The organism is Thalassobellus sediminis (assembly GCF_044386045.1).
GTDB classification, from domain to species: Bacteria; Bacteroidota; Bacteroidia; order Flavobacteriales; family Flavobacteriaceae; genus Thalassobellus; species Thalassobellus sediminis.
In genome coordinates, this window is sequence record NZ_JBISCD010000039.1 from 57,672 (window position 1) to 115,342 (window position 57,671).

A 57,671-nucleotide genomic window follows, 5' to 3' on the forward strand; every position below is an offset into this window, starting at 1 on the left:
AGTTATTTTTGCCAAATGCAATTAACTGATTATACAAAAGAATTTAAATACAATTGGCAACTAGCCGCACCTGTTATGTTAGGTATGCTTGGGCATACTTTTGTTAGTTTTATTGATAATATAATGGTTGGTCAATTAGGAACAGCCGAACTAGCAGCAGTATCATTGGGTAACAGTTTTATGTTTATAGCCATGTCTTTAGGAATTGGTTTTTCAACAGCTATAACACCTTTAATAGCAGAAGCAGATGGCGCTCAGGATTTTGTAAAGGGTAAATCGTTTTTTAAACACGGGTTGTTTTTATGCACTGTTTTAGGTGTGTTATTGTTTTTGTTAGTGTTTTTTGCAAAACCTATTATGTACTTAATGAAACAGCCTTTAGAGGTTGTAGAATTAGCAATTCCGTATTTAGATTTGGTAGCATTTTCGTTAATTCCTTTAATCATTTTTCAAGGTTTTAAACAGTTTAGTGATGGATTGTCTATGACACGCTATCCTATGTATGCTACTATTTTAGGGAATATTATAAACATATTTTTAAATTATTTATTGATTTTTGGGAAATTCGGATTTCCAGAATTGGGTATTGTAGGAGCTGCTTACGGCACCTTGGCATCAAGAATAATAATGGTTTGGCACTTATGGTTTTTGTTAAAACGTAAAGAAAAATCGAAAGCTTATGTTACCAATATTAAGTTTTTTGTTTTAGATAAATTACAGCTTAAAAAATTACTTAATTTTGGAGCACCTAGTGCGATGCAAATGTTTTTTGAAGTGGCCATTTTTACAGCTGCCATATGGTTAAGTGGTTTGCTTGGTAAAAACCCACAGGCAGCAAACCAAATAGCCTTAAACTTGTCTTCTATGACTTTTATGGTAGCTATGGGTTTAAGTGTTGCATCTATGGTTAGAGTAGGAAACCAAAAAGGATTGAAAAACTATGTTGAGCTAAGGCGTATTGCCTTTTCTATTTTCCTTTTGGGGATTATATTAGCGACTTGTTTTGCAATTTTATTTTTTGCATTTCATGAGTATTTACCAAAAGTGTATGTAGATTTTGATGATGCTGAAAATTTATTAGATAATACAGAAGTAGTAAGTATAGCTTCTAAACTATTAATTGCAGCAGCTATTTTTCAAATAAGTGATAGTATACAAGTATTGGTTTTAGGTGCTTTACGTGGTTTGCAAGATGTAAAAATACCAACCGTAATTACTTTTGTTTCTTATTGGCTTATTGGTTTTCCTATAAGTTGGTTTTTAGGAAAAGAAGATGCTTATGGTAGCTTTGGTATTTGGTTAGGTTTGCTTTCTGGTTTAACAACTGCCGCTATTTTATTGTATATTCGATTTAATTATTTAACTAAAAAGTTAATTTTGTCAAACAATTAAAAAATAAAAATGACACTCCCAAAATTTATATTAGGCGATAACACCGAATACCCAAATGCTATTTTTGTTATTCACACCGAATTTCCTAGATTTATTATTAATCTTGAAGACGATGAAGTAGAATGGTTTGAAGATTTTAATGATGAAGATCAAGAAGAACTTGAAAAAGAAACTGAAAATGCTATAAAATTGGCTACCGATTTTTATGATAATGAAATCGCTAAATACGATGAATAAATTGCGTTAGGGTTTATCTATAGGTTTATAGGAGAGTACCTAAAAATAAATTAATAAATGATAGAAGAACTTTTAAAATACGATACCGAACTTTTTTTATTTTTAAATAATTTAGGATCTGAAACTTGGGATGGACTCTGGCTTGTAATTACAGATAAACTTACCTTTATTCCTTTGTATGCCTTGTTGTTATTTTTGCTGTATAAAAAATACGGATTAAAATCGTTATTAGTTTTTGTTATAACAGTGGCATTAATGATAACTTTTACAGACCAGATTACCAATGTTTTTAAGCGTGGTTTTCAACGTCTTAGACCTTGTGGTAATACAGATATAATAGATCAGATGCGTTTTATTGCAGTGCGGTGTGGAAAGTATGGTTTCTTTTCTGGGCATTCGTCTAATTCTATGGCAGCTGCTGTTTTTGCTGGTTTAATGTTAAAGCCTTATTATAAAAACTTAATATTTATTTTATTATTTTGGAGTGCTGTTGTTGCCTATAGTAGAATTTATGTAGGAGTGCATTATCCTTTAGATATTCTTTGTGGATTAACGTTTGGAGCTATTTCTGGATTTCTATTTTATAAATTGGGGACTTATTTATTAAACAGATTTGTTAAGCAATAACTTGTAGCGCTTTATTTAAAATAGATATATTAATAGTGTTGTTGTTAATGCTATAAGATTCTCCGTCTATTTGTGTTTGAAATTTTATATTGTTTTTTTGCGATATTTTAATTTGTTTAGTTTGAAGATATTGAACGTCTTTGAGTAAGTTTTGTTTTTTTAAGAGCATTAAAAAACTAAGTAATAAAATTTTAAAAAGATTTGTTTTTGGTATTATTAAAACATCTAATAATCCATCTTGTAAAGACGCCTTAGGTGTTAAACTAATATTATACCCTAATTCGTTTGAGTTTGAGATAAAAACCATAAATGGCTTTATATTAAAATGCTTATTGTTTATTTCAATATTAGTTTCATGAAAACTGTTGGCATTTTTCAATGATTTAAAGAATGCTTTTATATAAGTAGAGAGATTTCTAGTTTTATAGGTTTCATAATGTTTTATAACTTGGGCATCGAATCCTATACCACAATTGCTGAAAAAATAAGAGTTATTAATAAAACCTGTATCTACTCTTTTTATGGTTTCAGTTTTAATTAGCGCTATTGCTTTATTTATGCATTTAGGAATATTTAGGTTAGACGCTAAGCCATTACCTGAGCCAATAGGAATAATGCCTAAAATTATATTTGTGTTTACAAGGCACCTAGCTACTTCGTTTATGGTGCCATCTCCTCCGCAAGCTACAACAATATTAGCGCCTTCATTAATAGACTCTTTTGTGAGTGTTGTGGCGTGTTTTTTGAATTTAGATTGTTTTATAACTAATGTATAATCCTTGGCGTTAAATTGTTTTTGGAGTAAAGTTTTATTTATTTTCTTATTACCAGAACCAGCAATGGGATTAACAATAAAATGGATGTTCTTCAAATAATTATTGTTTTAGTTTAAGGCCATTATTTCGGTATAGATAATCTGCTACTTGATAATATGATATGGTTTCTTCTAAAAAATCGGTTTCTAAAGGAATTTCTTTTAAACTATTATCTGTTTTGTCCCAAGTGTATAAATCAGTTTTTTGCTGATCTCCCAGAACCATCAATTTGTTATCTTTTAATAAACCAACTTTTCTGTAATTTCCAATAAAAGTTCTTCCTTCATTTTTTTCTTCTAAAATATTTTTTCCGAAAAAATTGCTAGAATAATTCCAATGTAACATGGAGAATAGTGTAGGAAATAAATCTATTTGAGAGCATAATTTGTCTATTTTTTCATGTTTTGTATTAGGAACATTAAAGATGAAAGCAGGAACATGATAATTTTGAACATCTAAAGTCCAACTTCCTGCACTACTAGCACAATGGTCTGACATTATTATGAAAATAGTGTTTTTGTACCAAGGTTTATTTTTTACTTTTTTTATAAATTCACCAATAGCATAATCTGTATATTTAACCGAACCATGCCTACCAGCTCCTGACGGTACATCTATTTTGTTTTCAGGGTACGTATAAGGTCTATGATTAGACGTAGTCATTACAAAATCGAAAAAGGGTTTACCTTCAATTGATGCTTTATCAGCTTCACTTATAACTTTATTATAAATATCGGTATCACAAACACCCCAAGCATTTTCAAATGTTACTTCGATATCTTCTATATTTGTGCGTTTTGTTTTTATATTAGAGTCTAATAAAAAACCACGTCCTCTATCAATAATGTTGAATCCACTAGTACCGAAAAAGGAGTTCATGTTATCAAAATAACCGTCACCTCCATAAAAAAAGTTGCGCTCATATCCTTGCTCTTTAAAAACTTCTCCAATTGTAAAAAGATTTTGACTATTATCTCTTTTTAAAATACTTCTTCCTGGAGTTGGAGGAATAGAAAGTGTTATAGCTTCCATACCACGAACAGTTCTTGTGCCAGTAGCAAAAAGATTAGTAAAAAATATACTATTATTAGCTAAAGAGTCTAAAACTGGTGTAATGTTTTGTTTGCTACCAAAGGTTTTAAGAAATGCGCCACTTAAACTTTCAACACAGATAAAAATGACGTTTGGTTTTTGAATTTCATTAATACTATCAGAATTCTTTATATTTCTAATAATTTCATGTTTTGTTTCATTTATATATGAATCATTAGTAGTTTTAATTTTATTTTTTACTACTCTAAAAGCTTTGTCATTATCAATAGTTTTGTAAAATTCTGTAAACGGGAATTCACTACTTCTAAACGCGGCAAAAAAAGAATAAATACCTGTTTTAGAAATTTCATTATTGTATCTGTTTTTAAATAGTTCAGCATCTTTATTATTAATAAATAAAGCAAAAACGGAAGCTATAATTATTAAAAAAATAGAAGGTGCTAATTTTGTTTTAAAAGGAGTGGTACTAGTAAACGTTTCTTTAAAAATACCTTTCTTTTTGATTGCTATAATGATTCCAAAAAGGATTAATAATATAAGTCCTATGAGTAAGGGCAAAGGATAAGATTCGTTAATGTTATTTACTACCTCATAAGTGTAAAGTAAGTAATCTACAGCAATGAAGTTGAATCTGCGTTTAAATTCTTCCCAAAAAGTAATTTCTGCAAAAAAGGAAAATAAAAATATAATTAGGCCTAAGGAAAATCCAAAATACGTTATTATTCTATCAAATAAAGTACCATATATTTTACTGGGGATGAGTAATAAATATATAATATATGGTATAGCGAAAAACGAAACGGTTCCAATATCGAATAAAAAGCCAATAGCAAAAGCACTTATTAATTTTAAAACAGAAGTATCAATTTCAGAGAAATTCCAGATTAAAAAAACTAATCTTACCAAAAAAGATAGTGTTATAAATATTGAAATGAATGTTTTTAGTAGAGAAAAACGTTTAGGAAAAAGAGTTAGTTTCATTATTGTAAATTAGTGAATTACTTTAAAGGAACAGATACTTTAATATCATCCCACGCCATAGTTAAAAACAATTTGTCTGTAGAATTGTCAAATGCAATTGTAAATTGTTCAACATCGTGGTTTAATTTTTCAACAGGTATATCGGCGTTTAAAACATCATAATTAGGGTCCCACATAGGTTTCATTTCGGAATCTACACCCCAAGAGTATTGTTTAGAATTAAATATAACGGTCCAAACAGAGTCTTTAGGTACCGTCCATAACGTGTATTTTCCAGGAGCTAATTGCAAGCCTGCAATTTCTAAAGGTTTATTGGTTTCAAAAGTGGTTGCTTCATTTGCACCAGTTCGCCATACTTTATTAAAAGGTACTAAGGCTCCAAATACTTCACGTCCTTTTTTATAAGGTCTATTGTAAAACACTTTAAGTTTTAAATCATTTAGTTCAAATTTTACCGTATCCTTAGGACTTAATCTTTTTTCGAAAATATTTTCAACAAAAGTGGAGTATAAAAATAAACCAAGTGCAATAAAAGATAAGATGATTAAAAGGCGTTTTAAAAAGGTGTTCATGTAAATGATTTAATTTAAGGTATAAAGATACTTTAAAATGTAATAATTAATAAAATTGAAACGTACATTTCTTTAATTTTGTTATAAGTCATTAAAAAAAAATATTTTTTTGCAACACTACAATTTTTTAATCGTCTTTATAATGAACTAACTAATAACCAAAAGTAAAACCGAGTATGTTTCAAGTTGACATTATTGAAAAATGTAAACAGAACAACCGAAAAGCACAAGTGCAGTTATACAACCAGTACTGCGACGGTATGTATGTTGTTGCTAAACGGTTTTTAAAAGATACTCATGATGCTGAAGATGTGGTGCAAGAAGCTTTTATAAAGGCTTTTACCAAATTACATCAATATAAAGCAGAAGTTACCTTTGGAGCTTGGTTAAAACGTATTGTTATTAATAAAAGTATCGATTTTTTAAAAACTAAAAAACAACTTGTTGAATTAGAAGAGGTGCACCTTAAAGTAATCGATAATGATAATAATGACAAATGGTTAGTAGATGATGAAATTACATTAAACGATGTAAAAAAGGCTATTAATAAATTACCAGAAAAATATCAATATGTGGTGATGCTTTATTTAATTGAAGGCTACGATCATCAAGAAATTTCAGAAATATTGAATATTTCTACAGTTGCATCTCGAACGCAATTATCTAGAGGAAGAACGAAATTACAAGAACTCTTAACACTTAAAAAAAATGGCACAAGATATTAGAGACTTATTTAAAGATGATAAAGTAACACATGAAGTTATGCCAGAAAATCATCAAGACCGATTTCTTGAAAAGTTAAATAAAGCTTTACCAAACGAAGTTAAAAATAAACCATTTAATTGGATGCGTATTGCAGCTAGCATTGTTTTGTTTTTAGGGTTAGGTTTTGGTGCTTATCATTATTTTCAGCCTCATATAGGAAATCCTCCATCAGTTGTATCAACCAATACTGTTGAAGCAAAAACACTGGGAGATGTGTCTCCTGGATTGAAGAAAGTGGAAGATTATTATTTAGCGAGCATCAATTTAGAATTGTCTAAAATGAAATATACACCAGAAACTAAAGATGTTTTTGATGGCTATTTACAGCAGTTAAATGAGTTAGATGAAGAGTACAAACGTTTATCACTTGAATTAACGGAGTCTGGACCAACGGAGTTGACTATTAATGCATTGATAGATAATTTAAAATTTCGTTTAAATCTTCTATATCGTTTAAGATCACAATTAAAAGAATTTAATACTTCGGAAACCAATGTTGAAGAAGTAAAACAAACGAGTTAAAAAATCAAAAAATGAACAAATCAATTATAAAAATCAAATTATTTATTTTAAGTTTTTTTGTTGCAGCAAGTATTTTTGCTCAACAAAAGTTAACTAAAGTATCGCAAACAATTAATGTTAATAAAGATGTAACAATCGATTTAAATACTAGCTATACCAATATTGTTTTTGATACTTGGAATAAGGGAAGTGTTGAAATTGAAGCTTATATAGAGGGAGAAGGATTAAGTAAAGAAGAGTTAGAGGAAGCTTTAAAATCATGGAATGTTGATGTTGATGCTTCTATAGATAATGTGTCAATTTCTACTAAGTCAAATAACTCAAATTATGTATGGAATTATAATGTTAATCATGGTGATAGCGATGTGGTACATGCGGTTTTAGATGAATTAAAATTTGTAATGGCAGATATACCTGGGATGCCAGAAATGCCAGAACTTCCTGAGGTGCCAGAAATGCCAGCATTACCAGAATTGCCGGAGGGTGTTAATAATGTTCAATTTGATTACGAGGCTTATCAAAAAGATGGTGAGAAATATTTAGAAAAGTATACACAGCAATTTGAATCTACTTTTGGTAAAGATTATGCAGAACAAATGGAAGCTTGGGGAGAAAAATTTGGAAAAGAATGGGGAGAAAAATATGGTAAGCAAATGGAAGCTTGGGGAGAACGTTTTGCTGAACAAATGGAAAAGAGAGCTCAAAGAATTGAACATCAAGTTCAACGAGTGGAAAAACAACGAGAGCTTGCAGAGAAAAGTAGAGAGCGGGTAGTGGTAGTACGTAAAGAGCATGAGAAAAAAAGAGAGAAATTAGAAAGTAAACGTCGTGTTTTAGTCGAGAAAATGGTTAACCGAGAATCTGGTAATTCTAAAGTTAAAAAAACGATTAGAATTAAAATACCTAAAGATGCAAAGTTAAAAGTGAATGTGCGCCATGGCGAACTAGAATTTGCTTCAAACATAGATAATTTAAAAGCAGATGTATCATATACAAAGTTTACAGCATATAGCATTAATGGAAGTTCAACTTCCATTAATGCTTCTTATTCACCAATTCATGTAAACAATTGGAATTTAGGTGAATTAAATTTAAAGTATATTGAAAAGGCAGATTTAGATAATGTAAAGAATATGGTTTTGAATTCTAATTCTTCAAATGTTACTATTGGTAATTTGTCAGGAAATGCTATTATTGATGGTAGTATTGGTGATTTGAAGATTTTAAAAATTGACGATGCATTTACTAATTTAAATATCATCATTCAAAATAGTGATGTTGTTATTACGCTTCCAAAAGTGGATTATAATTTACAATATAAAGGAACGCGTTCTTGTTTCTCTCATCCTAAAAAATCTTCAAAAGACAATGTATCTTCATTTTCTAATAATAATTTAGAAAGTAATAAAATGATTGTTGTAAATGCTAAGTATAGTAATGTAGAGATGAAATAGTACTTATCTGAATTCTATTAATTTAAAACAAAAAAAACGCCTAAAAAGGCGCTTTCTTAATTTTTAAGTATATGCTTTTCTAGATTTAAAACTGATAACGAATACCTAAAGCGATATCGAAATCTAAATCATTATTATCGTATAGGTCATCTCCAAAGCCTATTTCTGGTCTAAAATCAAGTGATAATAATAAAGGAATATCAAAACTATACTCTATACCAATATCTCCAGCAGCAAAAACAAAGGTGTCAGAGATGTCTTTTCCTCCGGGATTGTCAAAGCTAAAAGACCCAATACCTCCACCAGCACCAACATACCAGTTAAAAGCTCCGTCAAGAGGCATAACCCATTGGTATAAGCCTGTAAGTTTAAAACCGTCATAGTTATTTCCGTCTCTCCAGCCCAAATCTAATTCTAATCTATTATCAGCTCCTAAAGCACGTTGATATGAGATTTCAGCTCCTAATCCATCACTATCACCTAATCGTAATCCAATAGCGTTATCTGCTATATCTTGTGCATTCGATGCAAATACAAATCCGAATACGGCAAAGGATAATAAAAATAATTTTTTCATAAATTTTAAAGTTTTAGTTTAATAATATCTACGATCGTTTTATTTAAAAAGACCATTTTTTTGTTCACCGAGTTATTTTACAAAAATAACGCCAAAATTGTATTTATATTTAACATCTCATTAGTTTTGTAAACTTATTTATTAAAATATGCCATTAAACACAGAGTTACAGGAGTTAAGAAAGAAATTATCTGGAGAATTATTTTTCGATGATTTAATAAAATCTTTATACGCTACTGATGCGTCTGTTTATAGAATGTTGCCATTAGCTGTTGCGTATCCAAAAAATAAAGAAGATATAAAAAAACTTATCCAGTTTGCTAAAACTCATAACACCTCATTAATTCCAAGAACAGCAGGTACATCGCTTGCAGGACAATGTGTTGGAAAAGGTATTGTGGTAGATGTTTCTAAATATTTTACAAATATTTTAGACTTTAATGAAGAAGCCAAAACAATAACAGTGCAACCAGGTGTTGTACGTGATGCGTTAAATAATTATTTAAAGCCTTACGGATTGTTTTTCGGACCCAATACGTCTACATCAAATAGATGTATGATTGGTGGAATGGTTGGTAATAATTCTTCTGGTACAACCTCTATTCAATATGGAGTTACAAGAGATAAGGTTGTAGAAATGCATACCATTTTAAGTGATGGGAGTGAGGCTGTGTTTGGTGAATTGTCTTCGGAAGTATTTCAACAAAAAACAAAAGAAACATCGTTAGAAGGACAAATTTATAAGACTATTTATTCTGAATTAGCTTCAGAAACGGTTCAAAATCAAATTATAGATAATTTTCCAAAGTCAGAAATTCACAGAAGAAACACCGGTTATGCTATTGATGAATTGATAAAATCGGATGTGTTTACTGAAACTACAGAAGGTTTTAATATGTGTAAATTACTTTCTGGTAGTGAAGGTACATTAGCATTTACAACGCAAATTACTTTAAAATTAGATGCGTTGCCACCAGAAGAATCTATTATGGTAGCTGCACATTTTGATAGTATTGAAGCTTGTTTGAATGCTGTTGAATTAACCATGAAACACGATTTGTACAATTGTGAAATGATGGATAAAACCATTTTAGATTGTACAAAACATAATAAAACACAAGAAGAAAATAGAAGTTTTATAGAAGGCGATCCGCAAGCTATTTTAATGTGCGAAGTGCGATCAAACACCAAGGAAGCCGTTTTTGAGTTAGCTGATACATTAGAAAAAGCGATTAAAGATTCAGGATTGAGTTATGCGTATCCTAAATTGATAGGGAATAATGTAAATAAAGCTAATAATTTAAGAAGCGCAGGTTTAGGATTGTTAGGAAATATGATTGGCGATAGAAAGTCGGCCGCCTGTATTGAAGATACAGCGGTGGCTTTACCAGACTTAGCAAATTATATTTCAGAGTTTTCTAAGTTAATGAAAGCGTATAAGCAAGATGCTATTTATTATGCACACGCAGGTGCTGGCGAATTACATTTGCGACCTATTTTAAATCTTAAAAAGGCTGAAGATGTTGTTTTGTTCAGAAAAATAACAACAGATGTAGCGCATTTAGTGAAGAAATATAACGGTTCTATGAGTGGCGAACATGGTGATGGTATTGTGCGTGCTGAATTTATTCCGCTAATGATTGGGGAAGCGAATTATGAAATTGTAAAGCGTATAAAAGCTGTTTTTGATGTCGACAATATATTTAACCCAGGGAAGATTGTTGATGCATTTCCAATGGATAAATCGTTGCGTTATGAAATAGATAGAGTAGAACCCGAAATAGAAACGCTTCTCGATTTTTCAGCTTCTCAGGGTATTCTAAGAGAAACCGAAAAATGTAATGGTTCTGGTGACTGTAGAAAATTACCAGAGTTTGGTGGTACCATGTGTCCGAGTTACAGAGCTACCAGAAATGAAAAAGATACTACACGAGCAAGAGCGAATGCTTTGCGTGAATTTTTAACAAATTCAGATCAAGAAAATAAGTTTAACCATAAAGAATTAAAAATGGTTTTCGATTTATGCTTAAGTTGTAAAGCCTGCGCAAGCGAGTGCCCAAGTAGTGTAGATGTGGCAAGTTTAAAAGCAGAGTTTTTATATCAATATCAAAAAGAAAATGGCGTATCGTTACGTACTAAATTGTTCGCCTATAATAATAAATTAAACGATTTTGGAAGTCAGTTTCCTAAGCTTACAAACTTTGTGTTTTCTAACAAAATAACGTCTTCTGTTTTAAAGAAATCGTTGTCTGTTGCTAAAGAAAGAAGTTTGCCTTTGATTTCAAATAAAAGTTTAAATAAACAATTTCAATTATTTGAAAATAAAATAGATATAAAAAATAAAATAAAGACAATCTATTTTTTTAATGATGAGTTTTTAAATCATTTAGATGCTTCAATTGGCATGGATGCTATTCAACTTTTAACGGCTTTAAATTATGATATAAAGTTGATTAAGCATGCCGAATCTGGTCGTGCTTTTTTATCTAAAGGATTGCTAGAACAAGCTAAAGAATTTGCAAATAAAAACGTTGAAACTTTTAAAGATAAAGTTTCAAATGAAACACCTTTAATAGGTATAGAACCTTCGGCTATTTTAACTTTTAGAGATGAATATATAAAGTTAGCAGAAGATAAAACTTCCGCGAAAGCGATTGCAAAAAACACCTTTTTAATTGAAGAGTTTATTCAGCAAGAAATAGCTTTAGGTAATATAAAGTCAGAGCAATTTACGTTAGAAGCTAAAACTATTAAGTTTCACGGACATTGCCATCAAAAATCGATGAGTAATCAACTTTCAAGTTTTGCAGTACTGAATTTACCTAAAAATTATAAAGTGACTATTATTCCTAGTGGTTGTTGTGGTATGGCAGGAAGTTTTGGTTACGAAAAAGAGCACTATGAGGTGAGTATGAGTGTTGGAGAGCAAACTTTGTTCCCGGCGGTTAGAAAAGCACCAAAAGAGATTGTTATTTCTGCAAACGGTACCAGTTGTAGACATCAAATAAAGGATGGAACAAATAGAGTAGCATTACATCCAATTACTATTTTAAAAGAAGCTTTAATTTAAAACCTTATAACTTTTCCGTTGCTAAGCAATTTTTTTGCATCATTCCAGTTGGGTAATTCTGTTGTGTCCACTGTAACTGTTCTAATTTCTTTTGAAATCTTTTTACTAGCCTTCATGCCTTCTAAATGTGCTCCGCTTGTAGCAAACTCTTTCATTTCTTTTTCGTTATTCCAAAGTGTCATGGTGTAATGGTTTGTCCAAAAACCTTTGCTCTTGAATTCTTTACAATTGGTAGATCTTAGCTGTCTAACAATTTTTAGAGTAATAGCTGATAAAATGAAAAACTTAAAAGGACTGTTTAATTCTATTGACGTTATTGTTGCTTTCATAAATCTATGATTAAAGCAGTAAATTTAGTGTAAATAAAAGAATTATTAAGGTTTCTTCTCTGGCTGTTTTACAATAGTAATAGCAGCAATTAGGTCTTTAACTTCCATCTCTTCAAAATCTTCATCAAGAACAAAAGGCGCTAGTTTATCGTTATTGTAATTGTAAATTTTCCAACGTTTAAATTGGTATTCTAAGGCTGTAAAGTTTTCAACCCAATCACCAGAGTTTAAATACATGGTTTTTCCGTTCTTGTTTTCAATATACTCCATTTTAGGTTGGTGTATATGTCCGCAAACCACATAATCATAACCATTTTCTATAGCTATGTCGGCAATTACTTTTTCGTAATCGTCTATATATTTTATCGCGCCTTTTACGCCGTTCTTTACTTTTTTAGATACCGAATAACGTTCTTTGCCACGTTTTTCTAAATACCAATTATAAGCACGGTTAATCAGGGTTAAAAAATCATATCCATAACCGCCAAGTTTTGCTAGCCATTTCGCATTTTGTATAGAAACATCAAAAACATCCCCATGAAAAAACCATCCTTTTTTTCCGTCTAAATCTAAAATCAATTTATCAACAATAGAAATATTGCCAATCGTTGTATTGCTGAATTTTCTAAGCATTTCATCATGATTCCCTGTAATGTAAATAATTTCAACGCCATCAGCCGCCATGTCCATTATTTTCTTAATGACTTTTAAATGCGATTTGGGGAAATAACGTTTGCTAAATTGCCAAACATCAATAATATCGCCATTTAGAATAAGTTTCTTGGGTTCAATGCTGTTTAAATAGGTTAGTAAGTGTTTTGCATGACAACCGTATGTTCCCAAATGAACATCTGATATTACTGCAATTTCTATTTTTCGTTTTATTTTCAATAGTTAAGGATCTATTTATTATTACAAATAACATAGTTTAATATGATGTAATTATTATCGTATAATTATTTATATATCAGCATACTGTTAAGTAATTGTTATGTGTTGTTGCTCAGGAATTTCTAAAGCTAAATACGATTTCATTTCCTTATTTCTAGGAATAGCTTTATTTTAGCCAAAAATTCTAAATTATGGCTGGTAATTCCTTCGGAAAACTATTTAATTTAACAACTTATGGAGAATCTCACGGACCTGCTTTAGGTGGTGTAATAGATGGCTGTCCGTCAGGGATTGTGTTAGATTTAGATGAGATTCAAAACGAATTAAACCGAAGAAAGCCAGGGCAATCATCTATCGTTACGCAACGTAAAGAACCAGATACTGTTAAGTTTCATTCTGGTATTTTTGAAGGTGTAACAACAGGAACCTCTATTGGGTTTGTTATAGAAAACACCAACCAGAAATCTCACGATTATTCACATATAAAAGATAGTTACAGACCTAGTCATGCCGATTATACCTATGATAAAAAATATGGTGTACGCGATTATCGTGGTGGCGGACGTAGTTCTGCGCGCGAAACAGCATGTCGTGTCGTTGCTGGGGCTATAGCTAAACAAATGCTTAAAGGCATTGAAATTACCGCTTATGTTTCTGGCGTAGGCACCATGAAATTAGATAAACCGTATAACGAATTAGATCTTTCAAAAATAGAATCGAACATTGTGCGTTGTCCAGATCAAGAGATGGCAGCAAACATGGAAACTTATATAAAAGAAGTTCGTGGTAAAGGAGATACGGTTGGCGGAATTGTTAGCTGTGTTATTAAAAATGTACCTGTTGGTTTGGGTGAACCGGTTTTCGATAAATTACATGCTGAATTAGGAAAAGCCATGTTGTCTATAAACGCTGTAAAAGGCTTTGAGTATGGTAGCGGATTCCATGGAAGTACCATGTACGGAAGCGATCATAACGATTCGTTTAATAACGACGGTACAACAAAAACCAATTATTCTGGTGGTATTCAAGGAGGTATAAGTAACGGTATGGATATTTATTTCAACGTTGCTTTTAAGCCTGTTGCAACACTTATTCAAAAATACGAAACCATTGATAAGGCAGGAAACACGGTAGAAATGCAAGGTAAAGGACGTCACGATCCATGTGTGGTTCCACGTGCTGTACCTATTGTAGAAGCTATGGCAGCCTTAGTTATTGCCGATTTTTATTTAATAAATAAGCTTTATAATTAGAAGCTATTTAGTGCTTTTAGCTATATCTTTTTTAAATTTCGTCATTGTTAAGAGTGAGCGACGTAGTAATCTGTTAAATTTTTAATAGCTATTTAATTTTAGTGCTTTTTAGTATTTAATAAGAATGTCGAATCAGTTTGGGCTAATATTTGTAATGTTCTGTCATTCTTATTAAAGCCGTAAATTGTTATTTAGGATAATTTTATATAAATTATAACCTATGAATAACTTATAAAGCTATGATTTATTATTGGTTACATATTATTTACATTTTCATAGGTTCTCGGTTTTTTTGGAAAAAAGTAAATTTAGAATCTAATTTAACTAGAACTAGACGTGTAAGTATTTTAGATTGTGAAGCATTTCTATTTATGGCAAATTCTAAGTATTTCTACTATATGGATTTAATACGCTTAGAGATTTTATTTAGGACGCATTTGTATCATAGTACTATTAAAAAAGGTATGTTTCCTGTACTTGGAGCGCAAAAAATTATTTACAAAAAACCTTTAAAACGTTGGGCTAAATTTGATATTACACTTATTTTAGAAGGATGGGAAGATAATTGGGTGTATCATCGTCAGGTATTTAAACGAAATGATGAAGTTTATGCTATCGGAATTACTAAAGTTGGTTTTTGGAAAAAGCATAAAATTCAAGATATGCGAAAAATAATAGCAGATAGTGGTATTAGCAAAAAGGAAATGTCGATATCAAAAGATATTCTTCAACTTTTTCAAAATGATTATGATATTATAAAAAGTACTGAAGCTTCAGAATAATTAATTGTCATTCGTTAATCGCACAAAATACTTATCTTGTTCTCATAAAATATAAAAACTAACTAATTCCTCTCCATTGGGGAGGCTAGTAGCGACTCTATGAAAAAACTAGCATTACATTGGAAGATTATTATAGGAATGATTCTCGGAATCATTTTTGGTTTTATTATGAATACTGTTGATGGCGGAAAAGGTTTTATATCCGATTGGATTTCACCTTTCGGTACCATTTTTATTAATCTTCTTAAACTTATTGCGGTTCCTTTAATTCTAGCGTCTTTAATAAAAGGTATTTCCGATTTAAAAGATATTTCTAAAATTAAATCAATGGGATTACGTACCATAGGTATTTATATAACCACCACATTGGTAGCTATCATTATTGGTTTAACCATTGTAAATACTTTGAAACCAGGCGATGGGATGCCTCAAGATACTATTGAAAAAATCAAACTAAAATATGCTAACGATGCCGGAGTAATAGATAAACTTACTAAAGCATCGGCTCAAAAAGAAGCAGGTCCGCTACAGGCGCTGGTCGATATTTTTCCAAGTAATATTTTTAAATCCTTTGCCGAAGCGTCTATGCTTCAGGTTATCTTTTTTGCCATTTTTGTTGGTATTTGTTTGTTGTTAATTGGAGAGAAGAAAGCTAAACCTTTAGTCGACTTCTTTGATTCGCTTAATGAAGTTGTCATGAAAATGGTCGATTTAATTATGCTTTTTGCGCCATACGCTGTATTTGCCTTATTAGCGAATGTTATTATTGCTTTTGATGATGTAGAAATATTAATCAAGTTACTTTATTACGCATTTTGTGTGGTGGGAGGATTAATTATTATGATAGGGTTCTATTTACTTTTAGTGAGTGTGTATACCAAAAAATCACCAATGTGGTTTTTAAAACAAATAAGTCCAGCGCAACTTTTGGCATTTTCAACAAGTTCTAGTGCAGCAACATTGCCTGTAACTATGGAACGTGTAGAAGAACATTTAGGGGTTGATAAAGAAGTGTCTGGTTTTGTATTGCCAGTTGGTGCTACCGTAAACATGGATGGTACTAGTTTGTACCAAGGTATTGCAGCGGTGTTTATTATGCAAGTTATTTGGCCTGAAGGTTTAACGTTTACAAATCAATTAGTAATTGTTGCAACGGCATTATTAGCGTCTATAGGAAGTGCTGCTGTGCCAAGTGCAGGTATGGTAATGCTGGTTATTGTTTTAGAATCTATTGGTTTTCCTGCCGAATTATTACCAATAGGTTTAGCGCTTATTTTTGCGGTAGATAGACCTTTAGATATGTGTAGAACGGTTGTGAATGTTACAGGGGATGCTACAGTTTCTATGATAGTTGCTAAATCGTTAGGAAAATTACATAAGCCAAAACCTAAAGAATGGGATGATAATTATGATGCAGTAAAATAGTTTTTATGAATTCTAAAATAAATATTGAATCGCCAATAGTCACCGTAGAGTGGTTGTATTCAAACATACATGCTGAAAATTTAGTTGTTTTAGATGGCACGATTAATAAAATATTTGATGCTTCATTAAAACAAATACCCAATGCACGTCTTTTCGATATAAAAAAGAAATTTAGCGATGTTTCGGATCCGTTTCCTAGCGCGTTTCCTTCTGCCGAACAATTTCAAAAATCGGCAAGAGAACTTGGTGTTAACACCGATAGTGTTATTGTGGTTTACGATGATAAAGGTATTTATTCTAGCGCACGTGTTTGGTGGTTGTTTAAAGCTTTTGGATATAACAACGTCGCTGTTTTGAATGGCGGATTTCCAGAATGGTTAAAAGCTGAATATGAAGTCGAACTCATGAAAACTTATGAAGGAGCAACAGGTAATTTTATTGTAAATCATAAACCAGAAACCATGAAGTTTTTTGATGATGTTAAAATAGCTTCAAAAAATAAGACACATACCATTATTGATGCGCGTTCATCAGGTCGATTTAATTGTATAACACCTGAACCTCGCGAAGGTTTACGTATGGGAACCATACCAAATTCGGTTAATTTACCATTTACTAATTTGTTAGAAGATGGCCTGCTAAAACCTAAAGAAGATTTAGAAAAAGCTTTTCAAGAACTTGCTATTAAAGATGAGCCTATTATTTTTTCTTGCGGATCAGGTATTACAGCTTGTGTTTTAGCTTTAGGAGCTGAAATTTCGGGTTATAATAATATTTCCGTATATGATGGTTCATGGACCGAGTGGGGGAGTTTGGTGGAGGAATAGGCTTTGTGAAAACCATAAGCAAGCATTCTTAATGTTTTGTGCGAAGTCTCAATCTTACCTCATTTCGATTGACTTACGTGTGTTAATTATAATTTATAAGTCATTTCGAACTTAGAGAGAAATCACATAATTAGTAGTTGTTAAAGGTTAAACTATTTTCTTTGTATTGATTTAAACCAATTAGAAATGGCTCTTGTTGTAAACGAGCGCTAGTGTGGGAGTTAGGAGGAAGAATAGGTTGGTTGCTTAGTTAAGTAACTAATTTAGTAAACAAAAACTAACAAGAGAAATTTCTTCGGAATTTTCCAAATAGCACTATCCAAATCAATTAATTATAAACGTTGCTGTAATGCGTTTTTATAATTTGTAATATATACTAAAAATTGCGCCATAAGAAAGTTTACTTGATTTCATTCTATTTTCATCTAGAGTTGTTAATCTTTTTGATATTAATGGAGCAAAAACCATACTTAAATTCTCTTTGACATTATATTCTAATCCAAAATCGAGACAAATGGATAGTAGTGTTTTATTTAGATCATTGCTTAAATGTTTTGTTTCACCATTTAAACCATTCTCAAAAAAAGTATTTTCTTTTTTATTAATTTGAAAATCAAAAAAGGTACTCAAAGACGGTTTGAGATCTAACTTACCTAATTTAATAAGTGTCATGCCAAATTTTATTGGAACTCTTAAATAGTAAACTTTCAATTCGCTTTTGGTAGGAGAAATCACGTTTGGTAAAGAAGTGTAGTTGTATATAAGTTCGTAACCTTCCGATGCGTATGCAATTCCAGTTCCAAGTGATATTTTTTCGTTAAAATCATAAAAAAGATTTAGTCCTATTGAATACCCTATAAATGGATTGTAAACATTGTTTGCATCAGAATACCCTTTAAATGGATCATAAATAACACTTGTCTTAAATGGAGTTTTTTTAAATTCGTAATTATTGAATTCCAATTGACTAGAAAACCCAATACTTGTTTTATTATTTTGGGACCAAATTGGAACTACGCTAAATAAAAACAGAAATGTTAAAGTGTTAATTTTTATTCTTTTTTTTAATGTATTACAACGATTTGAAAAGAAATCGTTTAAATATTTTATACCAAGTGATAAGCGAATTTAGAGTTTTAAAATTGTAAAATCAACACGTAATACAATATATACAAACAAAGTTTTTAACAATTACAGTTTGTTGTAAAATAAAACCTCTAATCGATAAAACGCTTAGAGGTTTCTTTTATAGTTTACAAATTAACCCGTTTGTATTTAGGGTATTTCAAAGTATAAGATATTTTGAATGTGTTAGATTCATTAGGTTTAAGATTTAATTTCCATTCTAATAAGCCTTTTTTAGAATCGTATTCGGCAGTGCCAGTTTCAATGTTATCTACTTTAATGTCTTTGTTTTGACTCACAGGAACTCTATCCATCAATATTAAGCTTATAGCCGATTGTTTGTTGTTTTTTAATTCAATCTCATATGTCTTATTTACTATTTTATTGCTTCCTGTAAAGTTGTTTTTCTTAAAATTATTGATGGTATTTCGTTTTACAACCACATTAGGATCTACTCCTAAAGAAATGGTTAAGCTATCTGTTGTGGCTTGCGGATTAATATTGGTTTTTCCAGAATAGCTACCTTCAAAGTAGATGTTAGCTTCTCCGGGTAATAAATTGTATTGTTCCCAATCGCCCATTTTAGCTGTTAAAAATACATTTTCATTAATTATAGGTGCTGTAAAATAAGAGAAGCTTGCAGGAATAGAATATTTGTCTATTTCAATTACTGTAATATCTCCGTTTGTTGCGATGGTGTATGGTTTCATAATTTCGAACCTTTGGTTGGTAATGCCTTCTTCTATAATATCGCCATTAGAGGTTTGATTTTCTTTTTTCTTTTGATAGTTGTTAGATTTGGTCTCCATATTGATAGAAGATACGCTTCCAGCATAATCATCCTTTTTCTGTGTTCCGTATCCAATAACGACAACTTCTTCTAACATTGAAACATCTTCTTGTAAACTGAGATTTATAACACTAGAATGAATCGGTAGGGATTCAGTTTTAAAGCCTAAAAAAGAATAAACCAATTCTTTACCACCGCTAACTTGAATTGAGTATTTGCCATCAAAATCGGTTTGTGTTCCTTTACTAGTGCCTTTGACTATAACATTAACTCCTGGTAGAGGTAATCCTGCTTCGTCGGTTACAATACCGCTTACTGTTTGTATAAATGGATTGTATTTGTAGTTATAGTTTTTTGTTGCTCTTGCGCTATTGTAGTTACTGTACTTGCTAATAAAATTTAAGTATTTGGGGTTTACTTCTGGTTTTTCGTTATTCGTGTTTGGGTCGTTTGTTGATAGTGTTAGTTTTATGTTATTCCAGTCGCTTCCGGTACTTTGATATACATGGGCTTTGTAAGCAAGTTGTAGTGGAGCATTAATTTTGTTTGCTTTAATATCATATATCGGGAACCATCCAGCATTATCTACATTATATTTTATAATTAAGTTTAAGTCGTTTGCTTGATCAGAGTTTAGTTTTACTGTAATCTCTCCGGTTTGTACTTTGTCGTCAATATTAAACTCTATAAGCTGCTTTTGTATGTCTGTAATTTGTTCTTGAAGCTCTAGTTTCTTTTTAGTTGATGCATAAATTAAGTTTTTAATTTTAGTAATACGTTTACGGTAATAATCGGCAAATTGTTGCAATTTTTCTAAAGTAACCGCTTGATTGTTGTTACCAATATGTCTATTATCATGAATAACTTTTAGTTCTTCTTCGTAACCAGATATTAAATCTGCTTCAAATTGAATGTTGTCGTTTAATAGTTTTATTTGATTTTGTAGTACTTCAATATTTTCTGATTTGTTTTGCTTTGATAGGTGGTTAATTCCGTAATTTATTGATAAAACCGAAGCCGATTTTAATCCTGAAATTTGAATGCTACTTTCTTGAATATTAGGAGAGAGTTTATCGAATTTAAATGTGGTCGTCCCGATAGGAAGTTTAACGTTTGCTGTTCTAGTAATTTGGGCGCCGTTAACATAAACCGTGACCTCATTAATAGATGTTTTTGTTGGTTTTTGGTTTGTTGAGAAGCTAATAGTTGTAGCTAATAGGAATAAAAACAATAGATTTTTCATGATAGATGGTTTTAATTTTTAATAAAACTATCGTATCAATATTAAGTGTAAAACTTATAATGAGTAAAGTGCACTCTTTTAAACGTAAAGTGGCTTTTAGAGTTAGTTTAGTTTTCTTGTGCTGAAGATTATGTGTTTTTTGAGATGTCTCAATCGTACCTCATTTCGACATGACTAATCTGTGTTAATTATAATTTATAAATTATTAAAGATGAATAGATGATAGGTTTAACAAATGCTTTTAGTTATGTTTACTGTTGCAGCGAGCAAGTGCGCAAGGGATTGAAACGGCATCCTTTTTTATGCAATTAATAAGATTGAAAAGAAAAACTATTTATAATGCAGAGTACTGCAATAGATGGTGCTGAAACAAGTTTAGTATAAAAAAGATATAGTGTAAAGCCTGACCCAATAGGGATGCGCCCTAAAATCACTCTAAAAATCTACTCTTCAATTCTGGCGTAGGAATCATGCATGCATCCTTTTTTCCGTACCATTTGTATCGGTTTTTAGCTATATAATCATAAACCCAATTTCTAATAAAAGCTGGAATAATAAAAAACACAGACATTAAATTATGTGGAAACCCCAATTGGTATGCTGTTTTTAAAGCTGCTGTAGATTTGTAATCAATGCCTTTTTTTGGTGTGTATAGTAGGATAGAGTCTATTTTGTTGGTGTCTATATTGTGGTTTTTAATAATTTCTTGTCCAATATCGCTTTGTAAAGCGGTAAAAAGAAACAGGTTCTTTGTGTCGTGCTTAATTACATACTGCACACTGCTGTTACAGAGGTTGCAAACACCATCAAACAGGATTAGTTTTTTATGGTTGGGAATTCCAAAATTCATTGTGTAAAGATACGATTTTACAAATCACTTAAAAACTGGTTTAAATCGGTTTCTTTATCTAGATTAAGCTTCTTTTTAAGGCGATATTTAGACTTTAGCACGCTGTCTGGCAATACGTTTAACATGGAGGCTATTTCTTTGGTAGAAAGGTTCATGCGTAAAAAAGAAGCTAGTCGTATTTCTTTTTCGCTTATGTCTTCGTAGATTGCTTTTAGTTTGAGATCAAAGTTATTATGCACTTCAGAGAAATAGCTTTTAAATACTTCCCAATCTTTATCTTCGGCACTTTCTTTTTTTAGGAGCATAACTAAACGTCTAAATTCTACTTTAAACAATTCTGGCGATTTTTTAATCTTTTCTAAATTTTCTTTAAGCTCTTGAATAAACGTGTTTTTTTGAACTAGGTGTAAGGTTTGTGAAGCTAATTCTTTCTTTTTAAAAGCTAATTCTTGTTGATATATGGCTTCTTGTTTTTCACGAGCAATTCTATTCTTTTTTTCACGTTGTTTAAAGCTAAAGAATAATAGTCCAGAAATAGCAACAAATGTAAACATGCCTCCAGCATAAAGTCCTTTGCGTAAATTGCTAATTTCTACTTCTTGGTTGAGGGTTTTTATTTCTTCATTTTTCAAAGCAATTTCGGCTTCTTTTTTTTCGGTTTCATATTTTGTTTTTAATTCTTCTATTTGTTTTGAGTTTTTAAGACTAAAAAGACTGTCGTTTAGCCTTGAATATTCTCTAATATCAGATAATGCAGCTTTGTAGTTTTCAATTTTATCATTGGCATTAGATCTTTTTAAATAGCCATCTCTTTTAATATCCATTGCGTTGACTGAATCTGACAATTGAATAGCTAGTGTGTGGTTTTTTATGGCTAACTCATAATTATTGGAACTGTAATAAGAATCTCCAATTAAATTATAGGCAGTTATAAGGTTTATTTTAGAACCAATTTTTTTTGCTACTTTGATAGATTCATTAAGTGTTTTAATTGCGTCTTTGTGATTGCCTTTTTCAGAATAGATGCCTGCCAGGTTAGACAAGCAAAATGATACTAAATCATCTCTATTAATTTCTTTTGAAATAATTAAGCTTTTATTATAGTTTATTATGGCATTATCATGATCTTCTAGATACCAATACGCATTACCGATTTCAATGTAAGTGACAGCCATCCATTTTTTTTCATTTAAACTCTTTAGTAAGTTTAAAGATTGTTCTAGAGGTTGTAATGTTAACTCGTAATTACCTCTTAGCATTTCTATTCTTGCTTTATGTCCAAGTGAGATAGCTTTTAATAGTTTGCTTTCTGTCCCTTTTATGGTATCTAAAACTTTTAGGGCTGTTATATTTTCTTTTGTAGCAGATTCAAAGTCACCCATATCCATGTATATAGTAGTTTTTCTGCTTAAGCTCATTGCCATAAACTTGCCGCTTTTAATAGACCTGGCTTTTTTTAACCCTTTTTCTGAAATACTTATTGCTGTTTTGTAATTACCTTGTACACATTCAAATGTTGCAAACTCATCAATTGTTTTGCAAAATTCTTCAAATAAGCTATTGTTTTCTAAAATGTTAAATGACTTTTGGAAGTAATATCTTGCTGAGTCTGGTTTTGATTTAAATCTATAATAGTAAGCCATATTGCGGTATGCAATTCCTTCTCCCTTTTTGTAGTTTCCTTCTTTTGATATTGAGAGTATGGCTTTAGTATATTTGTGAGCTGTTTCTGGGTTTTTATGTTTTAATTCTTGAAAAATTAAATTTCCAATTTTAGTTTTTTCAATATCGTTTTGTTGTTTTTCAAAAGCTAAAGTTAAACTATCAATTGGTTTTGCTTTTTGTGCTATAAGATTTGTTTGAGTAATTAATAAGAGTAAAATTATAATACGAAAAGACATTAGTTAAGATGTTAGTTATTATGAAACTAAGTTACATCAATTTAGTGTGTATTCAAAAGTGTTGATAATTGTAATGTATAGACTAGTCTATGACTTGTCCATGTGTGTGTTCTTGTATTTTTGTTATAAAGAATTGATTATTATGTGTTTATGTTTTTATTTTTTGTCATAATCTTGGTTGGGTCTATATAGAAATTTTCTTTCTGTCCATACTTTGTCCATGCCAAAAATTAGTTTTCACTTGTATTCATATCTAGTTTTGAAGTGTTGAATCACAAAAAATTAGAAATTATGAAAACACAGCTATTAACAATTAAAAGAATTTTTTACAGTTTATTTTTTGCAACTATTTTATTATCCTGTAATGGATGTAGTAATGAAAGTACAGAAGATGAGAGAGAAGCTCCTGTGTCTGGAGATAAATTAGTTGAAGTTAATGTCTTTCTTTCAAGTCTCAACAATTTTGAGCAACCTGATGAACAATCAAGTCAAGAATTCATTGAAGACGTTAGCAAAGAAAGAGAAGGGAATACCAATGAATGTGTCGTAAAAAAGTACAAAATGTCCCCCGGTTTCAGTGAAATGATTCTCTTAGATCCCACAAGCGATGTTATTTACCCAGGTGCGATGCTAAAAGGGGAATCTATTCCCACCGGAGAGTATATTGGTATTACAGGTAATAGAGCACCTATTACCTTGTCTGTATCTTTAGAAAATTTAAATGGAAAGCCTTCAACAATAATAGAAAACCCAAATATTTCGACAGTCAGGGAAGGTGTTAAAAATATGCTTCAACAAGGTGTAACTGGTTCTGCCTCAGCAAAGGTTAACTTTACAACAGAAGAAGTGTACTCTGAAGAACACTTAAATGTTGCTCTAGGAGCGAGTTATTCAAAAGGAAAAAATAGTATATCTGGCTCTTTTAATTTTAGTAGTACAGAGAAGAAGTATAAGTACGTAATTAAGTATTTACAGGTCTATTATACAATAGATTTAACTGTGTCAGACACCCAAAATCCTGGTAAACTTTTTACATCTACACCAAATTTAAACTCTACAAGTCCAGTAATTGTTTCATCGGTAAAATATGGGCGTATGCTATTATATACTGTTGAAACCAATTCAGAATTCACAGACACTCAGGCAGCATTTAATGCAGCATTTAATGGAGGTACTGCTGGAGGTTCTGGAGAACATCAATCTTTTTGGAATAGTTCTACTGTAAAAGCTTTAGTTGTTGGAGGTTCTTCAGGTGATGCAGCTCAAGTGGTGAGTGGTCCTGAAGGAGTTTATAATTACATTACCCAAGGAGGAGAATATTCAGCTGATTCTCCTGGAGCTCCATTAGGTTATACACTTAGGTATATTAGAGAAGGGTTTCCTGTAGCAAATGTTGTATTATCAAGTGAGTTTAATATAAGAACTTGTTACGAAGCTTATCATAAATTTGGTATTGAGCTTCACGGAATAAATTTGGTAAAAAACAATGGTGGTAGCATACGTTTACATGGTAATATGCATGCAAAAATTTATCAAGGTGGTAGTGTAAAAGGGTCAGTCTCATACACGCGTACTAGAAACAACTACATCATACCAGAAGAAGGTAAGTTTTGGCCAATTCCAACCGTTGAAACTAAAGAAGTTGAATTGTATATGCCTGACTTAGAAAATGATTATATATTCTTATCAGCAGAGTTTACTGAGGATGATGCTATAGGTGGTGATGATTATTTAGGAAAAAAAGAAGAGAAAATTTTACTAAAAAATGTACAAGAAAATAAAGAGCCTTATATAAGATTGCTTTTAACCGAAGATGCTGATATAGACATGAGAACCTACTTTTATGCGTGGCGTATCTATTAATTACATAGAATGAGTTTAAGCAGTCGGCGCCTAAAGTTGTAGATTCAACAACTTGGTGTTGGCTGTTATTTTTTTGCGTTACCCAAAAGGGGCGGGCTATTCGTTATAGTTTTGGCTCGATGCACGCCTCGCCAAAAGCTGTCACTTTCTATCCCTAACGCATCTATCAGAGAAAATGATTTTTATACGGTTTCTTTCAGTTTTTCTGCTTACTTCTTCATAGCCTCAACCAATTCTAGTTGGTCAATACTTACATTAGTTGTAAACATACCATAATTAACAACGGCTTTGTTTTTTTCTATTTTATCAATAGTGCCAATGGCTCTACCATCTTCCATTCTAACACGATCTCCAATTCTAATTATAGCTTTGGGTTTAGGTTGTTCAATAGCTTTTTTCTTAGCTTCTTTTTTCTTGACTCTAATAACTTCAACTTTTTTTTCAACCTCCTGTTTAACTTGAGTTTCTTTGGCTTTAATTGCTTTTTTCGCTTTCGCGGAAACTTTTTTACGTTTAGAATTTTCTATTTGAACCAGTTTAAAAAGTTCACCCATTAATTCACGTTTCTGTTTATTTTCAAAGTATTTTTCGGCAATATCGTTTACTTTTTGTCCTAAGTAAATGAGGCGTTGATTGCTGTCGTATAATTCTTGGTAGCTTTCTAGCTTTTTTTGAATTTTGGTATTAATTTCTTCAAGTTTATCGGCTTCTTCACCTTTTTTCTTTTCACTTTGTCTTAACGATTGTCCTGTTTTTTCAAGTTTAGAACGCTCTTTTTGAAGTTTGGCAATAGTTGCATCAAAACGCACTTTACTGCGTTCTATCTTCTTTTTAGCGCGATTTATTAAGCTGTATGGAATACCGTTTTTCTGTGCAACTTCAAAGGTAAAACTACTTCCGGCTTGACCAATAACGAGTTTGAATAAGGGTTCTAAAGTACGCTCATCAAATAGCATATTAGCATTTAGCATACATGGTAACTCGTTGGCTAATATTTTTAAATTGGAGTAGTGTGTGGTAATAATACCGTATGCTTCACGATGATAAAATTCTTCTAAAAATGTTTCAGCCAATGCACCACCTAATTCAGGATCACTTCCTGTTCCGAATTCATCAATTAAAAAAAGCGTGTTTTTATTACACTTTTTTAAGAAATAATTCATTTGTTTTAAACGGTAGCTGTAGGTGCTTAAATGGTTTTCAATGGATTGATTATCTCCAATATCGCTTAAAACCCTATCAAACAAGCAAACTTTACTGCGCTCGTGTACGGGTATAAGCATTCCACTTTGAATCATGGTTTGTAACAAACCAACAGTTTTTAGGGTAATACTTTTTCCGCCGGCATTAGGTCCTGAAATGACTATAATTCGGCTATCGTTTTTTAATTCTATGGTTTGCGGAAAGGTGGTTTCTTTTTTTTCTAAATTGTTTAAATACAATAAAGGGTGGTAGGCGTCTCGAAGAAACATGCTTTTGCTTTCTGATATTTCAGGAAGAATTGCGTTCATGGAGCGTGCGTATTTCGCTTTCGCGGAAATCACATCAATATCTATTAAAAAGGCTTGGTACTTTTCTAGTAATGGTAAAAACGGACGAATAAAATTGGTGACTTCTTTTAAGATGCGGTTAATTTCTTCGCTTTCTTCAAATTCTAAATTATTAAGCTCTCTGGAGTGTTGAAGCGTAGCTTCGGGCTCGATATAAACAATGCTACCTGTTTTACTGCTTCCCATAATAGAACCTTTTACTTTACGTCTGTACATGGCTTTTACAGCGAGTACACGTTTGTTTTCTACTACAGATTCGCGAATATCATCTAAATATTCTAAACTATGATATTGGTTTAATGCGCTTGAAAAACTGGCGTTTATTTTGCCTTTTATGCGGTTAATAGATTGCCTTAGTTCGTAAAGTAAGCTTGAGGCATTGTCTTTAATATCTCCAAAACGGTCTACTATACTGTCAACCTTATCAATAATAACTTTGGTGACTTCTATATAAAATGCATGATCGTTTAATCCTGGATAGTATTCTTTAAACTTTTTTAAATAAGTTACTATCTCGTTACATGTTAATGAAATGGAAACTATTTTTTTAAAGCTATGAACCTCTAAATAGGTGTTTTCTATGCGTAGTAATTTTAATTCTTTGGTAATACTGTCGAAGCCGTGATTAGGGATTCTGTTATCATTATAAAAAGAAGATAAATATTCGTTGGTTAGTTTTAGAGCAAAAAGTAATTCATCCTTAGTTTTGTAAGGTGAAATTTGTAATGCTTTTTCGTTTCCTAGTGGGGTTACACAATGGTCGCTTACCTGTTGTAAAACGGTAGGAAATTCTAAATCTTGTAATGTTTTTTCGTGAATGTGTATCATTCTTTTGTTTGAAATCTAAAAATAGGAACCGCAAAGTTACATATTCTCTTTGAGAAGGCTTATAACTGTTAAAGACTTCTTAATAATTAGTTAATTAACAGTTTTGGGAATTTGTTTAACAAAACGCTAACAGCTCTGTGTTAGATAACGGCATACCTTGAGCCAGTAAAACTTAACAAACCAAAAAATGAAAACCAATTACATTAAATTATTTTTTATGTGTTTTATGCTCTTTGCTAGTATGAGCACCTTTGCGCAATTAATTACGCCGCGTGGAAGTCAATTTGCTACGGTTTCTCAACGCGTTGGAATTTCAGATGTAACAATTGCGTATTCAAGGCCTAGTGTTAATGATAGGGAAGTATGGGGTAAACTTGTTCCTTATGGATTAAATAATTTAGGTTTTGGAACATCAACAGCAGCTCCTTGGCGTGCAGGGGCTAATGAAAACACAACGATTACTTTTTCTCATGAAGCTAAAGTTGAAGGTAAAGAAATTAATGCAGGAATTTATGGGTTTCATATTATTGTTAATGAAGATGATTCTGCTACTCTAATTTTTTCAAAAAACACTTCGTCTTGGGGAAGTTATTTTTATAATCCTGAAGAAGATGCATTGCGTGTTAATATTAAAACTCACGAAATACCACACACAGAGTTATTAACTTATAGTTTTATTGAGGTAAATGCAAACTCAACAGTTGCGGCTTTAAGTTGGGGGAAAAAACAGTTTTCTTTTAAAATAGAATTTCCAGTTTCTGAAATTGTACTAGATAGCTTTAGAGATCAGTTTAATGGGCAGGTTGGGTTCTCAAGACAAAACTGGGAACAGGCTGCGAGTTATGCTTTAAACAATAATGGTGATTTAAATGAAGCTTTAGGTTGGATTGACGGTGCTATTTCAGGTCAGTTTTATAGTCAGAAAACATTTAGTAATCTTCAGATTAAGTCACAAATACTTGATAAGCTTAATAGAAAAAAAGAAGCTTTAGAACTCATGAGTGAAGCGCTTGAATACGCTACGGTTTTTGAAGCACATCAATATGGTAGAACATTAATTGCTAATGGGTATAAAGACAAAGCGTTAGAGGTTTTTAAAATGAATGCTAAAAATAACAAAGGTATTTGGCCTGTAAACTATGGGTTAGCTAGAGGGTATTCTGCATTTGAAAACTATAAAAAAGCCTTGTTTTATCTTGAAAAAGCTTTAAAAAATGCGCCTAATGAAGCTTCAAAGAAAAGAATTGAAGATAATATTAAAAAGGTTAAAAAAAATCAAGATATAAATTAAACAGTAAACATCAATCAAACTACAATCAGTGATTTAAGCTCAGCCAATTTGGTTGGGCTTTTTTTAACCATGTATAGTTTCAGTTTTTCCGTAGTTTTGAATTACTTCAGCTTCAAAATCAATAAGTTCTTGCCAGCGCCTATCTACATCAACTTCTTGACCGTATTTTCTAGCAAAACCTATAAAAGTCGTGTAATGCCCTGCTTCGCTAATCATTAAATCGTGATAGAATTTAGAAAGTTCTGGGTCGTTTATCTTTTTGGATAATAGTTTAAAACGTTCGCAGCTTCTTGCTTCAATCATGGCAGAGAATAAGAGTCTGTCAACCATACATTGTACGCGGTTTCCACCTTTATTCATAAATTTATAAAGCTCGTTTACATAACTATCTTTACGCTCTCTGCCTAGTTTGTAGCCACGTGCTTTAATAATATCGTGCACCATTTGAAAATGCTCTAGTTCTTCTTTGGCAAGTGCTAGTAAATCTGTTACTAAATCGGTATGTTCGGAGTTTAGTGTAATAATGGTGATGGCATTAGTAGCAGCCTTTTGCTCGCACCATGCATGGTCGGTTAAAATTTCTTCAATATTCGACTCTACTATGTTTACCCAACGTGGGTCGGTTGCTAATTTTAATCCAAGCATATTTTAATGAATAGTTTGTTGAACAAATGTACTTATAATTTAAAAGCCAAAATAGGGTTAGCTAATGTAGTTCCAGATATTTTTATACTTTCCTAAGGATATGTAAGTGTTAAGTATAACTTCGTTTTCTTTTAAAGATAAGCTAGGGTCGTGTTGTAATATCTTTTTAGCATAATATCTGGCGCTTTGTAAAACGTCATTGTCTTTAATAATATCGGCTATTTTTAGGTTTAAAATGCCACTTTGTTGTGTTCCCATTATATCTCCAGGACCTCGTAAGCGCAGGTCTACTTCGGCAATTTCAAAACCGTCATTGGTTCTAACCATGGTTTCTAAACGGGTTTTACTATCGCTACTCAGTTTGTGGCTTGTCATTAAAATACAATAACTCTGTTCGGCACCACGACCTACACGTCCTCGTAATTGGTGTAATTGCGATAGCCCGAAGCGTTCTGCGCTTTCAATAATCATAACGGAGGCATTTGGTACGTTTACTCCAACTTCAATAACTGTAGTTGCTACCATAATTTGAGTCTCACCTTTAATAAAGCGTTGCATTTCAAAATCTTTATCGGCAGGTTTCATTTTTCCATGAACAATTGAGATTTGATATTCGGGCATAGGGAAGTCTCTAGAGATGCTTTCGTAGCCATCCATTAAATCTTTATAATCCATAGCAGAGCTTTCTTGAATTAATGGATATACAATATAAATTTGCCTGCCTTTTGAAATTTCATCACGAATAAATTTAAAAACATTTAGACGATTATTATCGAATCTATGAACCGTTTTTATAGACTTTCTTCCTGGTGGTAATTCGTCAATTATTGAGATGTCTAAATCGCCATAAACAGACATGGCTAAGGTTCTCGGAATTGGTGTTGCAGTCATAACTAAAACATGTGGAGGAGACGAGTTTTTCTTCCATAATTTGCTTCGTTGTGCAACTCCAAATCGGTGTTGTTCATCAATAATTGCAAGCCCTAAATTTTTAAATTTCACTTTGTCTTCAAGTAGGGCATGAGTGCCAATTAATATTTGTAATTCACCATTTTCTAAAGCTTCGTGAATTATTTTTCTTTTTGAAGTTTTTGTTGAACCTGTGAGTATTTCTATGCTGATATTTAGATTTTTACATAATTCAATAAATCCACTATAGTGTTGGACTGACAAAATTTCAGTCGGAGCCATTAAACAAGCTTGGAAACCGTTGTCAAGTGCTATGAGCATTGACATGAACGCTACAATGGTTTTGCCAGAACCTACATCACCTTGTAAAAGCCGATTCATTTGCGCATTGCTTCCTAAATCTGCACGAATTTCTTTTAAAACACGTTTCTGTGCATTGGTTAATTCGAAGGGTAAATAGGTTGAAAAAAAGGTGTTGAAATAGGTGTCTACTTTTTCAAAAGGAAAGCCTTTTATTTTTGATTTATGAATTAGATTTTTTAAAATTAATTGCAATTGAATATAGAATAATTCTTCAAATTTTAATCTGGATTGCGCACGAGAAAGTAGTTCTGAATTCTTTGGAAAATGAATGTTTAAAAGCGCTTCTTTTTTGCTGATTAATTTTAGTTCTGAAAGTAAATTATCAGATAATGTTTCAACAAATTTACCATTATTTTCAATGAATAATTGTTGCATGATTTTGCTCATTACCCGATTGCTTATTCCTCTGTTTGATAATTTTTCAGTAGACGGATATATAGGTTGCATGCCAGCTCTCAAATTTTTTTCATGCTCCTTTAAAAGTTCTAAATCTGGATGCGCCATGTTAAACTTTCCGCTAAACCAATTGGTTTTTCCAAAGGCAACGTAAGGTGTGTTAAGCTTTAAGTTTTCTCGAATCCATTTTTGTCCACGAAACCAAACCAATTCCATGGTTCCTGTATCATCTTGAAAGGTTGCTACTAAACGTTTGCCACGTTTTTGAGCGACTTCTTTAAAGGCTGTTATTTTACCTATTACCTGTACATCGGCATTGTTGCGTTGTAGTTGGTTTATTTTAAAATAACGAGTGCGGTCAATATATCTGTTTGGAAATAAGTTTAATAAGTCTTGATACGTATGAATACCTAGCTCTTTACGAAGTAAATCGGCTCTACCAGGGCCAACGCCTTTTAAATAATCTATGGGGGTTTGAAGGTTAACAGACATAGAGGCGAATTTAAGCAATTCCATTAAAATTTTAATATTTAATGTGGTTCATTACTTTGTTGTTTTCTGGTGTTTTATTGAATTCATAATATCAGCTTTAATTTTGATGATTTTTATAGCCAATAAAGATTTCTTTTTAAAAAATATTGAAAACAATCACTTTTTAGTGAATAATTATATTTCAATGGTTAAATTTGGTCTTTAAAACCATAATTAAAGCATACGGATTGATGAGAAAGCTGAACGAATTTATTTGGGAAACACATGGTATTCATGCAGGTACAGAACAAGATCATGTAAAACATGGTATTGATAAATTAGAGGATATAGTTGATAAAGCTATTGAAGCTGGTAACCCAAGTATTACGTTTATAATTCATTCACCTCGATTAACGAGTTTTCGCTATATAGCAGAAACAGATACTAATGTTAAGTTTATTAGAGGAAATAAATCGTACTTAAATTACCCAAAGCGTATTGCTAATCTTCGTGAAAAATATGACGGACAGATTAACATAAAATATGGTGTTGAGTTAGAATGGATGGGTCCAGATCTAGGTTTGCAGTGGAGTAGATCTAAAATATTTCAAGCAGAAGATGCCGATTATGTTATAGGTTCAGTGCATTTTGCTCCAGAAGGATTGCCTTATGATGGTTCTAAAGAAGAGGCGCTTGAGTTATTAAAAATTAGAGGAAGTCTTGAAGCTTATTGGGATGGTTATTTTAATGAAATGATTCAGATGATTGAATGTTTTGGTGATATGATTCAAATTATTGGTCATATCGATTTGCCAAAACTGAATGTAGATATGCCTGAAGCTTTGGTGAATTTTGAAACAAGCTCACATCCGCTAGCAAATAAATTTAGAACGCTTTTAGAGCTTATTGCCGATCGTAATTTGTCTTTAGATGTTAATATGGCTGGTAAGTTTAAAGGTGTTGGTGTGTATCCGGTTCAGAGTATTTTAAGACGTGCTAATGAGCTTCAAATACCTGTATGTGTGGGTACAGATACGCATCATGTCCGCTATTACGGTTTGAATTATAAAGAAAGCTTAGAGTATATTCAGGAAGCTGGATATGAAAGCTATGTAAGTTACTCTAAATTAATTCCAGAAAACCGTACCATTTACGACGACCATGAATTAAAAGTGAAATATACTGTTTTAAATAAGGGTATTGAATTATTAAATCAACGATTAGATAGTGATCAAAGAAGAATTATTCCAGATTTTTCTTTTGGAGGTGATTTTTCAGAATTTGTAGATATTTATAAAAACTCAACAGGTATGGGTGATTATAATGCTATTAGAATTAGAAAATGGGGGAAGTCTATTACGATTACAAATGAAATACCAAAACTTACTACTAAAATAGTAAACGGGTTGTTTTCTGAGCATTTAGATGAGCCTGGTGTTATTTCTTCGCTATTTAATACATTGGCGTCAGAAGGTATAAATGTTGAAACTGCTCGATTGAAATCAAATAACGATGGCACAGCTATGGCATTTTTATCTATAGAAAACGATAATGGTAATGTTGCAAGTGCTATTGATTTTATTAATGGTACAGATGCAGGACTTTTTAATAAGTTGACTTATCAAGAAAACGCCAAAATGCCAAATTACTACAGTGAAGGTGTTTATTTATTAGAAATGGATGGCGTAAAATTAAATTTAGCGTTAAGCGAAAAAGTTATTTTAACCAAGCATCATAATGCGCCTGGGGTTCTGTTGATATTATTGTCGGCTTTAGCTTCAAAGCACATCAATATTATAGATTTACGATTAGGAAAACTGAATGACACAGGGTATTCTGCTATAGCTACAGATGGTGATAGTAATGTTATTAGAGATTTATTATCTAAACTGGGTAATCAATATTATGAAGCTAATTTAATTGAGTTTCATAGTTTCTAATTTGTAATATTTGGTCTAAAGTTTGCTATATTCGAAATATGAAATTTAAGCAAACACTTTTCTTTTTGTTTATAACATGTTTGGGGTTTTCTCAGCAAACCGAATACGTTGATTTTAAAACTGCTAAAGCTGATGTTTTTTTTGATGTTTACCAAGGGAAGGTCTTTGGAAAGGTTATTTATAGGTTTGAAGTTTTAAAAGATATAGATTCGGTATACCTTGATGCTAAAGGTATGCGGTTTATGCAAATAATTTTGACTTCAGATAAAATTAAATCTGATAAGTTATATCGAGGTATGGTGCCAAATCATAATGATGGAGATAAATTATGGTTAAAACATAGCTTTAAAAAAGATAGGAAATATAGGTTAAGTTTTAGATACTTCGTAAATCCTAAAAAAGCTTTATACTTTATTGATTGGGATTATGAAGAAGGAAATAAGCAAATCTGGACACAAGGTCAAGGGAAGTACACTAGCAACTGGCTACCGAGTATTGATGATATGAACGATAAAATTGAATTTGATTTAAGTATTGAATTCGATAAGAATTATCAAGTTATAGCTAACGGAAAATTAACTGATAAAGAAATAAACGACTCAACAACCACATGGCATTACGACATGCAAAAGCCTATGGCAAGCTATTTAGTAGCTTTAGCTATTGGTAAGTACGATAAAAAGATTGAGTATTCTAAAAGCGGTATTCCTTTAGAAATGTATTACTATCCTGAGGATTCGTTAAAGTTTGAACCTACATATCGCTACACGAAGCAAATGTTCGATTTTTTAGAAGAAGAAATTGGTGTTCCGTATCCGTGGCAAAATTATAAGATGGTGCCTGTAAAAGACTTTTTGTATGCTGGGATGGAGAATACAAGTCTTAATATCTATTCGGATGCTTCTGTAATCGATTCTATAGCCTTTGTAGATAGAGATTTTGTAAATATTAATGCGCATGAATTAGCGCATCAATGGTTTGGTGATTTAGTGACTGAAACTTCTGGAAAACATCATTGGTTACAAGAGGGTTTTGCGACGTATTATGCTTTATTAGCTGAACGCAATATATATGGAGACGATTATTACTATTGGAGGTTGTATGAGTATGCTCAAGAGCTTTTAGAGCAAGATAAGGCAGGAGGAAGTACATCGCTTTTAAATCCGAAATCAAGTAGTACAACCTTTTATAAAAAAGGGGCTTGGGTATTGCATATGTTGCGAGAACGAGTAGGAGATAAGGCTTTTAAAGTAGGAGTGAAAAACTATTTGGAAAAGCATCAATATGAAAATGTAGAGACTGATGATTTTATTAGTGAAGTAGAAAAAGCGAGTGGGGAGGATTTGAGTGATTTTGTTGAAATTTGGTTGGAGGATGATAGGTTTTATTATGAATTGGCTTTAAAAAGTCTGAAAAAATCAAAAATGATTAGTCAATATATAGATGTTGACTGCGACCAGATTGGTTCTAACTGTAGTTTCTTAGTAAGTTCTAATGTTTCAGATGAAGTTAAAATAAAAATCATTCACCAAGACCCAAAAAATATAACAAGAAAAGCCTTTAGCGGTACTCTTAAAGTGCGTCAAGCCATTGCTAAATCTTTAAATAGAATTCCTTTAGAATTAAAAGAGGACTACGAATCGCTTCTAAATGATAAATCATATATCACAATTGAAACGGCTTTATTCAATTTATGGAATAATTTTCCAGAAGAACAGAGTAAGTATTTAAATAAAACAAAAGGCATTGTTGGGTTTAATGATAAAAATGTTAGGATACTATGGCTTACTTTGGCTTTAATAACGGATGATTTTGAGCCAGCGAATAAAGAGCTTTGTTTTAAGGAATTAAACGATTATACGAGCCCTAAATACGATTTTGCAATAAGACGTAATGCATTTCAATATTTATTATGGATAAGTTCCTGCGCAGATGACTGTAAAGAAAATTTAGAACAAGCAACGAAACATCATAACTGGCAGTTTTCAAAATATGCAAAAGAGATGTTGAAAGATATGTAATTGTATTTTTAAGTTTTTATATTTACAAATAAACAATTTAAGTTGAAAGCATTAGTAATTTCAGGAGGGGGTAGTAAAGGCGCATACGCAGGTGGTGTTGCCCAGTATTTAATGCAGGAAGAAGGACGTGATTACGATATGTTTTTAGGAACTTCAACAGGAGGTTTGTTGGTGCCTCATTTGGCAGCAAATAAAATTGAAAAAATTCACGGCGTTTTTACGAATGTTAAACAGAGTAATATTTTCAGTATAAACCCATTTCGTACTCGTAAAAAAGGAAATAGAGAGTTTGTTTCTATTAATTTTTTGAATACTATAGTTCAATTTATTAAAAGTAAAAGAACTTTTGGGGAAAGTAAAGCTTTAAAGCGTTATATAAAGAAGCATTTTACCGAAGAGGAATATCATTATATAAAAGAACATAAACATGATGTTGTTGTAACGGTCTCTAATTTGTCAAAAAATAGAGTAGAGTATAAGTCTATAAAAGATTTTAGCTATGACGAGTTTTGTGATTGGATTTGGATTTCCTGTAATTACATACCGTTTATGTCTTTGGTTAAAAAAAACGGTTTTGAATATGCCGATGGCGGCTTAGGCTGTGTAGTGCCAATACGAGAAGCTGTTTTGCGTGGAGCTACAGAAATTGATGCTATTATATTAGAGTCTGAAAAAATGGAATACAATAAGGTTTTAGGAAAAAACCCGTTTTCATTAATGATTAATTTGTTCGGACATTTATCAGATCAAGTAGAGCGTAATGATATCACGATTGGAAAGTTAGCTGCAAAGAATAATAATGTAAAGCTGAATTTGTACTATACATCATCAAAATTAACAGAGAATTCGCTAATATTTAATAAAAAGCTAATGACTTCTTGGTGGGATCAAGGTTATAATTATGCCAAAGAAAAATGTAAAGAAGCGCGTTCTAATGAATTGCGCATAGAAGATTTACCATAATTCTGAAACCTCTTCTTTTATAAAAGATAAAGCGGCATCACTAGGTGAAAGGCGCTCCATCATTTCGGTTAAAACCACCTCTCTAAGTTTATTTGCGGTATCTGTTTTGCTAGACATACTAGCTTTTCTAATGAGTTGAATTGTAGCGTTTTTTGCTGTTGTTATAATGTTCCAACATTTTTCACTCACATAGATTTGTTGCGATAAATTATGTTCAAATTCTTGTTCAATAGTTTGTATAAGTAAATTGATGTAATCTTCTTTATTTGAAGATGTTGGATTGACTCTTGTTAATAGTTTTGAAGGAGATAGGCGTTCTAAAAACAAAGCCATACGTTCGTATGCTTGTAATCGCAAAGGCATCGCATTTACTTGCATATCTTTTTTTAGTAAATAGCGTCTTCTGCCATCTTCATTTTTGGTGTGCTCTTTAAAAAAATAATAAGCAATAACTCCTGTAATTAATGAAGGAATTGCAAAAAGAAAAAGATCGATGATTCTTTGGGTATCCATAGTGTGATTTTAATGCTTGGTTAAGATTTTCCTCCCAAATATAAACAATCTTTTAAGTCTTGCATAGAATTAAAAGGAACAACTGTTTTCTCATACATATAAGTTCTGTTTAATTCTTTTGATAAGGTATGGTCGGCTACATTAATTTCAATATCACTCATTTTAAATTGACAAGGGTGTTCGTAACCTGCGGCATGGGTTATCTCAATAAATTCTTTTCTAAAGGATTTAAAATATTGAGCCAATCGCTCCGATTTTAATGTGGTATCAATCCCACTTTGCAGCCATTTACTTTGCGTGGCAATTCCAGTAGGACAACGGTTTGTATGACATATTTGAGCTTGTATACAACCAATACTCATCATCGCCTCCCGGGCTACATTAATACAATCGGCACCCATAGCAAATGCCATAGCAGCTTTTGCAGGAAAACCAAGTTTACCACTGCCAATAAATACAATGCGTTCAGCAAGTCCTTTGTTTTTAAATAATCTATATAAATCGCTAAATCCATACACCCAAGGTAAACTAACATGATCGGCAAAACTAGGCGGAGCAGCACCTGTACCACCTTCACCGCCATCTACTGCTATAAAATCTGGGCCTTTATTGGTTTTAATCATAATATCTGCTAATTCTTCCCATTGTTCTAGTTTCCCAATAGCAGCTTTTATACCAACAGGTAAACCTGTGGCTTCTGCTATTTTTTCAATAAAATCAACCATTTCAGGAACATTAGAAAAGGCAGTATGATTTGGGGGTGATAATACATCTTTACCAACTTCAACACCTCTAATTTCGGCAATTTCTTTAGTTATTTTAGCACCAGGTAAAACACCACCTTTTCCTGGTTTAGCGCCTTGCGATAGTTTGACTTCTATGGCGCGTACAAATGGGTTTTCTTTAACTAGTTTTATTAATTTTTCCATAGAAAAACTGCCATCTTTATTACGTGCTCCAAAATAGCCTGTTCCAATATGAAAAATAACATCGCCACCATGACTATGGTGAGGTGATAAGCCGCCTTCACCAGTATTATGGTAAGCATCAGCAATTTTAACACCTTTATTTAATGATTCTACAGCTTTTGCAGAAAGCGAGCCAAAACTCATGGCAGATATATTAACTACAGAAGCTGGTCTATATGGTCTTTTACGTTTATTGAATGCCCCCATAATTTTAGCACAGGGTAAAAATGTTTTATCAATTTTATTAGGGTGATTTTCAGGGAGTTTATAAGGCATCATCGCATTATTTATGAATATATGTTGATGCGCATAAATATCTCTATCCGTTCCAAAGCCTTCATAATTATTCTCTTTTTTAGCAGAAGCATAAATCCAACCGCGTTCAATACGATTAAAAGGTAATTCTTCTCTATTATTAGCTACAAAATACTGACGCATTTCTGGTCCAATACTTTCTAGCCAGTAACGTAAATGTCCAACAATAGGGTAGTTGTGACTTATAGTATGTTTTTTTTGAAAAAAGATATCGCGTATAGCTACAATTGCCAAGGCTATTAAAACCCAACCCCACCAAGTAATATTTGATAAAAAATCGAACATAAAATTCTTGAATTTTTAAAAATGAATGCTAAAGATATTTAAATTTTGATAAAGCCAAAGTTAAATTTTAATTGTTTATAATTATTAATAATTACATACTGTTAAACGCCGTACAATGGTTATTTTTAACTTTTAAAAATTGAAATTAATTTGGAGAAATATTTAAGTCAGTTAAACGACGCACAATTAGAGCCTACCATACAAAAAGAAGGCCCAATGATTATTATTGCGGGTGCAGGATCGGGAAAAACACGTGTGTTAACTTATAGAATTGCGTATTTAATGAGTCAGGGTGTTGATGCTTTTAACATCTTGTCATTAACATTTACAAATAAAGCAGCACGCGAAATGAAAGAGCGTATTGCCGATATAGTAGGTACTAGTGAAGCAAAAAACCTGTGGATGGGTACGTTTCACTCCGTTTTTGCTAAAATATTACGTTTTGAAGGGCATCACTTAGGATTTCCTAGTAATTTCACTATTTATGATACTCAAGATTCTCAAAAACTAATGGGATCTATCATAAAAGAAATGGGCTTAGATAAAGATATTTATAAAACTAAGCAGGTATATAGCAGGATTTCGTCTTACAAGAATAGTTTAATTACTGTAAAGGCTTATATGAATAATCCTGAATTAAAGGAAGCCGATGCTATGACACGTCGCCCAAGAATGGGAGAAATATATGCAGCCTATGTAGACAGATGCTTTAAAGCAGGTGCTATGGATTTTGATGATTTATTATTAAGAACCAACGAGTTACTAACCCGTTTTCCTGCTGTTTTAGCACAATATCAGGATAGATTTAGATATATCATGGTTGATGAGTACCAAGATACAAACCACAGTCAGTATTTAATTGTGCGGGCTTTGGCCGATCGTTTTCAAAATATTTGTGTGGTTGGTGATGATGCGCAGAGTATTTATGCCTTCCGTGGTGCGAATATTAATAATATTTTGAATTTCCAGAAAGATTATGATGGTGTAAAACTGTTTCGATTAGAGCAAAATTACCGTTCTACTAAAAACATTGTAGGTGCAGCAAATTCTGTTATAGAACATAATAAAACCAAGTTAGATAAAGTAGTTTGGACGGCTAATGACGAAGGTCCAAAAGTAAAAGTGCACCGTTCTTTAACCGATGGTGATGAAGGACGTTATGTAGCAAGTACCATTTGGGATGCTAAAATGCAAGACCAATTACAAAATAAAGAGTTTGCTATTTTGTATCGTACCAATGCACAATCGCGTGCTATGGAGGATGCGCTTAGAAAACGCGATATTCCTTATAGAATTTATGGTGGATTGAGTTTTTATCAGCGTAAAGAAATTAAAGATGTGATTTCGTATCTGCGATTAATTTTAAACCCTGCCGATGAAGAAGCTTTAAAACGTGTTATTAATTACCCAGCAAGAGGTATTGGGCAAACCACGATTGATAGGCTAGTAGTAGCAGCAAATGGTTATAAAAGAACCATTTTCGAAGTGCTTCAAAATATTGATAAAGTAGATATTAACATTAATAATGGTGCTAAAAACAAGCTGAAAGACTTTGTTACTTTAATAGAGAGTTTCCAGGTTATGAACCAAACGGCAACAGCCTTTGAATTAGCCGAACATGTGGTAAAAGCAACAGGTTTATTACGTGAAATTAATAAGGAAGGAACTCCAGAAGGCGTTGTGCGTTTAGAAAACGTAGAAGAAATGCTTAATGGTATTAAGGATTTTGTTGAAGGCCAAATGGAAATTGCCGATACCACAGGTAATTTAGCTGAGTTTTTAGAAGATGTTGCTTTAGCAACCGATTTAGATAACGAAAAAGGTGAAGAAGATGCCGTAGCCTTAATGACTATTCACTTAGCAAAAGGATTGGAATTTAATCATGTATTTGTAGTTGGTTTAGAAGAAGATTTATTCCCGAGTGCTATGAGTATGAATACACGTAGCGAACTTGAAGAAGAACGTCGTTTATTTTATGTAGCATTAACAAGAGCCGAAAAGCAAGCCTATTTAACCTATGCGCTATCGCGTTACCGTTGGGGAAAATTGGTAGATTCTGAGCCAAGTCGTTTTATTGAAGAAATAGACGAGCAGTTTATTGAGAATATAACACCAAAACTAGAAAGACGCATCAACCCGATGTTGTCTGCCGATATTTTTGGCGATGTAGAACCTAATAAAATTAGGTATAAACCAGCAAAACAAGCGGTTTTAAAAAAGCCTACAAAATCTATAAAAAAAGAACAACCAAAGTTTCAAGTTACAGCGCCTAAAAATTTAAAACGTGTTTCTGCTGCAGAAACCAATGAAAGTGCTAACGCTAATTTATTTGATAATACACTAACGGTTGGTAATCTTGTAAAGCATATTCGTTTTGGAACCGGAGAAGTGTTGAAAATAGAAGGTAAAGGTGCCGATGTTAAAGCCGAAATCAATTTTCAGCATGGTGGTGTTAAGAAATTACTATTACGTTTTGCGAAGTTGGAAGTTATTGGTTAAATTAGTTAGAAGTAAATGCATTATGGCTGAGTTTTTAAGAATATATGAAGAAAATCCCAATCCGAAAGCGATTGAAAAGGTGGTGGCTGTTCTAAAACGAGGCGGTTTAATTATCTATCCAACTGATACTGTTTACGGTTTAGGCTGCGATATTACTAATTTAAAAGCTTTAGAGCGTGTTGCTAGAATTAAACAAGTAAAGCTAGAGAAATCTAATTTTTCATTTATTTGTCACGATTTAAGTCATTTAAGCGATTATGTTAAGCAAATAGACACTTCTACCTTTAAAATATTAAAGCGTGCGCTTCCAGGACCTTATACCTTTATTCTTCCAGGTTCTAAATCGTTACCCAATCCGTTTAAAAAGAAAAAAACGGTTGGTATTCGTGTGCCATCCAATAATATTGCTTTAGCCATTGTAGAAAAGTTAGGAAACCCTATTATATCAACCTCTATACGCGATGACGATGAAGTTTTAGAATACACCACAGACCCAGAACTTATTCTTGAAAAATGGGATAACCTAGTCGATTTAGTTATTGATGGTGGTTATGGCGATAATGAAGCCTCTACCGTTATCGATTTATCTGAAGACGAACCTATTATTGTAAGAGAAGGCAAGGGGAGTTTGGAGATTTTCTAAATGCCTCCGTAGGCAGGAATCTTATTGAATGAATTTTAATTAAGTTTTTTTATTTTGGAGAGAGTTCGTTTAACGGTTACGTATAATATTAGTGGCGCGTTTAAGTACTAATTTAGTAAATAGAAACTTGCCAGCGGAAAATTCCGCAGGAATTTTCCAAGTAGGCTAAAACCAGCCATTAATTTTATACTTTGTTGTAAAACGTTTTTTAATTCATCACCCAAACATCATTTTTTCTAGCATTAGCATCTCTTCCTCCAATAACCCATAGTTTATTATTTAATACAATTGAAGTATGATAGTCTCGTTTAGAAAAAGGAGCATCAGAAGTGACTTCTGTCCAATTAATACCATCACTACTTGTCCAAACATCATTTAAAAAATTATTACCATTGGTTATACCACCAATAACCCAAAGCTTATTGTCAAATGTTGTTGTAGTGTGATAGTAACGAATAACAAAAGGCGCAGCGCTAGTAATTTCATTCCAAGTCATTCCATCACTACTGTTCCATACATCATTCTTACTTCCATCAATGCCTAATCCAGCAACTAGCCAAATTTTATCATCGAATATTACTGTTGAATGACGCGCTTTAGAAGGCAATGTGCCAGATGTATTTACTTGAGTCCAATTAATTCCATCGCTACTATTCCATACATCATTTAGTATCTGAAGAGGTCCACTTTCTCCGCCAATTACCCATATTTTATTATCAAAAACGACAGTAGTATGATTATCTCTTGCAGTAAAAGGAGCATTAGAAGTTGCGTTGGTCCAATTAATTCCATCACTACTTGACCATATATCGTTAGAATAATTGCCAGCATAACCACCAATTACCCATAGCTTATTATCAAACACAACAGAAGTATGAGATGCTCTTGAAGGGAAAGCTGCTGATGGTGTCGCCTCATTCCAAGATACACCATCAGTACTAGACCAAACATCGTTTACTCGATTTCCACCACTTGGAGCTCCACCAATTACCCACGCTTTATCTTCAAATACTACTGAAGTATGACCTAGTCTACCTGAAAATGGAGCATTAACTGTGACTTGTGAAAATAAATCAATAGTAGTAAAACTAAAAATGCTACTTTCAGTAGAGTTTCCATTGTTGTCTTTTGCTATTGCTTTCCAGTAAAAACCTTCTGAAAAATCAATAGGGGAACTAAATGTGAATTCAGTTACATTAAGGTTCGATGCAATTACTGTACTAGGACTTGTATTATTATCCAAGATTAAATCATATGTAATTGGGTCATCATCTGGGTCTGTTGCGACACTCCAAGTTAAAGTGGGTTTTAATGGCACGTCTACTGCTCCATTATTTACTGTTAAAAGGGAGAAAGCACTCGGTGGCTGATTCTCAATGATTATGATGTCATCATCATTGCCGTCATCAATATTCCCGTTATCGTCCTTTCCACATCCAAAAGCGATTAAAATTAGGACGACTCCAAATATTAAGTATTTGTTTTTTCTCATAGGTTTTATATCATACGTTAAACGAAGTTATCTTTTTTTTCTGACAAAGTCAAGTGATAATGAAATCGATTATTACAAATTTGTAGCTGAGTAAAATAAAATGTAACTCATTAATATTTTCCCAATTAGAGAATATTTAACACTTTTAGAATTAAATATGTGTTTTTTTGATTTTCAATCAAAATTAAATGTCTCTATGAAACATACAATCTTCATTATTTCTGTAATATTTGGGTTCAATTCAATGTTCGCTCAAGTTGATAAGAATACTTATGAGTTAAACGCTTTGGAGAACCTATTGACTGAAGATGTTAAAGATATAATAGGCAAAAATATATCTAACAAAAGGGTTGTTTTTCTGGGAGAGGCAGAGCATCATATTGGTTCTGATTTTCTTGCTAAAACCGAATTTGTAAAATATTTAGTATTAGAAAAGGGTTATAAAGACATTGCTTTTGAAGGTGATTTTTTTGGACTTTATTTTGACCACAACAAAATAAATTTATTTTCATTTTGGTCACGATCAGTACAATGCAAAGTATTGTTTGAGTTTTTAAAAGCTCATAATGTTACAATATGGGGTTTTGACAATCAAATGGGGTCTGGTTATACTTATAATAATTTTACAAATAAATTAATAGCGTTCTTAAAGGATAATTCAATTGAATATGAACAAAATTTTTCAGACTTAACTGAAACATATATTAAAAACAGAAAGCAGGCTAATAAGGTTCTTAAAAAAACAGATTTAGATTATTTACTTAGTGAAGTGAGTAAATTGTTTGAAAATGATGTTGTAATTAAAGATGCGCTTTGGTTTCAGCTTTTAGAAAGTTTTAAAAGTGATATTTTATTAAACACCACTAATAAAAGCTCTACTAAGGGAATACCAATTAGAGATACTCAAATGGCAAAGAATCTTGATTTCTTAGTTAAAACAATGCCCAATAAAAAGTTTATTGTTTGGTTAGCCAATGCTCATATGGCTAAGTATGAATATGATTTTATGAAAGGACAAACTATGGGAGGGCAATTTGTAAGCCTAAATCCAGAACTATCATATCATATTGCTATATCTTCTATAAATATGCCTTATAGAAAAGAAAATTGGATTAAAAAATCAAGAGAGGATCAAGGTAATCTACTTCATTTTTTGCCGTCAACTGAAAATAATTATTTTATTGACTCAAAACAATTAATTAATGACAGCCCTGAATTTGCAGAAAGAGACTATGTTGGAATGTTTAATTTAGAAAAGAATAAAACAAATTGGTTTAAGCATTTTGATGCATTAGTATTTATTTCTAAAGGAGAAAAAGTGAAATATTGAGATGTAAATACTTTTTTTGTTTATTAATACTAACCTTAGCAGTTGCGCCCGCGTTAAGGATAGTAGCGGCATCCTTTTTGCGAAGATTTAGACTTGAAAGCTTCTTTGTAAACTACATGTTATATATTAATGAGATCCCGAAACCAGTTCGGGACTGCTTCGCAGAAAGATATAGCGAATAGCCTGACCTTGGTCCTGAACTAAATTCAGGATAAAAATAACGCCCAAATTAAACGCATAAAAAAAGCCCAACTTTGCAGTTGAGCTTTTAAATATTTTATGTTGAAAATATAACTAGTTTCCAGCAGCAGAAAGATTTTTCATTTCTTTTTCAACCATATCGTAGAATTGGTCAATTTTAGGTAAAACTACAATACGCGTACGTCTGTTTTTAGCTCTGTTCTCAGCAGTATCATTGTCTACTAAAGGTACGTAAGAACTACGACCAGCAGCAATTAATTGTGCAGGGTTAACAGCTAAATCTTGTAATACTCTAATAATAGATGTAGAACGTTTAACACTTAAATCCCAGTTGTCTAACAATACATCTCCTTTTTTGTAAGGAACGCTATCTGTATGACCTTCTACCATACATTCGAAATCTGGTTTGCTATTTACAACTTTAGCTACTTTAGCAAGTACTTCTTTTGCTTTTGCAGTTACGTTGTAGCTTCCGCTTTTAAATAATAATTTATCGGCAATTGAGATAAATACAACACCTTTTTCTACGTTTATTTCAATATCTGGATCGTTAATACCAACTTCGCGTTTTAAGCTTGTTACAACTGCAAGTGTTACACTATCCTTTTTAGTTAATGCATCTTGTAAACGTGTAATTTTTAATTCTTTTTCTTTAATGCTTTCTAATGTTTTTTCTACGTTAGAGGCACCTTTTGCAGATAATACTTGTAAGTTATCGTTATACTTTTTTAAATCGTCTACTTGACCTTCTAAAAGTGATACTTTAGCTGTAGCTGATGCTCTGTCTTCTAAACAAGAGTTTAATTTTACAGTTGCAGAATTAAGTAAATCTTGAGTTTCTTTTTGTTTTGCTTGAAGATCTGTGTAAAGCTTTTTTGATACACATGAACTTAATAATATCATTGCAGATACGCTAAGTAATAAAACTTTTTTCATAATTGTTATAGGATTAACTTTTAAAATTTAAACAGTAACAAAAATATACAAAAATTAGTCGTTTTTAACATTGTTAACAAAACTTTTACTAACTTTTTATAATCTTTTGTAATTGTCTTTTTTATTTATGAAATAATCAAAGACAATTGATGTTCTTTGATAGTACTTAATTTTATTTTTTGTGAGTTTTCTTTGCTTTAATAAGTGCTTTAAATGCGAATAGAAGCTAGCATGAGCTTTTAAAATGGCTAGAATGTGTTTAAATTTAAATTCGAAAAGAAACTTTACACTGGCAACACCATCTAAAATGAGCCTAACAAAAATTTTGAGTAGAATATTGCCTTTAGCATTTTTTGTTAGTGTATAAAGACTGTTTCTAAAATTTAAGTATGTTTTTTTAGGGTTTGAATTGCTTAAAGTTGCACCACCAACATGGTAAATGGTTGATTTTCCAACATATTTTATAGCATATCCTGCGTTTTTAGCGCGCCAACACAAATCGATTTCTTCCATGTGTGCAAAAAAATGTGCGTCTAATCCGTTTAATTCCTGAAACACCTGACTTCTAATAAATAGGCAGGCTCCAGAAGCCCAAAATATCTCAGACGTGTCGTTGTATTGTCCTAAATCTTTTTCGATAGTATTAAAAATTCTACCTCGGCAATACGGGTAGCCGTATTTATCTATAAATCCGCCAGCAGCACCTGCATACTCAAAATACGCTTTGTTTTTATAATCTAATAATTTTGGTTGAATAATGGTTGTGTTTGCTTCGCTTGTAAAGGTGTCTTTAATAGGAGCGAGCCAGTTTTTAGTAACTTCTATATCGCTATTTAGTAAACAGAAAATATCTGCTTTTACATGTTTTAAAGCATCGTTATAGCCTTTGGCATAACCACCGTTTTTTTTGTTCTGAATTATTTTTACAGATGGGAAGTTGGATTTTAAAAAAGCGATAGAATCATCGGTTGAAGCGTTATCGGCTACGTAAATATCGGCTTCTTGAGAAAATGTAATAACCGATGGTAAAAACTGTTCTAGTAGCTTTTTTCCGTTCCAATTTAATATGACGATGGCAAATTTCATTAGTTATAATCTGGAATATCTTTTAAAAATTGATAGCGTTCATTTTCGAAATCCATTTGACAATAATAATGATTTAATCCGTTAGTAACCATTAAATAGCTGGCATTTAGGGTTAAATTGTATTGCGCAATTTGGTCGAATGTGGTTTGATCGACATTAATTTTTGTCGATTTGCATTCTACAATAAGATGAATACTTCCATCTGGATTAAAAACCACAATATCGTATCGTTTTTTTAATGAGTTAACTGTGAGTTCTTTTTCAACATTTATTAATGATTTTGGATAGCCTTTTTCATTAATTAAATACAAAACACAGTGCTGGCGCACCCATTCTTCAGGTTGAAGAATCACAAACTTTTTACGAATAGGATCAAAAATAGAAACTTTATTTTCGCTATTTTTGAATCGAAATGAAAACTTAGGAAAGTTTAATGCTTGCATGAATGCACATTGATTTTTTTTCAAAGTTAAACTACATAAACCAAAAACCAAGCAGCAAACTAAAAATGTTGGGTTTTGGATTTTATAATTTGAAATTTTTATTGATTTGGACGAAGTAAAACAAATAGCTACCGATATAAAAGAAGGCAAACTGAAACCTATTTATTTTTTAATGGGCGAAGAACCTTATTATATTGATAAAATTTCAGATTATATTGAAGCTAGTGTTTTAAGTGAAGAGGAACGCGGATTCAATCAAACGGTTTTATACGGTCGTGATGTATCTATTGATGATATTGTAGGAAATGCGAAGCGTTACCCTATGATGGCAGAGTATCAGGTTGTTATTGTTAAAGAAGCTCAAGATTTATCGCGTACTATTGAGAAACTGGCTTCTTATGCGCAAAATCCGCAACCTACAACAGTTCTCGTTTTTAATTATAAGTATAAGAAGATTGATAAGCGTAAAGCGTTGTATAAATCGCTTAAAAAAACGGGCGTTGTTTACGAGAGTAAAAAACTCTACGAAAACCAGGTAGCCGATTGGATTCGTCGAGTTTTATCACCTAAAAATTATACTATTTCGCCTAAAGCAGCACAAATGCTTGTGGAGTTTTTAGGAACCGATTTAAGTAAAATTAATAATGAATTAGAGAAGCTTCAAATTATTTTACCTGAAGGAAGTCAGATTACGCCAGAGGTTATTGAAGTGAATATAGGTATTAGTAAAGACTTTAATAATTTCGAATTACGTAAAGCTGTTGGTGAACGCAATACTATTAAAGCCTATCAAATTGTTAATTATTTTGCGAACAATCCAAAGGATAATCCTATGGTGGTTACGGTATCTTTGTTGTTTAATTTCTTTTCCCAATTACTTCATTTTCATGGATTAAATGATAAATCGCCTAGGAATGTTGCGTCTGCATTAAAGGTGAATCCGTATTTTGTAAATGAATACATATCAGCTGCTAGAAATTACCCGATGCGAAAAGTAAGCATGGTGGTTTCAACCCTTAGAGAGTTTGATGTAAAAAGTAAGGGTGTAGGCTCGAATGCCGTTCCGCAAGGTGATTTGTTAAAAGAATTGCTTGTTAAGATTCTTAGCTAAATTTTTGTCCACAATTACCTATTCCTAAATAAACACAGAACAAACACTTAATTAAAAACGTTGTTGCTGTTTCGTTGTTTTTACTCCGTTTGAATTATTGATATAAAACATATCTTGGAGGTTTTAGATCATTCAGTCTCATATACACAAGCATTTGCCCTCTGTGATGTGTTATATGGTCAGCAAGTAATAGAAGGATTTGCCTTTTCGTTCTATCTAACCCTAAATAATCTAACCTGTCATTAAATTTAGTAGTATCAAATTCGCTTATTAATTTTATAGTTTCATTAAATGTTTTGTCAATTGTTGCAATCATTTCCTTTTTAGATTTATTGTCAACTTTTAGTTCTGTGTCTGTTTCCCAATCTCTTGCTTTACGTTCGCCTATTAAAGTTTGACTATGCCAATCCATTGCCCAGGCTATATGCATTAAATTTTCTGCAAAACTTTTAGATTCTGGTGACGCTTTATATTCATATTTATCTTCTGGCATTTCCTCTGCAACAAGAATCAAGTATTTCCGAGAGTTTTCTAATCGTTCTAAATAGTCTTTGATAAAATCATTTTGTTGTGCACTTGTTGGTGAAGCAAATGAAGAAAAAATTATTGTCAAAGTCAGAATTAATATCTGTTTCATGCGTTTATAATTATTGTTTTTTATCGGTTACATATAACATTCTTTTAATCATTTTCTAGGGTAGTGAAAATTTAGTTATGAATGGCAACTATTTATAAATACACAGATACAGTAAGTACAAGCATAGTAAATACTAAAAGTATAATTACTAACGGCATTACAAACTTCAACCATTTGTTATAGCCAACTTTTACAATAGCTAAGGAAGCTAATATTAAACCCGTAGGATTTATAAAAGCAAATAAACCCATACCATATTGATAGGCGTTAACAACAAATTCTCTACCAATACCAACGCCATCGGCTAAAGGCGACATAATTGGCATAGTTAATACAGCCATTCCAGACGATGAAGGAATAAAAAAGGATAAGCCTCCATAAATATAAAGCATCACATTTATAAATAGACCTTTATTCATGCCGTTTGTAGCATTACTTGCATAGTACAGCATAGTATCGCTTATTTGTCCGTTTTCCATTAAAACTGTTATGCCACGGGCAATACCTATTATTATAGCAACACCTAACAAATCGCTAGCACCTTTTATAAAGGTGTCAACAAAAGTGTATTCGTTTATTTGAGCTATGAATCCAATTAAAATAGAACCGACTAAAAATACAGCGGTCATTTCTATAAACCACCAGTCTAACTGTGATACGCCATAAACCATGATGATAAAACACATAATGAAAATGAAAAGTATAACACGTAAGCGCGTAGTTAATACAATTAAAGAGTCGGTATTGCTACCAAACATTTTTTCTATAGTATCTTTTTGATCGAAAATAACAGATTTTGACGGGTCTTTTTTGACACGCTGTGCATATCTGATGATGTAAATAATACAAATAAGTGTTCCTAGAAAAAGCATAACAAATCGCCCTGTTAAACCTGTTGTCCAATTAATACCGGCAGCATCAGAAGCTATAATGGCACTAAACGGATTTGTTGTAGAGCACATCGTACCTATTGAAGAACCAATATAAACACTCGCCAACGCCACCATGGCATCGTATTTAGCTGCAAGAAATATAGGAATAAGAATGGGGTAGAAGGCTATGGTTTCTTCAGCCAAACCAAAAGTGGTACCTCCAATGGCAATGAGTATTGTTACAAGAATAATTAGTAGAAATTCTTTCCCTTTTAAGGCAACGGCTAGCCATGAAATACCAGCATCAAAAGCGCCTGTGTAATTCATAATACCAATAAGACCGCCTATAAACAGGACTAGAAAAATAATATCGGCGCCTTCAATAATACCTTTTATGGGCGATTGTATAAATGCTGCGACGCCTTGTGGTGTGTTTTCAACTTCTTTATAAGTGTTTGGAATGCTAATAGGTTTCCAAATATCGCCATTCGTAAACTTTTCTAATGGAATTTTAATGTTTAAGGCGTCTAAAGTGTTTTGTGTAGCTTCTAAAGAGGTAGTTTCTTCTAAATGTGTTTTGGTGAATGTATTGTCGTCTTTATTGTAAGCTAAGGAATCAAATTTTCCTGAAGGAATAATCCATGTTAAGATGGCTACTAAGCCAGCAATTATGAGCAATATGGTTTGGGCTGTAGGGAATTTTATTTTTTTCAAGTCTGAAATATTTTTTAGGATTAAAGATAGTATTATTTTAGTGTGATTTTAAATTTTTCGAATGAATATAGAGATAGAAAAGAGTTGGAAGAGGCATTTGCAAGATGAGTTTAATAAATCTTACTTTAAAGATTTATTAAATTTTGTTGAGTCTGAATATGATGCAAATCAATGTTTTCCACCTGAAAATGAAATTTTTAACGCGTTTAATTCTTGTGCTTTTAATGCTGTTAAAGTTGTTATTATTGGTCAAGACCCGTATCATGATGTTGGTCAAGCGAATGGGCTTTGTTTCTCTGTAAATAATGACGTAAAACATCCTCCGTCTTTAGTTAATATTTTTAAAGAACTTGAAACAGATATGGGTATTCCGTATCCTAAAAGTGGCGATTTATCACATTGGGCTAAACAAGGTGTTTTATTATTAAATGCAACATTAACAGTAAGAGCGCATGAAGCTGGAAGTCATCAAAAAAAAGGTTGGGAACAATTTACTGATAATGTTATTGAAGTAATAAGTAATAAAAAAGAAAATATAACGTTTTTACTATGGGGAGGTTTTGCTAAGAAAAAAACAAAATTGATAGATACAAATAAGCATCAAGTTTTAACAAGTGGGCACCCATCTCCATTAAGCGCGAATAGAGGGTATTGGTTTGGTAATAAGTGTTTTAGTAAAACTAATATGATTCTAAACGAATTAGGTTCACAATTAATATCTTGGTAGTTTTATTTACTATTATATGTTAGTAAATAAAACAAAATAGCCTCAACATATATTTATGTAAATATATGTAGCTTATTATTGGCTGTAAATATTAGTTAAAAAAATTAACTACCAGTTGGCGCTAAACGTGATTCTTCGAGGTGTAGTTCTGGTCTAAGTATAAAAGGTTTTTTGTCTACTTTGGCTCTTTTTTCTATTTTATTACAACTAAACATTAAAAGTAAAAAGTTAGTTGCTACTAAGGTGAAAATTGAAATAGTAATTGTTAATAACATAGGCTTTGGGATTTTATATTCTGCTAAAATACATAAATAATCGATAAAATGCAACTATTTATCGATTAAAAATATTAACACTACAAATTTACTAAAAAAAAGACTACAAGCCTATAAGTAGTTATACTTAATTTTAATTTATATTAAAACTTTAAATTACGCTTGTAGTTTTTAAGATTTTGATAAAATTTTATAAGTTTTTTTAGGGAGTATATCCTTTTTTAGCAAAATAGAAATAGTTTTAAGTTTAAAATATGACTTACTTATGTAAATAAAACCACCATTTCCTATTCTATTACCTGTTGATCCCCAAGAATTCTTAACTTTATAATACATTTTATTATTTTGATCTTTTACTATACCAGTTATGTGCATTAAATGGTCATCAGTGGTATTATAATTTTCAAATTCTTCTTGCCTATATTCTTGAGTTATATCATTTTCTTTCACAATATAAGTTAACGATTTTTTTGTGTTTTCTATGTCTTTCGGAATTACAGCAACTCCATACTTTTGTGAAAAAGTTTTTTCTGAAATGTCTATATCTAGAGCTATAGTATGGCCTTCTTTTAAAATATAATCAGTTATTTCAACTAATTCATTTAGAGGGACGTTATAATACGAACCGTTAGAAAAGTTATCGGGAATATTTAAAATAAATTTAGAGTAAAAAGGAACTTGGGTAAATGATGTTAAAGAGACATAGTCATCAGGATTAAATTTTGTCATTTCTAAAAATGATTTTGGTGTATAATTTTGATCATTATAAATGAAAGTTTCAGGCGTTTTTCCAATATATAGATTTAAAATAGAATCAGTTGATTGTTTCCAGTTTGGGTATTTAGAATCTTTTACATTTTTAATATAGGCGTCTAAAACTACTTTTAAGTCAGAAACTATTTTTGAATGATCATACCTATTCTCATTATTCATAAAACCATTGTAAGCGGTTTCAGGAACTAAGCCGTGTTTTTTTATAGAATTGGTAACGTCATGTGCCAACCCGCCTTCATTAAACTGAGTTTTTCCTTGTCTCATTATATAATTCCATGCTTTTTCTTCATATGTTTTTCTCACATTAAACATTTCAGAAATATCAATATCCTGTTCTGAATTTTTATAAATTTCAGATTCAATAAAAGAAGATGTTGAAAAACTCCAACATGTTTGTGTTTTTCCTTGGTTTTTAACAGCAGAAGTTTTTAAATCAATTACAGTTGTAAACTCATATGGTTGTTCTGTAGAACCAGATATAATTTGTGAAGTCGTTTCTTGTGAGAAAGTAAAAAGTGTAGTTAGTAAAAGTGAAAAATTAAATAAAAAGTGTTTCATTATGGGGAGATTAAATCATTTAAAATCTATTAAAGAAAATCATTTGTAAGCTTAAATTTTAAATTAAGCATAGCTATTAATAAAATAAAATTTATTTTTGACTAAAATAAATAAAATGGACCAAGTAAACTGGGTGACAGTTAAAGAATATGAAGACATTACATATAAAAAATGTGATGGTGTTGCGCGAATAGCATTTAATAGACCTAATGTACGTAATGCATTTAGACCAAAAACAACAAGTGAGCTTTATGATGCATTTTACGATGCTAATGAAGATGTTAATATAGGTGTTGTTTTATTGTCTGCCGAAGGGCCTTCAACTAAAGATGGTGTGTATTCGTTTTGTAGTGGAGGCGATCAAAAAGCAAGAGGAAAACAAGGTTATGTAGGTGAAGATGGATATCATCGATTAAATATTTTAGAAGTACAACGTTTAATCCGTTTTATGCCAAAAGCTGTTATTGCTGTGGTGCCTGGTTGGGCTGTTGGTGGCGGGCATAGTCTACATGTGGTTTGCGATTTAACTTTAGCTAGTAAAGAGCATGCGATTTTTAAGCAAACAGACGCGGATGTTACGAGTTTTGATGGTGGTTATGGTTCGGCTTACTTAGCTAAAATGGTTGGACAAAAAAAAGCACGAGAAATCTTTTTTTTAGGAAGAAATTATAATGCACAAGAAGCTTTTGATATGGGTATGGTTAATGCCGTAATTCCTCATGACGAGTTAGAAAGTACAGCCTATGAATGGGCTCAAGAAATATTAGCAAAATCACCTACTTCTATTAAGATGCTTAAATTTGCTATGAATTTAACCGATGATGGCATGGTGGGGCAACAAGTATTTGCTGGAGAAGCTACACGATTAGCGTATATGACAGATGAAGCTGTTGAGGGTAGAAACGCTTTTCTTGAAAAACGTAAGCCAGATTTTGTAAAAAAATGGATTCCATAGTATGCATATGAAAAATATTTTTCTTTGGATTTCAGCCATGCGTTTAAGAACGCTGCCTTTATCAATTTCAGGTATTGTATTGGCTTCTAGCTTTGCTGAATATAATGGTGTTTTTAATTTAAAAGTTTTTGGTTTAGCAATTTTAACCACTTTAAGTTTTCAAATATTGTCCAATCTTTCAAATGATTATGGAGACGGTGTAAAAGGAACAGACAATGATGATAGAATAGGGCCGGAACGTGCTTTGCAATCTGGTAAAATAACACCAGAAGACATGTTTAATGCTATTAAAATAAATGTTTTAATCTGTATAGGTTTATCTGTTTCATTAATCTTTAGTGCTTTTGGGGTAAAACATTTATTATTAACACTTTTGTTTTTCTTATTAGGGGCCTTCTCAGTTATTGCTGCCATTAGATACACGGTTGGTAATAATGCATATGGGTATAAGGCTTTGGGCGATGTTTTTGTTTTTATATTTTTCGGTTTAGTAAGTATAATAGGGTGTTATGTTCTTTATGCTAAACAAATAGATCATGTGGTTTTTTTACCATCAATAACTATTGGTTTCTTAAGTACAGCTGTATTAAATCTTAATAATATGCGTGATATTGATTCAGATACTAAAGCAAATAAAATTACTTTAGCAGTAAAGTTGGGTAGTAAAAATGCTAAATTGTATCATAAAACATTAATTATTTTAGCAATAGTACTTTCTAGTTTATTCGGACTTTTATATTACACATCACCTTATAATTTAATTTTTGTGATTGCTTATATTCCTTTATTAATTCATTTAAAAAAGGTACATAATAATACAGAACCAAAATTATTAGATCCTGAATTAAAGAAATTAGCGCTTACAACAGTCTTATTAGCCATTTTAATGGGAATAGGGCATTTGTTGTAGTATATTTAGTTATCATATTTTAATCTTTTAAATTCCATTGTTATGAAAATCACTTTTTATGGTCATGCTAGTTTAGGTATTCAAATAGATGACGTTAATATTCTTGTCGATCCTTTTATAACAGGAAACCCAAATGCTTCTAGCATTGATATAAATACAATTAAAGCCGATTATATTTTAGTAACACATGCGCATCAAGATCATATTTTAGATGTTGAAGCCATTGCGAAACGTACTAAGGCTATTATTATTTCTAATTATGAGATTGTAACACATTTTGGTAAATTAGGACTTGAAGGTCACCCAATGAATCATGGAGGTACTTGGGATTTTGATTTTGGAACCGTTAAATATGTAAATGCTATATTGGCGAGTGATTTTGTTGCATGTGATAAAATTTTAGGCTGCCATTACGATACCTTTGGATATATTGAAATAGATCATGAAGCAGCAAAAAGAAAATTCTTTGAAAAAGATAAAGATTTAATGCTTTTAGAAATTGGAGCGTCTATAGAATTATAAATGATAAAGGCTTTTTATAAAAAACACATACTCAATTTTAAACAAGCTAGCGGCACATCTCGTGGCATACTAAAAACAAAGGAAACGTGGTTTCTTATTTTAGAATCTAAAGAAAAACAAGGCGTAGGTGAGTGTGGCTTGTTTAGAGGTTTGTCTGTTGATGATAGAATAGATTATGAAGAAAAGCTAAAATGGACTTGCCAAAACATAAATTTAGCTTTGGAGGTTTTATTAGACGAATTAATAGAGTTCCCAAGTATTCAATTTGGATTGGAAATGGCTTTCAAATCTTTAGAAAGTCAAAATAAATTTGAATTATTTCCTTCAAAATTCACCAAAAGTCAAGATTCAATTTCTATTAATGGTCTCATTTGGATGGGAACCGAAGCTTTTATGAAACAACAAATCGTTGAAAAAATAGAAGCGGGTTTCACTTGTATTAAAATGAAAATTGGAGCCATCGATTTTCAAACAGAAATCAATATTCTAAAATCGATTAGAAATGAATTTTCTTCAAAAGATATAGAACTGCGTGTTGATGCCAATGGTGCTTTTCTACCTTCTGAAGCCTTAGAGAAATTAAAAATATTATCAGATTTTGATTTGCATTCTATTGAACAACCTATAAAACAAGGTCAAATAGAAGCTATGGCAAGCTTATGTAAAAACACGCCTTTACCAATTGCTTTAGACGAAGAATTAATAGGCATTTTTTATGTAGTAAATAAAGAAACATTGCTAAAAACTATAAATCCGCAATACATTATTTTAAAACCCAGTTTGGTTGGCGGATTTAAAGGCAGTAATGAATGGATTAAAATAGCTGAAAAGAATAAAATGGGTTGGTGGATTACCAGTGCACTGGAAAGTAATATTGGGCTTAATGCTATTGCTCAATATACCTATATGAAGCAAAGTAATTTACCTCAAGGATTAGGAACAGGAGGTTTGTTTACTAATAACTTTGATTCACCTTTACAGGTAAAAAAAGGTACATTGCAGTATAATAACAAAAATAATTGGAAATTTAATTTATAAGATATGTATATAGCACAAGCGTTTAAAGGTTTACACGAATGGTGGCGGTATTTAATTGGTTTGGGTATTATATTTTTCACTTGGCAACTTATTGGTATGATTCCTTTAGGGGGTTTTCTTGTGATTAAAGTAATGGGAACTGGAGAGATGCCTACTACGGTAACACAAATGAGTGAAGTCTTGGGGAATAACTTGTTTTTATTTTTAATGTTGCTTTCTTTTGCTTTTGGTTTATTTGGAGTTTTTTTATCTTCAAAGGTATTACATAAATTATCTATAACTAATTTAACTACTTCAAGAAAGACGATAGATTGGAAACGTTTCTGGGTAATGTTTATAGCTTGGGGAGTAATTTCAAGTAGTTTTGTTTTAATTGAATATTATGCAACTCCAGATGATTATCAAATAAACTTTCAGTTACAACCGTTTTTAATACTCTGCGTGATAGCTATTATATTAATACCGCTTCAAACAAGCTTTGAAGAGTACTTTTTCAGAGGCTATTTAATGCAAGGACTTGGCGTAATATTTAGAAATAAATGGGCGCCTCTTTTTATAACCTCAGTAGGATTTGGTTTAATGCATATCATGAATCCTGAGGTAGAAAAGTTAGGGCCAATTATTATGGTTTATTATATAGGTACTGGTTTCTTTTTAGGAATTATGACTTTAATGGATGAAGGTTTAGAGCTTTCGCTAGGGTTTCATGCCGCTAATAATTTGTTTACAGCACTTTTAGTAACAGCAGATTGGACAGCATTTCAAACACATTCTATTTTAAAAGATATGTCTAATCCTTCAGAAATGGGAATTTCTGAAATTTTTGTTCCTGTTTTTGTTGTTTTTCCAATTTTACTATTTATTCTTTCTAAAATATATAAATGGACCAACTGGAAAGATAAATTATTAGGAAAAGTAGTGGAACCACCGAAAGAAAACTATAAATTTATTGACGAAATAGGAAGCGATTTTCAGAAATAAATTATATAAATTATGATACCAAATTATACCAATGTACATTTAAAATTTAAGTTAGACAATTTAAGTTATAAGTATGAAGACCTTATGGAAGTTGCATATAGCTATGTGAAAGAAGGTTTGCCTTATCAGCAAGAATTGGGGAATTTTTTACTAGATTGGTTAGAT

General features: G+C 31.8%; 50 protein-coding genes (1 of these 50 only partly in view). 27 read left to right on the forward strand and 23 right to left on the reverse strand.

Annotated features, from left to right (window positions below; translation table 11 throughout):
• Positions 1–15 precede the first annotated feature (15 nt).
• From ACH5TW_RS05010 to ACH5TW_RS05020, 3 genes are read left to right on the forward strand one after another with little or no spacing between them, the layout of a single operon-like run.
• Positions 16–1,392, forward strand: coding sequence for an MATE family efflux transporter (locus ACH5TW_RS05010; protein WP_439335394.1), 1,377 nt, complete (start codon positions 16–18; stop codon positions 1,390–1,392).
• A gap of 9 nt (positions 1,393–1,401) precedes the next feature.
• Positions 1,402–1,629 carry a DUF8828 family protein gene (locus ACH5TW_RS05015; RefSeq protein WP_439335395.1) on the forward strand — a complete coding sequence of 76 codons (228 nt, stop codon included), beginning with the start codon at positions 1,402–1,404 and terminating at the stop codon, positions 1,627–1,629.
• A gap of 57 nt (positions 1,630–1,686) precedes the next feature.
• Entirely contained in the window at positions 1,687–2,256 is a 570-nt protein-coding gene (locus tag ACH5TW_RS05020; RefSeq protein WP_439335396.1) for a phosphatase PAP2 family protein, read from the forward strand.
• Here the strand turns inward: ACH5TW_RS05020 and ACH5TW_RS05025 are convergent.
• The 3 genes from ACH5TW_RS05025 to ACH5TW_RS05035 all read right to left on the reverse strand — a co-directional run bounded on the left by ACH5TW_RS05025 (position 2,246) and on the right by ACH5TW_RS05035 (position 5,677).
• Positions 2,246–3,127, reverse strand: a complete 882-nt coding sequence (locus ACH5TW_RS05025; RefSeq protein ID WP_439335397.1) for a diacylglycerol/lipid kinase family protein — start codon at positions 3,125–3,127, stop codon at positions 2,246–2,248. The two genes, ACH5TW_RS05020 and ACH5TW_RS05025, sit on opposite strands and share 11 nt — an antisense overlap.
• A 4-nt stretch (positions 3,128–3,131) precedes the next feature.
• Entirely contained in the window at positions 3,132–5,030 is a 1,899-nt protein-coding gene (locus ACH5TW_RS05030) for an LTA synthase family protein (protein WP_439335398.1), read from the reverse strand.
• 92 nt (positions 5,031–5,122) lie between these two features.
• Complete coding sequence (locus ACH5TW_RS05035) at positions 5,123–5,677, reverse strand: DUF2911 domain-containing protein (RefSeq protein ID WP_439335399.1); 555 nt, start codon at positions 5,675–5,677, stop codon at positions 5,123–5,125.
• 176 nt (positions 5,678–5,853) lie between these two features.
• Here ACH5TW_RS05035 and ACH5TW_RS05040 point away from each other — a divergent pair, with 176 nt between their 5' ends.
• Genes ACH5TW_RS05040 through ACH5TW_RS05050 form a run of 3 tightly spaced genes read left to right on the forward strand, consistent with a single transcriptional unit; the run spans position 5,854 to position 8,418 of the window.
• Entirely contained in the window at positions 5,854–6,402 is a 549-nt protein-coding gene (locus ACH5TW_RS05040; RefSeq protein ID WP_439335400.1) for an RNA polymerase sigma factor, read from the forward strand.
• A complete protein-coding gene (locus tag ACH5TW_RS05045; RefSeq protein ID WP_439335401.1) occupies positions 6,386–6,964 on the forward strand; it encodes a hypothetical protein in 579 nt (192 codons plus the stop codon). Before ACH5TW_RS05040 ends, ACH5TW_RS05045 begins: the two co-directional genes overlap by 17 nt.
• A gap of 11 nt (positions 6,965–6,975) precedes the next feature.
• A complete protein-coding gene (locus ACH5TW_RS05050) occupies positions 6,976–8,418 on the forward strand; it encodes a KIAA2012 family protein (RefSeq protein ID WP_439335402.1) in 1,443 nt (480 codons plus the stop codon).
• 85 nt (positions 8,419–8,503) lie between these two features.
• On the opposite strand, the gene ACH5TW_RS05055 is transcribed toward ACH5TW_RS05050, so the two are convergent.
• Positions 8,504–8,995, reverse strand: coding sequence for a hypothetical protein (locus tag ACH5TW_RS05055; protein ID WP_439335403.1), 492 nt, complete (start codon positions 8,993–8,995; stop codon positions 8,504–8,506).
• A 148-nt stretch (positions 8,996–9,143) separates the two neighbouring features.
• Between ACH5TW_RS05055 and ACH5TW_RS05060 the strand changes: the two genes are divergently transcribed.
• A complete protein-coding gene (locus ACH5TW_RS05060) occupies positions 9,144–12,065 on the forward strand; it encodes an FAD-binding and (Fe-S)-binding domain-containing protein (RefSeq protein WP_439335404.1) in 2,922 nt (973 codons plus the stop codon).
• On the opposite strand, the gene ACH5TW_RS05065 is transcribed toward ACH5TW_RS05060, so the two are convergent.
• Together ACH5TW_RS05065 and ACH5TW_RS05070 are read right to left on the reverse strand one after the other, a co-directional pair.
• Entirely contained in the window at positions 12,062–12,394 is a 333-nt protein-coding gene (locus tag ACH5TW_RS05065) for a DUF3291 domain-containing protein (protein WP_439335405.1), read from the reverse strand. The two genes, ACH5TW_RS05060 and ACH5TW_RS05065, sit on opposite strands and share 4 nt — an antisense overlap.
• 45 nt (positions 12,395–12,439) lie before the next feature.
• On the reverse strand, positions 12,440–13,285 hold the full coding sequence (locus ACH5TW_RS05070) for a UDP-2,3-diacylglucosamine diphosphatase (RefSeq protein WP_439335406.1): 846 nt from the start codon (positions 13,283–13,285) through the stop codon (positions 12,440–12,442).
• Between the two features lie 191 nt (positions 13,286–13,476).
• On the opposite strand from ACH5TW_RS05070, the gene aroC reads away from it, so the two are divergent.
• The 4 genes from aroC (at position 13,477) to ACH5TW_RS05090 (ending at position 17,572) form a co-directional block, all read left to right on the forward strand.
• Positions 13,477–14,538 carry a chorismate synthase gene (gene aroC / locus ACH5TW_RS05075; protein WP_439335407.1) on the forward strand — a complete coding sequence of 354 codons (1,062 nt, stop codon included), beginning with the start codon at positions 13,477–13,479 and terminating at the stop codon, positions 14,536–14,538.
• Between the two features lie 239 nt (positions 14,539–14,777).
• Positions 14,778–15,320, forward strand: a complete 543-nt coding sequence (locus ACH5TW_RS05080; RefSeq protein WP_439335408.1) for an acyl-CoA thioesterase — start codon at positions 14,778–14,780, stop codon at positions 15,318–15,320.
• Between the two features lie 99 nt (positions 15,321–15,419).
• Positions 15,420–16,745 (forward strand): dicarboxylate/amino acid:cation symporter, encoded by a 1,326-nt coding sequence (locus tag ACH5TW_RS05085; RefSeq protein ID WP_439335409.1) that lies wholly within the window; start codon positions 15,420–15,422, stop codon positions 16,743–16,745.
• 5 nt (positions 16,746–16,750) lie between these two features.
• Positions 16,751–17,572, forward strand: a complete 822-nt coding sequence (locus ACH5TW_RS05090; RefSeq protein WP_439335410.1) for a sulfurtransferase — start codon at positions 16,751–16,753, stop codon at positions 17,570–17,572.
• Between the two features lie 357 nt (positions 17,573–17,929).
• On the opposite strand, the gene ACH5TW_RS05095 is transcribed toward ACH5TW_RS05090, so the two are convergent.
• The 4 genes from ACH5TW_RS05095 to ACH5TW_RS05110 all read right to left on the reverse strand — a co-directional run bounded on the left by ACH5TW_RS05095 (position 17,930) and on the right by ACH5TW_RS05110 (position 23,481).
• The gene (locus ACH5TW_RS05095; protein ID WP_439335777.1) at positions 17,930–18,700 is read right to left on the reverse strand and encodes an outer membrane beta-barrel protein; all 771 of its coding nucleotides are present in this window, start codon (positions 18,698–18,700) and stop codon (positions 17,930–17,932) included.
• A 125-nt stretch (positions 18,701–18,825) separates the two neighbouring features.
• Positions 18,826–20,730, reverse strand: a complete 1,905-nt coding sequence (locus tag ACH5TW_RS05100; RefSeq protein ID WP_439335411.1) for a DUF4139 domain-containing protein — start codon at positions 20,728–20,730, stop codon at positions 18,826–18,828.
• A 430-nt stretch (positions 20,731–21,160) separates the two neighbouring features.
• A complete protein-coding gene (locus ACH5TW_RS05105) occupies positions 21,161–21,580 on the reverse strand; it encodes a thiol-disulfide oxidoreductase DCC family protein (RefSeq protein WP_439335412.1) in 420 nt (139 codons plus the stop codon).
• A gap of 17 nt (positions 21,581–21,597) precedes the next feature.
• The gene (locus ACH5TW_RS05110) at positions 21,598–23,481 is read right to left on the reverse strand and encodes a tetratricopeptide repeat protein (protein WP_439335413.1); all 1,884 of its coding nucleotides are present in this window, start codon (positions 23,479–23,481) and stop codon (positions 21,598–21,600) included.
• Positions 23,482–23,772: 291 nt separating this feature from the next.
• On the opposite strand from ACH5TW_RS05110, the gene ACH5TW_RS05115 reads away from it, so the two are divergent.
• Positions 23,773–25,344, forward strand: coding sequence for a thiol-activated cytolysin family protein (locus ACH5TW_RS05115; RefSeq protein WP_439335414.1), 1,572 nt, complete (start codon positions 23,773–23,775; stop codon positions 25,342–25,344).
• 209 nt (positions 25,345–25,553) lie between these two features.
• Here the strand turns inward: ACH5TW_RS05115 and ACH5TW_RS05120 are convergent, their stop codons facing one another.
• Positions 25,554–27,722, reverse strand: a complete 2,169-nt coding sequence (locus ACH5TW_RS05120; protein ID WP_439335415.1) for an endonuclease MutS2 — start codon at positions 27,720–27,722, stop codon at positions 25,554–25,556.
• Between the two features lie 187 nt (positions 27,723–27,909).
• Between ACH5TW_RS05120 and ACH5TW_RS05125 the strand changes: the two genes are divergently transcribed.
• Positions 27,910–29,013, forward strand: a complete 1,104-nt coding sequence (locus ACH5TW_RS05125) for a DUF2911 domain-containing protein (protein WP_439335416.1) — start codon at positions 27,910–27,912, stop codon at positions 29,011–29,013.
• Positions 29,014–29,076: 63 nt separating this feature from the next.
• Here ACH5TW_RS05125 and ACH5TW_RS05130 read toward each other — a convergent pair whose 3' ends face one another.
• Together ACH5TW_RS05130 and recG are read right to left on the reverse strand one after the other, a co-directional pair.
• Positions 29,077–29,658, reverse strand: a complete 582-nt coding sequence (locus ACH5TW_RS05130) for a MiaE family protein (RefSeq protein ID WP_439335417.1) — start codon at positions 29,656–29,658, stop codon at positions 29,077–29,079.
• A 57-nt stretch (positions 29,659–29,715) separates the two neighbouring features.
• Positions 29,716–31,818 carry an ATP-dependent DNA helicase RecG gene (gene recG / locus ACH5TW_RS05135; protein WP_439335418.1) on the reverse strand — a complete coding sequence of 701 codons (2,103 nt, stop codon included), beginning with the start codon at positions 31,816–31,818 and terminating at the stop codon, positions 29,716–29,718.
• Positions 31,819–32,048: 230 nt separating this feature from the next.
• Between recG and ACH5TW_RS05140 the strand changes: the two genes are divergently transcribed.
• The 3 genes from ACH5TW_RS05140 to ACH5TW_RS05150 are packed head-to-tail and all read left to right on the forward strand — an operon-like array spanning position 32,049 to position 36,721.
• Positions 32,049–33,737 (forward strand): histidinol-phosphatase HisJ family protein, encoded by a 1,689-nt coding sequence (locus ACH5TW_RS05140; protein WP_439335419.1) that lies wholly within the window; start codon positions 32,049–32,051, stop codon positions 33,735–33,737.
• Positions 33,738–33,775: 38 nt separating this feature from the next.
• On the forward strand, positions 33,776–35,758 hold the full coding sequence (locus tag ACH5TW_RS05145) for a M1 family metallopeptidase (RefSeq protein ID WP_439335420.1): 1,983 nt from the start codon (positions 33,776–33,778) through the stop codon (positions 35,756–35,758).
• Between the two features lie 42 nt (positions 35,759–35,800).
• Entirely contained in the window at positions 35,801–36,721 is a 921-nt protein-coding gene (locus ACH5TW_RS05150; RefSeq protein WP_439335421.1) for a patatin-like phospholipase family protein, read from the forward strand.
• On the opposite strand, the gene ACH5TW_RS05155 is transcribed toward ACH5TW_RS05150, so the two are convergent.
• Both ACH5TW_RS05155 and ACH5TW_RS05160 read right to left on the reverse strand, forming a co-directional pair.
• Positions 36,713–37,234, reverse strand: a complete 522-nt coding sequence (locus tag ACH5TW_RS05155) for a DUF7935 family protein (protein WP_439335422.1) — start codon at positions 37,232–37,234, stop codon at positions 36,713–36,715. The genes ACH5TW_RS05150 and ACH5TW_RS05155 overlap by 9 nt on opposite strands.
• A gap of 20 nt (positions 37,235–37,254) precedes the next feature.
• Complete coding sequence (locus tag ACH5TW_RS05160; RefSeq protein WP_439335423.1) at positions 37,255–38,802, reverse strand: FMN-binding glutamate synthase family protein; 1,548 nt, start codon at positions 38,800–38,802, stop codon at positions 37,255–37,257.
• Positions 38,803–38,952: 150 nt separating this feature from the next.
• Here ACH5TW_RS05160 and ACH5TW_RS05165 point away from each other — a divergent pair, with 150 nt between their 5' ends.
• Complete coding sequence (locus tag ACH5TW_RS05165; RefSeq protein ID WP_439335424.1) at positions 38,953–41,301, forward strand: ATP-dependent helicase; 2,349 nt, start codon at positions 38,953–38,955, stop codon at positions 41,299–41,301.
• A 22-nt stretch (positions 41,302–41,323) separates the two neighbouring features.
• A complete protein-coding gene (locus ACH5TW_RS05170; protein WP_439335425.1) occupies positions 41,324–41,944 on the forward strand; it encodes an L-threonylcarbamoyladenylate synthase in 621 nt (206 codons plus the stop codon).
• A gap of 208 nt (positions 41,945–42,152) precedes the next feature.
• Here the strand turns inward: ACH5TW_RS05170 and ACH5TW_RS05175 are convergent, their stop codons facing one another.
• The gene (locus ACH5TW_RS05175) at positions 42,153–43,436 is read right to left on the reverse strand and encodes a Kelch repeat-containing protein (RefSeq protein ID WP_439335426.1); all 1,284 of its coding nucleotides are present in this window, start codon (positions 43,434–43,436) and stop codon (positions 42,153–42,155) included.
• A gap of 196 nt (positions 43,437–43,632) precedes the next feature.
• Between ACH5TW_RS05175 and ACH5TW_RS05180 the strand changes: the two genes are divergently transcribed.
• Entirely contained in the window at positions 43,633–44,766 is a 1,134-nt protein-coding gene (locus tag ACH5TW_RS05180) for an erythromycin esterase family protein (RefSeq protein WP_439335427.1), read from the forward strand.
• Between the two features lie 294 nt (positions 44,767–45,060).
• Here ACH5TW_RS05180 and ACH5TW_RS05185 read toward each other — a convergent pair whose 3' ends face one another.
• From ACH5TW_RS05185 to ACH5TW_RS05195, 3 genes are all read right to left on the reverse strand, one after another.
• Positions 45,061–45,903, reverse strand: a complete 843-nt coding sequence (locus ACH5TW_RS05185) for an OmpA/MotB family protein (RefSeq protein WP_439335428.1) — start codon at positions 45,901–45,903, stop codon at positions 45,061–45,063.
• A gap of 96 nt (positions 45,904–45,999) precedes the next feature.
• Positions 46,000–46,989, reverse strand: coding sequence for a glycosyltransferase family 2 protein (locus ACH5TW_RS05190; RefSeq protein WP_439335429.1), 990 nt, complete (start codon positions 46,987–46,989; stop codon positions 46,000–46,002).
• Positions 46,989–47,432 (reverse strand): type I restriction enzyme HsdR N-terminal domain-containing protein, encoded by a 444-nt coding sequence (locus ACH5TW_RS05195; RefSeq protein WP_439335430.1) that lies wholly within the window; start codon positions 47,430–47,432, stop codon positions 46,989–46,991. Before ACH5TW_RS05195 ends, ACH5TW_RS05190 begins: the two co-directional genes overlap by 1 nt.
• 106 nt (positions 47,433–47,538) lie before the next feature.
• Here ACH5TW_RS05195 and holA point away from each other — a divergent pair, with 106 nt between their 5' ends.
• Positions 47,539–48,543 (forward strand): DNA polymerase III subunit delta, encoded by a 1,005-nt coding sequence (holA, locus tag ACH5TW_RS05200; protein ID WP_439335431.1) that lies wholly within the window; start codon positions 47,539–47,541, stop codon positions 48,541–48,543.
• Between the two features lie 94 nt (positions 48,544–48,637).
• Here the strand turns inward: holA and ACH5TW_RS05205 are convergent, their stop codons facing one another.
• Positions 48,638–49,180 carry a DinB family protein gene (locus ACH5TW_RS05205; RefSeq protein ID WP_439335432.1) on the reverse strand — a complete coding sequence of 181 codons (543 nt, stop codon included), beginning with the start codon at positions 49,178–49,180 and terminating at the stop codon, positions 48,638–48,640.
• Between the two features lie 92 nt (positions 49,181–49,272).
• Complete coding sequence (locus ACH5TW_RS05210; protein ID WP_439335433.1) at positions 49,273–50,766, reverse strand: YfcC family protein; 1,494 nt, start codon at positions 50,764–50,766, stop codon at positions 49,273–49,275.
• 61 nt (positions 50,767–50,827) lie between these two features.
• Here ACH5TW_RS05210 and ACH5TW_RS05215 point away from each other — a divergent pair, with 61 nt between their 5' ends.
• On the forward strand, positions 50,828–51,493 hold the full coding sequence (locus tag ACH5TW_RS05215; RefSeq protein ID WP_439335434.1) for a uracil-DNA glycosylase: 666 nt from the start codon (positions 50,828–50,830) through the stop codon (positions 51,491–51,493).
• 104 nt (positions 51,494–51,597) lie between these two features.
• Here the strand turns inward: ACH5TW_RS05215 and ACH5TW_RS05220 are convergent, their stop codons facing one another.
• Together ACH5TW_RS05220 and ACH5TW_RS05225 are read right to left on the reverse strand one after the other, a co-directional pair.
• On the reverse strand, positions 51,598–51,768 hold the full coding sequence (locus ACH5TW_RS05220; protein ID WP_439335435.1) for a hypothetical protein: 171 nt from the start codon (positions 51,766–51,768) through the stop codon (positions 51,598–51,600).
• Between the two features lie 171 nt (positions 51,769–51,939).
• Positions 51,940–53,100 carry a C1 family peptidase gene (locus ACH5TW_RS05225; protein ID WP_439335436.1) on the reverse strand — a complete coding sequence of 387 codons (1,161 nt, stop codon included), beginning with the start codon at positions 53,098–53,100 and terminating at the stop codon, positions 51,940–51,942.
• 115 nt (positions 53,101–53,215) lie between these two features.
• On the opposite strand from ACH5TW_RS05225, the gene ACH5TW_RS05230 reads away from it, so the two are divergent.
• The 6 genes in view from ACH5TW_RS05230 to ACH5TW_RS05255 are tightly spaced (at most 42 nt apart) and all read left to right on the forward strand, a layout consistent with a single transcriptional unit that may run on beyond the window.
• Complete coding sequence (locus ACH5TW_RS05230) at positions 53,216–54,055, forward strand: 1,4-dihydroxy-2-naphthoyl-CoA synthase (RefSeq protein ID WP_439335437.1); 840 nt, start codon at positions 53,216–53,218, stop codon at positions 54,053–54,055.
• 7 nt (positions 54,056–54,062) lie between these two features.
• A complete protein-coding gene (menA, locus tag ACH5TW_RS05235; protein ID WP_439335438.1) occupies positions 54,063–54,965 on the forward strand; it encodes a 1,4-dihydroxy-2-naphthoate octaprenyltransferase in 903 nt (300 codons plus the stop codon).
• A 42-nt stretch (positions 54,966–55,007) separates the two neighbouring features.
• Positions 55,008–55,487, forward strand: coding sequence for an MBL fold metallo-hydrolase (locus ACH5TW_RS05240; RefSeq protein ID WP_439335439.1), 480 nt, complete (start codon positions 55,008–55,010; stop codon positions 55,485–55,487).
• Positions 55,488–56,525: an o-succinylbenzoate synthase gene (locus tag ACH5TW_RS05245; protein ID WP_439335440.1), complete on the forward strand. Its 1,038-nt coding sequence runs from the start codon at positions 55,488–55,490 to the stop codon at positions 56,523–56,525.
• 3 nt (positions 56,526–56,528) lie between these two features.
• Positions 56,529–57,506 carry a CPBP family intramembrane glutamic endopeptidase gene (locus ACH5TW_RS05250; protein ID WP_439335441.1) on the forward strand — a complete coding sequence of 326 codons (978 nt, stop codon included), beginning with the start codon at positions 56,529–56,531 and terminating at the stop codon, positions 57,504–57,506.
• A gap of 12 nt (positions 57,507–57,518) precedes the next feature.
• Positions 57,519–57,671, forward strand: partial view of an AMP-binding protein gene (locus ACH5TW_RS05255; protein WP_439335442.1) — the start only. The gene runs 918 nt beyond the window's last position; 153 of the gene's 1,071 nt are visible here — the first part of the coding sequence; the start codon lies at positions 57,519–57,521; the stop codon falls past the right edge of the window.

Coding starts and splice junctions, on each gene's coding strand:
- ACH5TW_RS05010 (WP_439335394.1), top strand. CDS start 16: ATGCAATTAACTGATTATACAAAAGAATTTAAATACAATTGGCAACTA.
- ACH5TW_RS05015 (WP_439335395.1), top strand. CDS start 1,402: ATGACACTCCCAAAATTTATATTAGGCGATAACACCGAATACCCAAAT.
- ACH5TW_RS05020 (WP_439335396.1), top strand. CDS start 1,687: ATGATAGAAGAACTTTTAAAATACGATACCGAACTTTTTTTATTTTTA.
- ACH5TW_RS05035 (WP_439335399.1), bottom strand. CDS start 5,677: ATGAACACCTTTTTAAAACGCCTTTTAATCATCTTATCTTTTATTGCA.
- ACH5TW_RS05040 (WP_439335400.1), top strand. CDS start 5,854: ATGTTTCAAGTTGACATTATTGAAAAATGTAAACAGAACAACCGAAAA.
- ACH5TW_RS05045 (WP_439335401.1), top strand. CDS start 6,386: ATGGCACAAGATATTAGAGACTTATTTAAAGATGATAAAGTAACACAT.
- ACH5TW_RS05050 (WP_439335402.1), top strand. CDS start 6,976: ATGAACAAATCAATTATAAAAATCAAATTATTTATTTTAAGTTTTTTT.
- ACH5TW_RS05055 (WP_439335403.1), bottom strand. CDS start 8,995: ATGAAAAAATTATTTTTATTATCCTTTGCCGTATTCGGATTTGTATTT.
- ACH5TW_RS05060 (WP_439335404.1), top strand. CDS start 9,144: ATGCCATTAAACACAGAGTTACAGGAGTTAAGAAAGAAATTATCTGGA.
- ACH5TW_RS05065 (WP_439335405.1), bottom strand. CDS start 12,394: ATGAAAGCAACAATAACGTCAATAGAATTAAACAGTCCTTTTAAGTTT.
- aroC (WP_439335407.1), top strand. CDS start 13,477: ATGGCTGGTAATTCCTTCGGAAAACTATTTAATTTAACAACTTATGGA.
- ACH5TW_RS05080 (WP_439335408.1), top strand. CDS start 14,778: ATGATTTATTATTGGTTACATATTATTTACATTTTCATAGGTTCTCGG.
- ACH5TW_RS05085 (WP_439335409.1), top strand. CDS start 15,420: ATGAAAAAACTAGCATTACATTGGAAGATTATTATAGGAATGATTCTC.
- ACH5TW_RS05090 (WP_439335410.1), top strand. CDS start 16,751: ATGAATTCTAAAATAAATATTGAATCGCCAATAGTCACCGTAGAGTGG.
- ACH5TW_RS05100 (WP_439335411.1), bottom strand. CDS start 20,730: ATGAAAAATCTATTGTTTTTATTCCTATTAGCTACAACTATTAGCTTC.
- ACH5TW_RS05105 (WP_439335412.1), bottom strand. CDS start 21,580: ATGAATTTTGGAATTCCCAACCATAAAAAACTAATCCTGTTTGATGGT.
- ACH5TW_RS05110 (WP_439335413.1), bottom strand. CDS start 23,481: ATGTCTTTTCGTATTATAATTTTACTCTTATTAATTACTCAAACAAAT.
- ACH5TW_RS05115 (WP_439335414.1), top strand. CDS start 23,773: ATGAAAACACAGCTATTAACAATTAAAAGAATTTTTTACAGTTTATTT.
- ACH5TW_RS05120 (WP_439335415.1), bottom strand. CDS start 27,722: ATGATACACATTCACGAAAAAACATTACAAGATTTAGAATTTCCTACC.
- ACH5TW_RS05125 (WP_439335416.1), top strand. CDS start 27,910: ATGAAAACCAATTACATTAAATTATTTTTTATGTGTTTTATGCTCTTT.
- ACH5TW_RS05130 (WP_439335417.1), bottom strand. CDS start 29,658: ATGCTTGGATTAAAATTAGCAACCGACCCACGTTGGGTAAACATAGTA.
- recG (WP_439335418.1), bottom strand. CDS start 31,818: ATGTCTGTTAACCTTCAAACCCCCATAGATTATTTAAAAGGCGTTGGC.
- ACH5TW_RS05140 (WP_439335419.1), top strand. CDS start 32,049: ATGAGAAAGCTGAACGAATTTATTTGGGAAACACATGGTATTCATGCA.
- ACH5TW_RS05145 (WP_439335420.1), top strand. CDS start 33,776: ATGAAATTTAAGCAAACACTTTTCTTTTTGTTTATAACATGTTTGGGG.
- ACH5TW_RS05155 (WP_439335422.1), bottom strand. CDS start 37,234: ATGGATACCCAAAGAATCATCGATCTTTTTCTTTTTGCAATTCCTTCA.
- ACH5TW_RS05160 (WP_439335423.1), bottom strand. CDS start 38,802: ATGTTCGATTTTTTATCAAATATTACTTGGTGGGGTTGGGTTTTAATA.
- ACH5TW_RS05170 (WP_439335425.1), top strand. CDS start 41,324: ATGGCTGAGTTTTTAAGAATATATGAAGAAAATCCCAATCCGAAAGCG.
- ACH5TW_RS05175 (WP_439335426.1), bottom strand. CDS start 43,436: ATGAGAAAAAACAAATACTTAATATTTGGAGTCGTCCTAATTTTAATC.
- ACH5TW_RS05180 (WP_439335427.1), top strand. CDS start 43,633: ATGAAACATACAATCTTCATTATTTCTGTAATATTTGGGTTCAATTCA.
- ACH5TW_RS05185 (WP_439335428.1), bottom strand. CDS start 45,903: ATGAAAAAAGTTTTATTACTTAGCGTATCTGCAATGATATTATTAAGT.
- ACH5TW_RS05190 (WP_439335429.1), bottom strand. CDS start 46,989: ATGAAATTTGCCATCGTCATATTAAATTGGAACGGAAAAAAGCTACTA.
- ACH5TW_RS05195 (WP_439335430.1), bottom strand. CDS start 47,432: ATGCAAGCATTAAACTTTCCTAAGTTTTCATTTCGATTCAAAAATAGC.
- ACH5TW_RS05205 (WP_439335432.1), bottom strand. CDS start 49,180: ATGAAACAGATATTAATTCTGACTTTGACAATAATTTTTTCTTCATTT.
- ACH5TW_RS05215 (WP_439335434.1), top strand. CDS start 50,828: ATGAATATAGAGATAGAAAAGAGTTGGAAGAGGCATTTGCAAGATGAG.
- ACH5TW_RS05220 (WP_439335435.1), bottom strand. CDS start 51,768: ATGTTATTAACAATTACTATTTCAATTTTCACCTTAGTAGCAACTAAC.
- ACH5TW_RS05225 (WP_439335436.1), bottom strand. CDS start 53,100: ATGAAACACTTTTTATTTAATTTTTCACTTTTACTAACTACACTTTTT.
- ACH5TW_RS05230 (WP_439335437.1), top strand. CDS start 53,216: ATGGACCAAGTAAACTGGGTGACAGTTAAAGAATATGAAGACATTACA.
- menA (WP_439335438.1), top strand. CDS start 54,063: ATGAAAAATATTTTTCTTTGGATTTCAGCCATGCGTTTAAGAACGCTG.
- ACH5TW_RS05240 (WP_439335439.1), top strand. CDS start 55,008: ATGAAAATCACTTTTTATGGTCATGCTAGTTTAGGTATTCAAATAGAT.
- ACH5TW_RS05245 (WP_439335440.1), top strand. CDS start 55,488: ATGATAAAGGCTTTTTATAAAAAACACATACTCAATTTTAAACAAGCT.
- ACH5TW_RS05250 (WP_439335441.1), top strand. CDS start 56,529: ATGTATATAGCACAAGCGTTTAAAGGTTTACACGAATGGTGGCGGTAT.